43 protein-coding genes, 1 pseudogene and 1 riboswitch (2 of these 45 cut by a window edge) are annotated in these 57,671 nt (G+C 38.5%); of the genes and pseudogenes, 42 read left to right on the top strand and 2 right to left on the bottom strand.

Annotation, left to right across the window (positions count from 1 at the left end; genetic code table 11):
- From T498_RS0102345 to T498_RS0102205, 30 genes are all read left to right on the top strand, one after another.
- On the top strand, positions 1 to 1,280 hold the 3' portion of the coding sequence (locus T498_RS0102345; RefSeq protein WP_028234542.1) for a hypothetical protein. The gene continues 1,153 nt to the left of window position 1, outside the view; only the last 1,280 of its 2,433 coding nucleotides appear in the window; its start codon lies beyond the left edge, outside the window; its stop codon occupies positions 1,278 to 1,280.
- A gap of 32 nt (positions 1,281 to 1,312) precedes the next feature.
- Complete coding sequence (locus T498_RS0102340; RefSeq protein ID WP_028234541.1) at positions 1,313 to 2,140, top strand: GNAT family N-acetyltransferase; 828 nt, start codon at positions 1,313 to 1,315, stop codon at positions 2,138 to 2,140.
- Between the two features lie 24 nt (positions 2,141 to 2,164).
- Positions 2,165 to 3,466, top strand: coding sequence for a hypothetical protein (locus T498_RS0102335; protein WP_028234540.1), 1,302 nt, complete (start codon positions 2,165 to 2,167; stop codon positions 3,464 to 3,466).
- An 18-nt stretch (positions 3,467 to 3,484) separates the two neighbouring features.
- Positions 3,485 to 3,889: a hypothetical protein gene (locus tag T498_RS0102330; protein ID WP_028234539.1), complete on the top strand. Its 405-nt coding sequence runs from the start codon at positions 3,485 to 3,487 to the stop codon at positions 3,887 to 3,889.
- Between the two features lies 1 nt (position 3,890).
- Positions 3,891 to 4,889, top strand: a complete 999-nt coding sequence (locus T498_RS0102325; RefSeq protein ID WP_028234538.1) for a hypothetical protein — start codon at positions 3,891 to 3,893, stop codon at positions 4,887 to 4,889.
- A 4-nt stretch (positions 4,890 to 4,893) separates the two neighbouring features.
- A complete protein-coding gene (locus tag T498_RS0102320; protein ID WP_028234537.1) occupies positions 4,894 to 5,523 on the top strand; it encodes a Crp/Fnr family transcriptional regulator in 630 nt (209 codons plus the stop codon).
- Between the two features lie 492 nt (positions 5,524 to 6,015).
- Positions 6,016 to 7,809, top strand: coding sequence for a hypothetical protein (locus T498_RS0102315; protein WP_028234536.1), 1,794 nt, complete (start codon positions 6,016 to 6,018; stop codon positions 7,807 to 7,809).
- A 6-nt stretch (positions 7,810 to 7,815) separates the two neighbouring features.
- Positions 7,816 to 8,643: a hypothetical protein gene (locus T498_RS0102310; RefSeq protein ID WP_028234535.1), complete on the top strand. Its 828-nt coding sequence runs from the start codon at positions 7,816 to 7,818 to the stop codon at positions 8,641 to 8,643.
- A gap of 11 nt (positions 8,644 to 8,654) precedes the next feature.
- The gene (locus T498_RS0102305; RefSeq protein ID WP_028234534.1) at positions 8,655 to 10,481 is read left to right on the top strand and encodes a hypothetical protein; all 1,827 of its coding nucleotides are present in this window, start codon (positions 8,655 to 8,657) and stop codon (positions 10,479 to 10,481) included.
- 3 nt (positions 10,482 to 10,484) lie between these two features.
- A complete protein-coding gene (locus tag T498_RS0102300; RefSeq protein ID WP_081779658.1) occupies positions 10,485 to 11,705 on the top strand; it encodes a hypothetical protein in 1,221 nt (406 codons plus the stop codon).
- Positions 11,686 to 13,785, top strand: coding sequence for a hypothetical protein (locus T498_RS0102295; RefSeq protein WP_028234532.1), 2,100 nt, complete (start codon positions 11,686 to 11,688; stop codon positions 13,783 to 13,785). Before T498_RS0102300 ends, T498_RS0102295 begins: the two co-directional genes overlap by 20 nt.
- Positions 13,786 to 13,787: 2 nt before the next feature.
- Complete coding sequence (locus tag T498_RS0102290; RefSeq protein ID WP_028234531.1) at positions 13,788 to 16,376, top strand: hypothetical protein; 2,589 nt, start codon at positions 13,788 to 13,790, stop codon at positions 16,374 to 16,376.
- 21 nt (positions 16,377 to 16,397) lie between these two features.
- Complete coding sequence (locus tag T498_RS0102285; protein ID WP_028234530.1) at positions 16,398 to 16,979, top strand: DUF4255 domain-containing protein; 582 nt, start codon at positions 16,398 to 16,400, stop codon at positions 16,977 to 16,979.
- Positions 16,980 to 17,024: 45 nt separating this feature from the next.
- On the top strand, positions 17,025 to 17,780 hold the full coding sequence (locus T498_RS0102280) for a hypothetical protein (protein WP_028234529.1): 756 nt from the start codon (positions 17,025 to 17,027) through the stop codon (positions 17,778 to 17,780).
- Complete coding sequence (locus T498_RS0102275) at positions 17,777 to 18,169, top strand: DUF4280 domain-containing protein (protein WP_028234528.1); 393 nt, start codon at positions 17,777 to 17,779, stop codon at positions 18,167 to 18,169. The genes T498_RS0102280 and T498_RS0102275 overlap by 4 nt, the downstream gene beginning before the upstream one ends.
- Before the next feature lie 26 nt (positions 18,170 to 18,195).
- The gene (locus T498_RS0102270; RefSeq protein WP_028234527.1) at positions 18,196 to 19,896 is read left to right on the top strand and encodes a phage tail sheath subtilisin-like domain-containing protein; all 1,701 of its coding nucleotides are present in this window, start codon (positions 18,196 to 18,198) and stop codon (positions 19,894 to 19,896) included.
- 26 nt (positions 19,897 to 19,922) lie between these two features.
- Positions 19,923 to 20,438, top strand: coding sequence for a phage tail protein (locus T498_RS0102265; RefSeq protein ID WP_051524540.1), 516 nt, complete (start codon positions 19,923 to 19,925; stop codon positions 20,436 to 20,438).
- Between the two features lie 88 nt (positions 20,439 to 20,526).
- Positions 20,527 to 20,889 carry a hypothetical protein gene (locus tag T498_RS0102260; RefSeq protein ID WP_028234525.1) on the top strand — a complete coding sequence of 121 codons (363 nt, stop codon included), beginning with the start codon at positions 20,527 to 20,529 and terminating at the stop codon, positions 20,887 to 20,889.
- Positions 20,832 to 21,095: a DUF6760 family protein gene (locus tag T498_RS17265; RefSeq protein WP_442960122.1), complete on the top strand. Its 264-nt coding sequence runs from the start codon at positions 20,832 to 20,834 to the stop codon at positions 21,093 to 21,095. Before T498_RS0102260 ends, T498_RS17265 begins: the two co-directional genes overlap by 58 nt.
- 19 nt (positions 21,096 to 21,114) lie before the next feature.
- A complete protein-coding gene (locus T498_RS0102255) occupies positions 21,115 to 22,074 on the top strand; it encodes a hypothetical protein (protein ID WP_028234524.1) in 960 nt (319 codons plus the stop codon).
- Between the two features lie 3 nt (positions 22,075 to 22,077).
- Positions 22,078 to 23,880: a hypothetical protein gene (locus tag T498_RS0102250; RefSeq protein ID WP_028234523.1), complete on the top strand. Its 1,803-nt coding sequence runs from the start codon at positions 22,078 to 22,080 to the stop codon at positions 23,878 to 23,880.
- A 2-nt stretch (positions 23,881 to 23,882) separates the two neighbouring features.
- The gene (locus tag T498_RS0102245; RefSeq protein WP_028234522.1) at positions 23,883 to 24,791 is read left to right on the top strand and encodes a CIS tube protein; all 909 of its coding nucleotides are present in this window, start codon (positions 23,883 to 23,885) and stop codon (positions 24,789 to 24,791) included.
- Positions 24,792 to 24,814: 23 nt separating this feature from the next.
- On the top strand, positions 24,815 to 25,651 hold the full coding sequence (locus tag T498_RS0102240; protein WP_028234521.1) for a CIS tube protein: 837 nt from the start codon (positions 24,815 to 24,817) through the stop codon (positions 25,649 to 25,651).
- A 13-nt stretch (positions 25,652 to 25,664) separates the two neighbouring features.
- On the top strand, positions 25,665 to 26,798 hold the full coding sequence (locus T498_RS0102235) for a phage late control D family protein (RefSeq protein ID WP_028234520.1): 1,134 nt from the start codon (positions 25,665 to 25,667) through the stop codon (positions 26,796 to 26,798).
- A gap of 20 nt (positions 26,799 to 26,818) precedes the next feature.
- A complete protein-coding gene (locus T498_RS0102230) occupies positions 26,819 to 27,631 on the top strand; it encodes a phage baseplate assembly protein V (RefSeq protein ID WP_028234519.1) in 813 nt (270 codons plus the stop codon).
- A gap of 18 nt (positions 27,632 to 27,649) precedes the next feature.
- On the top strand, positions 27,650 to 28,075 hold the full coding sequence (locus T498_RS0102225) for a GPW/gp25 family protein (RefSeq protein ID WP_028234518.1): 426 nt from the start codon (positions 27,650 to 27,652) through the stop codon (positions 28,073 to 28,075).
- Positions 28,076 to 28,081: 6 nt separating this feature from the next.
- Complete coding sequence (locus tag T498_RS0102220; protein ID WP_028234517.1) at positions 28,082 to 31,069, top strand: hypothetical protein; 2,988 nt, start codon at positions 28,082 to 28,084, stop codon at positions 31,067 to 31,069.
- Between the two features lie 27 nt (positions 31,070 to 31,096).
- The gene (locus T498_RS0102215; protein WP_028234516.1) at positions 31,097 to 33,184 is read left to right on the top strand and encodes a baseplate J/gp47 family protein; all 2,088 of its coding nucleotides are present in this window, start codon (positions 31,097 to 31,099) and stop codon (positions 33,182 to 33,184) included.
- A 2-nt stretch (positions 33,185 to 33,186) separates the two neighbouring features.
- Positions 33,187 to 34,260 (top strand): phage tail protein, encoded by a 1,074-nt coding sequence (locus T498_RS0102210; protein WP_028234515.1) that lies wholly within the window; start codon positions 33,187 to 33,189, stop codon positions 34,258 to 34,260.
- 12 nt (positions 34,261 to 34,272) lie between these two features.
- Positions 34,273 to 34,569, top strand: a complete 297-nt coding sequence (locus T498_RS0102205; RefSeq protein WP_028234514.1) for a hypothetical protein — start codon at positions 34,273 to 34,275, stop codon at positions 34,567 to 34,569.
- Positions 34,570 to 34,618: 49 nt separating this feature from the next.
- Here T498_RS0102205 and T498_RS0102200 read toward each other — a convergent pair whose 3' ends face one another.
- Both T498_RS0102200 and T498_RS16050 read right to left on the bottom strand, forming a co-directional pair.
- Positions 34,619 to 36,469, bottom strand: coding sequence for a DUF5320 domain-containing protein (locus tag T498_RS0102200; RefSeq protein ID WP_028234513.1), 1,851 nt, complete (start codon positions 36,467 to 36,469; stop codon positions 34,619 to 34,621).
- A gap of 16 nt (positions 36,470 to 36,485) precedes the next feature.
- Entirely contained in the window at positions 36,486 to 38,657 is a 2,172-nt protein-coding gene (locus tag T498_RS16050; RefSeq protein ID WP_028234512.1) for an ATP-binding protein, read from the bottom strand.
- A 138-nt stretch (positions 38,658 to 38,795) separates the two neighbouring features.
- Here T498_RS16050 and T498_RS0102190 point away from each other — a divergent pair, with 138 nt between their 5' ends.
- The 12 genes and pseudogenes from T498_RS0102190 to T498_RS0102135 form a co-directional block, all read left to right on the top strand.
- Positions 38,796 to 41,069, top strand: a complete 2,274-nt coding sequence (locus T498_RS0102190; protein ID WP_081779656.1) for a transporter substrate-binding domain-containing protein — start codon at positions 38,796 to 38,798, stop codon at positions 41,067 to 41,069.
- A pseudogene (locus T498_RS0102185) lies at positions 41,062 to 41,778 on the top strand (amino acid ABC transporter ATP-binding protein); the annotation flags it as partial. The gene T498_RS0102190 and the pseudogene T498_RS0102185, both read left to right, overlap by 8 nt.
- Before the next feature lie 478 nt (positions 41,779 to 42,256).
- A riboswitch (THF riboswitch) is annotated at positions 42,257 to 42,355 on the top strand.
- A gap of 81 nt (positions 42,356 to 42,436) precedes the next feature.
- Positions 42,437 to 42,952 carry an HD domain-containing protein gene (locus T498_RS0102180; RefSeq protein ID WP_242839197.1) on the top strand — a complete coding sequence of 172 codons (516 nt, stop codon included), beginning with the start codon at positions 42,437 to 42,439 and terminating at the stop codon, positions 42,950 to 42,952.
- A gap of 30 nt (positions 42,953 to 42,982) precedes the next feature.
- A complete protein-coding gene (gene folP, locus T498_RS0102175) occupies positions 42,983 to 43,837 on the top strand; it encodes a dihydropteroate synthase (RefSeq protein ID WP_028234508.1) in 855 nt (284 codons plus the stop codon).
- Complete coding sequence (folK, locus tag T498_RS0102170) at positions 43,818 to 44,648, top strand: 2-amino-4-hydroxy-6-hydroxymethyldihydropteridine diphosphokinase (RefSeq protein WP_028234507.1); 831 nt, start codon at positions 43,818 to 43,820, stop codon at positions 44,646 to 44,648. Before folP ends, folK begins: the two co-directional genes overlap by 20 nt.
- 71 nt (positions 44,649 to 44,719) lie before the next feature.
- The gene (locus T498_RS0102165) at positions 44,720 to 45,244 is read left to right on the top strand and encodes an S-ribosylhomocysteine lyase (protein WP_028234506.1); all 525 of its coding nucleotides are present in this window, start codon (positions 44,720 to 44,722) and stop codon (positions 45,242 to 45,244) included.
- A 22-nt stretch (positions 45,245 to 45,266) separates the two neighbouring features.
- Positions 45,267 to 45,953 carry a 5'-methylthioadenosine/adenosylhomocysteine nucleosidase gene (locus T498_RS0102160; RefSeq protein ID WP_028234505.1) on the top strand — a complete coding sequence of 229 codons (687 nt, stop codon included), beginning with the start codon at positions 45,267 to 45,269 and terminating at the stop codon, positions 45,951 to 45,953.
- 215 nt (positions 45,954 to 46,168) lie between these two features.
- A complete protein-coding gene (locus tag T498_RS0102155) occupies positions 46,169 to 47,884 on the top strand; it encodes an MATE family efflux transporter (RefSeq protein ID WP_028234504.1) in 1,716 nt (571 codons plus the stop codon).
- A 26-nt stretch (positions 47,885 to 47,910) separates the two neighbouring features.
- Positions 47,911 to 50,850 carry an AMP-binding protein gene (locus T498_RS14575; RefSeq protein ID WP_051524539.1) on the top strand — a complete coding sequence of 980 codons (2,940 nt, stop codon included), beginning with the start codon at positions 47,911 to 47,913 and terminating at the stop codon, positions 50,848 to 50,850.
- 191 nt (positions 50,851 to 51,041) lie between these two features.
- Positions 51,042 to 53,408, top strand: a complete 2,367-nt coding sequence (locus T498_RS0102145) for a phosphoketolase family protein (RefSeq protein ID WP_028234503.1) — start codon at positions 51,042 to 51,044, stop codon at positions 53,406 to 53,408.
- 141 nt (positions 53,409 to 53,549) lie between these two features.
- Complete coding sequence (locus T498_RS14570) at positions 53,550 to 54,920, top strand: bifunctional folylpolyglutamate synthase/dihydrofolate synthase (protein WP_051524538.1); 1,371 nt, start codon at positions 53,550 to 53,552, stop codon at positions 54,918 to 54,920.
- Positions 54,921 to 56,003: 1,083 nt separating this feature from the next.
- Positions 56,004 to 57,671 carry the 5' portion of a phospho-sugar mutase gene (locus T498_RS0102135; protein ID WP_028234502.1) on the top strand. The gene runs 15 nt beyond the window's last position, so the window shows 1,668 of its 1,683 coding nt (coding positions 1–1,668); its start codon is at positions 56,004 to 56,006; the stop codon falls past the right edge of the window.

The raw sequence follows: 57,671 nt of genomic DNA, 5'->3' as shown, positions 1-57,671 counted from the left end.
AGCAAGAAGTCGATATTGACGCCATTCGTAGCAAGATGACCTCAACACTAAATGGACATGCTTCAAGCGTAAATACTACTGTCGCCGGGTTAGCCCACCAGAACGAAAAAGCTCGTGAGTATGCAAAAAGGATGTTCCCGAAACATTGGGAGATATTATTAAAGGATAAAAATCTTCGACGCCAAACAATTCAGAAATATTATGGAGAAATACATCGAGGCAGGAAAATACCAGCTAGCATGCTTGATAAGATTGAGAAGAATTTCGAAAAAAGATTTAATACTGCAAAAGCATTAGATCCTACAATTATGCAAGCTTCTCAGAATGAGCATGAAAAAAAGGTTCACGAATTTTGTGAGAACCATAAGGAGGAGATAACACCGTCACGACAAGCAAATTCCATTTTTTATCTACTTGGCAATCTTAGTGAAGAAGATAAGGTTAAGAAATATAACGGAGCTGTAGAACTAATAAACTATGAGCAGGCAAGTCATTTAGATAAACTTCCACAAAATGAAGAAGAAAGAAGAAAGAAAATAGAGGAGGTGAAAGAAACAAATAAGGAACTAATTGACTATATTATGGGCTTTGACATGACAAAACTTGAGTTTAAGAATATAGAAGATATTACCTCGAATCTTGAAGAGATTAACCATTTTGTACAGATTATGGGAGAAGTACAGACTGTTCCTACCGCACTTTATAATTTAGGTATATTGAGTGATGAAGAGTTCATTGAGATGCAAAGTCGCGTTAATGTTGCTATGGACTATAATATGTTGTTTCAGAATTATATTTCCTCACATAGCTCAATATTATATGCACTTATGGATACTGAAGATTTGACTAAAGTGTTTGAAGGGGATGACATATTCTATTACCAAAAACATAAAAATGAGATGCCTACTGGTGATGGATATGAGCTTCTTCTTGACAGATATGAGTACGAGCACCAACTAGGTGTGTACAAACAAAGCAATGAGTTGAGTCAATTTAATAAGGCCCTTTCAATTCTTAAGCGATCTCAGCAGACTAGTTATTATAAACCTGGTGATACTATGGAAAATGCGCTTAAAGATGCAAAGCAAGAGGCTGAAAGAAAATTGAACAATGAGGTAAAAGCTAATTTAGAAAAAGCTAAAAAGAAAAAACAGGAAGAGCTGGAAAAAAAGGCTAAAGAGGCCCAAGACGCCCAAAAGAAAAAAGAGGACGATCAGGTCAATCAAATTAACCAGATCCTTGAGGAGGAACAGCAATCCAGTGAGGATCAAAAAAACTAGAGGTGAATTAAAAGGAGAGGAGAGATTGTAGCATGGAATTGACTGGCATTAATAGTACAAATCAATCATATTTTGATCCACTTCTTTTTCTCGATGGGGAGGAATCAGATGATGTGCTGATTCTTTTAGGTGTGATTCATGCTGAAAGCCCAGTGGCGGCGGCAGCCTTTAGCATTGACGTGAAAGGAAAAGTGGGGCGAATTGTCTCCATTTACACTAGGCCTGATATGCGAAGAAAAAAGGCTGCTACAATGCTTATGAATTCAATAGATGTTTTAGCAAAGCATTACAAGCTACTTAGGATGGAATGCTACTACACAGATAATATGAACGGTCTTGATGCATTTTTCAAAGCCAGGAAATTTGATACCCACCAGAAAAATAATGTTGAAAGTGTTGGCGTTTCAGATCTTCTCTCAAACAAACCAATTCAACAAATGCTAAATAATAAGAAGCCGTCATCGTCGGTGCAAAAAATTGGATTGATTGAGACGAATCAAAAGGAAGCCTTGCGGAAAAAAATTGAGTCAAATGGATATGGGTCAGTTGGAAAGGGAATTGATGAAGATATTTCGATGGTAGCTTTACCTAGGGATGAATGTAGTGCGGCTATTTTATGTTCAGCGGAAACCTTAGAGACAATAATTGTTACAGTGATGCTACTGGTGTCCTTTACAGATAATCCAAGTGTGACGATGGGATTGTTGATAGAATGGATTGATTTGATAGTGAAGCAGTATGGTGAGGAGGCACAAATTGACTTTTATTCAGTCAATCCAAGTGTTACGTCTTTTATACATTCATTAGCAACTCCAAAGGCAGACGTGCATGTTATGTATGGTGAGAAGAGTATTTATTGATAAATAGCTAGGAGGTGACAAGCTATGAGTGATGTATATGTTGATAAAAAACTAGATGAACAGAATCTTATAGAAAAAGATAATAATCAACTTAATAATTTGAATGATTCAATTCAATTAAATGGGTTTAATCAGATTGATAACATTCAGCAAAATCAGCAGGAACAAGTCAACATATTGGATAATGAATTTATTAATCAAGTTAATGCCCATGAAGACAACATGTTCATCGTACGACAAAAGAACCGTCCTAAAACTAAGGCGGAGAAAGCTGCTGAAAAAAAGCTTGCGGAAGCTCGATATAGGGATGCTATCAAATTTGATAAGAGCTATACGGCTGCTAGAGATGACGATGGCGATACTATGGCTCAAATAAGAAGTGTTATGGCTGAGTTTTTCGAAGAAGAGGATGCCTATAAAGAGAAACTTGAACAGGATGATCCAGCAGCTGCTGAGGCCCAAATCCCTGTACTGGTTGATAGATTGAATGTATTAGAAAATCAATGCAACAGTTATCTTCGCTTTAAAATATGTTTTTCTAAGTCAGCAAAGATTAGAACAAATCAAGTAAAGGCACTTAGAGAACAGGTTAGGGCAAAGCGTAATTCTTACAATTATCAGGAAGAACCACAGGAGAACTTCATAAAGAAAGGCTTTAAAAGTATTGGTCGCGGTATTAAAAATTTTTTTACTAAAAGAATACCTGATGGATTTAAAGACATGGGAAGGGCAATCAAAAAACCTTTTACCAACACTTTTTCTAACCGAACTGCAGGGCAGGTTGCAAAAGGAGTCTTAAGAGATCACATTTGGGGCGGTATTTTTAGAAATGCATTTAATTTAGTAGCAATGGGAGCATTTCTTCCATTTTGGATTCTTAATGGTATTGTGGTAGGAGCTGCGAATACCATAGATTTTATAAGTGGTGGTAGAGTTTTAGGTAATAAAAAAGTACCTATGATGTTATTGCCTACGCCGCATATGCCTTCTACCTGGACTAGATATCACAATGAAATGGCGGCTCAGAAAGCTCGTTATGCAGGTACAAAAAAAGATAAGAGTAAAAAAACGAAGCAAGAAATAAAATATATTGTTTCTGACGAAGCAACTAGCTATAGGTTAAACCCAGAACAATCTGTTTTCTTTAAGCTGTTTGGCTGGAGGCCAGGTTTGGATAGAAGTGGAACGGCTCAGATTAAAACAGGTCATGGTATAAATGGTAGAACGAACTGGGAAGAAATTGCAAGGCGTGCAGATGAAGAAATGAATAGTTTAATTAATATTTCGGAAGAAGATTATGAAGAAGATGATAAGCAAGAAAATTGATTATAAAAGGGATAAAAAATGGAAAAAGTAAATGAAACTATTGATGAAGAATTAACAATAGAATTACCGGAAGGAGAGTTTGATTTAAAAACAATCAAACAGACTGTATTAGAGTCACCAAAATTTAAGGAATACTATGGGAAAATGGCGGACTCTGGTGTAGAGGTGTTGGCTTTTTATGAAGACCATGTTATGAAAAATATTGATGCCCTAACAAGAAAGATACAGACTTGGGACATTGAAACAGTAAAGACCGTGCCAGCGGATGAGCTTGAGCAAACATTTCTAGCTCTCTATGACAATATTTATGTTTTAATACAAAACGTAAATCCATTTTGGCAAGTGGGCATGGAACGATTAAAGCTGCTGAAGGACTATCAGGACTTATATATCGAAATGCTAAAGGTGAGAGGGGAATTCTAATATGATTACTACTATATCAGATTCAAATATTTCTCTATTTGAACATTTAATACCTGATGATTTAATAGAGGATTTACGCATCAGGAAAGATACCATAGGTATTGGCTGTCTACGTAGAGATGAAGATGGAAAGTTTGATGGGTATGGAGTTCTAATCTATGTGGTAGAGTTTGAAGACAAAAAGCCGGAAAATTACAATATCAAATGGCTCTATGTAGATTCCAACAGAAGAAATGAGGATGTAGCTAGCGAGCTTCTTACAGATTTGTTCTGGGACTTTGGAAATACTTTGGTTCCCACAATCACTGTAGATATTCCTGCCCTAAGTACTTACGAAGATTTAGGCAATTTTTTTGGAGATTGGCATTTTGAGTTTAAGAATACCTATGACCTGGATTTTGAAATAGAAATCTCTAAACTAAAGGACCATGTATTATTAGCTGATGTTACAAAGGACTCTGAAATAAAAGGCGTTAAATCTCTATCTGATGTAGATAATAAATCCATTTCCATATTCTTGAAGGAAATGGAACAAAAATATATCAAAAGAGATATGTATGTAGACCCTATGCTCACGGAGTATGTGAAAGATTATTTTGATCCGGATTTATCTAGCGTAGTGATAAAAGATGGAGTGATTTTAGCGGCACTTCTTGTGCACACAAGGCCAAGTGGCAGGATTGACATAGTAGTCTTTGATACATTAAACGACGACAAACAAATATATCTGGTGGGCTTAATGAAAAAATCATATCAGGCAGTGCTGCTTGCAGGCAAGGAGCACTCAAGCCTTTACTACTATTGCCGCAATGAAAGGGGAATGAATTTTATTGATGGGATGTTTGGAACACATGAAACCCCATTAGTAATGCGCGGCATGATTCAAAACTCTTCCCTTGGAATATCTTCAGAACAATGGGAAGACATAAAAGATGCTTATTGGCAGGAAAATCCTGAAATGTATGACGCAGTAAAAGAACTGTACACGGGAAGTAGGTGAAAAAATGAGCAAGTTGTTTGACGAGAAAAGCATCTTAAATAGGAATAAGATCTATGATGTACCAGCAGGAACAATGATTTTACGTGAAGGTGAAATCAATTTTGATATGTACAAGATTGTATCTGGCCATGTGGAAATGTACACAGGATACGGCACAGACAGTGAAGTACTGATTGGTATTTTTGGCGCGGGCACTTGCTTTGGTGAATTTGGTATTCTTACAGGAAAGCCTGCTATCTATACCATAATCACCTATTCAAAGACAAAGCTTCTTCGTGTAACTGAAGCTCTTATGGGGACATTTATTCAAGAAAATCCTGAGGATGCCATTCAGATTATGAAGAATATGGCAAATAACATGAGTACTATGCAGCACCAGATTGTTCAGCTTAGTACTGAGCTGGTAGAGCAAAGCGAATACAAAGAAGAAATCGCAAAGGCTGTCACTCTAGATATAGAGAAGGCTGTGGAAGAGTATCTAAAAAAGCATGACTTACTTAAGGATAATCTAAAAAGCTATGTATTGAATCCGGCCCAAAATGATGAGGACAAGACCCCGGAGGAAAACAAAACAAAAGGGGTAGGCATGAGATTCTATAAATATAAAAATATAGATACGTCTCATTTCAGCTAAGAAGGAATCTCTATCGTCTAATATATAGGTTCTTGTGGGCTGTTTCCTTAAGTAGCCCACAAGAAGTCATAGAAAATAATATAAACTACATACTATTGTAGCTGCGAGCTGCAATAGTATGTAGTTTTTTTGTTGTTTTCAGCAATGAAATCCAATGAACTACATATTATATCTGTATGAAGTGAAAAAATATGTAGAATGACAAGAAAAAACTATGCAAGATACTTGTAATTAATCTGGAAACTACATATTAATTGAGGCTAAGCCCAAGTAGTATGTAGAATTGGATTGCGCACAACCTAAAAGCTTGAAAAAACTACATATTATTTTAATTACAATTACCAATGTATGTAGTTGCCAAATCAGGCACCCAAGTCAGCCAAATTGTGAACAAATTGTTAACAGAAATCTTTAAGAAACCTTTAAAATATTTAGACAGCTTAAATGGTATTATATTAATATCAGTAAACTATCGGATAAGAGGGGCTATATATGAGAAATAATCAGTTGTTACCTTTTGAAAGAAACCGTTATTATACGGGAAAGATGTTGACGAGCGTGGACTTTGAGGCAGAGCAGACATACATGAATAACAAAAGGCGTTTCCTTAATAGCATGATGTATGGCTCTGGTGTAGTCTGCGGACTAAACGTGGTAAGTTTGGACGATTTATCACTATTAGTTGAAAGTGGTGTGGCTATAGATGGAAGTGGTCGTGAAATTGTAGTTGAAGCATCTGTAGTAAAAAAGCTTTCAGCAATAGAGGGTTTTGACAAGCTTACATCAGATGAAGCTTTTCTTTGCATACGATACAGGGAAGATCCTGTACACGCAGTGTATTCATTAAATCAGTCAGCTGGAGAGCAGGCTTATGAATACAATCGAATGCATGAAAGCTATGAATTGTTCTTGAAGGATACTTCAGAAGAATTTCATTTATTAGAGATGGAGGATGAATTCTATCGCGAAGTTAAAGTTTTCGATAGCGAAGATGTTGAAGTTAAATTGATTCTTCCAGCAGAAAACTGTGCCGGCATTTCATCAAGAGTTCGCCTACAGTTTACAGGAAAGGCAGAAAAGCCTGTTCCTGTAGCATTCCAGGGAATTCTACAGATGCCTGTTTTCACAACAAGTGAAGGAAGCCATGAAATGGAAATTAATATTCCAGAGATGAAGGTGGCTAATGAGCAGGTTATCAATAAGGACTTTTGGATTAAGGCCGAGAATAACACAGTAGATAGCACTGAGCTTATCTTAAAAGAAGGTTCAATCTCAATATTTGGAGAGCGCAAGAAGGTTAATGTTAAGGGCACAATCGACGTTGCTATCTTAAAGGAAGATCCTGAAAGCCTGGCTGCTAGAAATGCCGGAAAGCTTAGCCTTGAAATGAGAAATGTTCAGGCTCAGGGCAATGATGTAATCATAGCAAAGATTAAGCTGGTTAAGACCGATATGGCATACATCATCGATCAGATTACAGAAGCCGAGGTAAAAAAATACATTACTATACCACAGAATGAAGTGGTAACCCGAGACTATATAAGCAATTTCTCAAAAGACGAGCCTACCGTAATTGAAAACTACAAGTCTGATGCAGGTAAGGTAATTAAGTATGAGCACATGGGCGATTCCAAGGCACCTCAGATTGCAAGTGGAATAGTTGAGATACCACTTGGAGATGATAATGGAAAAGGCACAACCCATTTCTCAGGAGAAATATTACATGGCCTTGGTAAAGGAAACGTGTATGTAGATGTTGGCTTTGAGGTATTTGATAGCCAGTCTGTCCTACCAGGTGATAATCGAAGCACTATCTACGGAGCAGCAAATATATTTAGAGACAAGGACAATGCACTTCCAAATGTAGATGTTGCAGTAAAGGTGCTTAATGATAAGGGAAGCTTCATTGTAGGTGTAAATCTTTTAGATAATGTTGATCAGCTGATTCTTTCATTTAGATGGACAGCAATCAAATTCCCTTCAGAAGATGACTTTGGACTTGAGCATGAGGTTGACAATATTTCAATTGCAGCTACAACACCTACTGTTGTTCTTGGATACAAGGATAATTATTTCTTTGACGTTGAATTCACTGGAATTGAAAAGAGCGGTGTAACATATGAACTTACAGAGCCTAACAGTGGAGAGATTTCAGCCGAAGGTGTTTACACTGCTCCTAATAAAGAGGGCGTATACGAAATTCGTATTTCACTTACAGATATTCCAGTTGTTTGCACATACGCATATGCGATTGTAAAAAAGGACGTAAATGAAAATCAGGAGTAAAGCTATATGGAGTTTGTAACAAACCAATATCACTTAAATTCCATATATACCGCTGTTAATAATTCGGTAAATGCAGTGCATATTTGCGAAGACAAATATAAAGCCGGAGGCATTAAATGCACGCTTTGGGAAATCAAAGATCACACACTGGCAAAACAGCTGGTAAGTGAACTGGAAGGAAACAAAGCATGCGAGATGTTTTCTATGGGAAGTAGATGGTTTTTCATTTTCCCTTATAGAGAGTTTCGACCGCTAAATGAGTTTTACCGAGGTAGCAGCCCTACATTGAATGAAGGAGAGGGAATTTGTATACGATTGGTTATGGAGTGTATGACAATTAATCTTCCATTTTCCATTTTGTATTTAATACTCTCCCAGAATAGAATTAACCTTTCAAAAGACAACAGTATTTATTTTGATTACTGCGTAGATATGACGGAGTATTCAGAGAAGATAAAAGAAAGGGATTGCGCTAATGAGTGTGTAGGACTTTTGTTAGACATGTTAGAACCATTTGCTGATCAGAAAGCTAATTCTCAGTTGATTCTTTCAGCAAAGCGATGGAGAAATGGTTATAACACATTCATAGAATTATACAAGGATGTGCATATGGCCGAGGCACCAGCTAAAAAGTACAAGCTGCGTGTCAGACTAAAACGATGGTTCAAACGACACCAGGAACTATTATTTAGAATACTACTTGTGTTCTGTTTAATTCTATTAGTACTAGTAATCATAATGGTGATTAGCCAGATTTTTACTGGAGGTGTTCCTTTTTTAAGAATTTTTTTCAATCCATTTAAGGAGATTGGTACCGAGACGATGCTTCAGTAGGATGTAACGATATGAGAAAGAGAAAATACTTTATCTATGGAATTATTACAACAATTTTAATATGGATAATAGTAGTAGCAGTTATAGCGTTACCTTCTGTACCTACTAGCGACAAAATCCTTGGTTGTGTAAGCACAGCAGAGGAGAACGGTATGTTTGTGCAGCAGGAAACCAGTCGTACCTATCTCTATGAACTTAAACAAGACAAAAGTCTGGCCGCAAAGCCGGTGGACATTACAAAGTTTGTTGATGGTAAGCTTGCTGGCCTGGCAATAATGGATAGTCACTATCTTCTATATATCGGGGACAGCATGACACTGATTGTTTCTGATGAGAAATATGAAGAGACAAATTCCTATAAAATCGCAGGCGTTTCAGAAAAAGATGCTTACGGCCTATATGTTTTGAATGATCAGTTATATCTGGTCATGAGGTCAGTCGAACCTGGAATAGGGGTTAGATATTTTCTTCAGATAAACGAATATGCTTGTACAGCAATATATGACAAGTCAATTGAGGTGGTCGAGGAAGATTACAATTTAATCGATACTACGGTATTTGAGTTCCTTCCAGAGCCATTCCCAGATGGATTGCTAACAGCAATAATAATCAATCTAGTTGCTCTATTCATTGCACTATTATTTGTAGGTGCAGCAGTAGCTTTGATGATGGTTTTTGTATATCTATATCGAGAGACAAATTCCTTCGTTTGGCAGCGATTTGCCATACAGCAAATGGTTATGTATGTGGTGGTTGGCATTACATATTTCGTAACTGAAAAGATTTATTTTTTAGGAATTGTGATTGCCTGGGTGGCAGGAGCAATAGTTTTATTGAATTTTGCTAATCGTGAACATGATGATTTGCAGAGACTGGCAATGGCGGTAGAAAGTGCTTCCAATGGAAGAGATACTAGCGTTAAAGTTCCTAAAAAGCCAAATCGAGATTATGAAAGAATTTGGCTAGCAGCCAGAGATGTTTTAGAAGAAAAGAAAAGGGCAAACTACTCACGAGACAAGATGTTTATGGCATATTCAAGATTTGCCCCACGAAACATCACCACAATGCTACATAAGGATAGCATGCTAGATGTTACACCAGGTGAGTATCAAAAGATGCGAGGCATAATAGTTAATATCGGCCTGGACTGGAACAGAGATTTAAGTGAGATTCAACTGCTTGAGCAGATGAATAAGGATTTTGCCTTCTTAACAAAGAATCAGGTGGAAAATGATGGCGTACTCCTATTTGGAGAACCAACACTTGGCACTATGCATTTCCTTTTTGAAGACAATCCTAAAAAGGCAATTAATTTCGCCTCAAACATAATTAAATCATTAAGCAACAGAAAAATAGTTGTATTGATGCATGAAACCAAGCTTACATTTGGTGTAGCTGGTACAAGTGAACAGGCCTTTACCTACATTGATTCCGGAGATATGGAATTGCTTGAAGCAATCACAAAAAAAATCAAGGAATACAAAGTGGGTATGGTAATGACTGAGCAGATGGTAGCTTATGTGGATGACAGTATAAAGTCTAGATGCATCGGCTACGTAAATCTTTCAGATGATGGAAGAAATATGAATCTTTATGAGGTACTGGATGTTCTTCCTGCTGCTATTAGCAAAAAGAGACTTGCTAATAGGGATCAGTTTAAAAAGGCATTATCAATGTATTATCATAATGATTTTTATCTGGCACGAAATATGTTTACAGAAATCCTTAAACAGGATAGCGATGATGAAATAGCTAAGTGGTACGTATTTGCATGTGAAGATTTATTAAAACTTGCAGGCACAAAGGAATACGATTACAGCCTGTTTGTTGAAAGGTAATAAATGGAAAATATTTTACAGATTCTAATTAATGCCATTAAATCCAGGGTAATGGGCATATATACACAGTTTAAACTGTGGACTACCCCATCATATGTAAAGACCAAAGTCACTACAGTAATTAGAAAGTTCTTTACTGAAACACTTTCGGTAAAACCCCGGCATAAGAAAGACTACTACGGCATAACAAAGTGGTTAGTCTCCAAGCGGCTAGTCTATTTTATAGTACTGGCGATTGGCGTGCTTTGTGCATATTATCTGCTGGTAATCAATCCAATCATATCCTTCAACAATGTTGCAGGAGTAAGGGAATATTATTACAATGCAATACCTCTTAGATTTGTAAGTGGCCCTGTAAAAATAAAAGCCAAATCAGGATATATAGCCTATGAAGGCAATGTATCTAAAGGAGCTGTCACAGGTAAAGGAACCCTGTACAGCAAAGCTGGCGACACAGTTTATATAGGAGATTTTCAAGCAAACAAATATGAAGGAGAAGGCAAAGCCTATTATCCAGCTAATATACTCAAGTATGAGGGAAGCTTCTCGGACAACCTTTACGAAGGAGAGGGCACCCTGTACAGAGAAAATGGAAGCATGGAATACAATGGTGCTTTCTCAAAAGGCAAGAAGGATGGACAGGGAATCCTCTATAACAACGGTTCCAATCAAGTTTACCAGGGACTATTTAGTCAGGACGAGCTAGTATATAGCGATTTGCTTGGCAAGTCTACAGCAGAAATTGGAAGCGTATATTCAGGCAGTACAGATTTTTACATGGGGGACAACAATCAATTCGTTGCTTGCTTGAAAGATATAGATGCTGTTTACCAAGGGGACAGCACAGATACAAATATAGAAGACGAAATAATGGTAGACATTATTTATGTAACTCATAACTACATTACCCTTGGAGGAAAAAGAGTGTCATCGGTTGCAGAGCTAATCGAATATTTTGGCACACCAAATTATCAAGGTTATACGAAGTTGAAATTGGCAGAGCAAATTGTAGTCAAAGAAATGGCTGCAAGTGGAGATGCAACCTTTAAGCCAGTTTCAATGACAATAACAAAGGGGAACACCAATGACGTGTTCAGCGTTACTGGATATTCCAGAGATTCGACAGTTTATCTATATACATTCTTAAAAGATGGAATAGAGTACCAGTTTTTCTGTCCGGAAAAGAGAGGGGATTTCGGATTCTATGGAGTTGCTACGTATTAAGAATTACATAAAAAAAGCAATTGCTTTCATACTTGTAGCAACAATTATTAGTGGCACAATTTGCCCGTCTAAGGCCGAGGCAAGAAATTCTTTTGTACTTACTGTTGATATAGCAAAAGCTTTAGCGCTAGCCAATTCGGAGGAATTGGAAGAACTGTTACTTAAATATGATCAAGCTCAGATTAAGTATAGATCAGCTGTAAAATCAGCTTATGAAAAATACAGAGAGCTTACAACCTTTAATTGGTCACCGCTATTAAGCTTTAAATTGCCACAGCAGCCTAATGAACAGGAATCATATGATTTCCAGTATACGGCTATAGAAAAGCAAGCCGAGATAGATAAGCTAGATCACCAGTTGACGGATAAAGTATTTGAAATATATGAAAAGTCAGGAAATCTATATACTAAGATTTACACTCTTCAAGAGCAGATAAAATATGAGGAAGCACAGCTTGAAATTCTTGATGAACAGATAGATAAGACGACACTCCAGGTGGTGGTTGGAACAGCCACACAGTCGGATTTGGACAAGATGAACACCAAAAAAACAAATCTGACTGAAGCACTTGCAACTCACAAGAACACAAAAGCCACTAGCGAAAAAGAGCTTGGCAAGATGATAAATCTAAGCTTACCTCCAGAGGTATACACATATACTTCACCTTACGTAGAAAGCACTCTTGACCGTGCATTACTTGAAAAAATTATTCAGTACACAAAGGATAGGGACCAGGCTTTATATGAGGCAAACGTAGTAGAAGTGGCAGACAAAATGGCTGCTGAGACAAACTTTTCTCTCTATAAAAACCATTTTGCACGAGATATATACATGATTCAGCCATATTACGACACTATCATGGCGGGAGGAGAAATTAATAAGACCCAATTTAAGAAACAATATGCTGCATTTCTAAAACAGCTGGATTCTTATTGGGAAGGTAAGAAAAAGATAAAGATTTGGTTTATTAAATTATATTTTCCAAAGGAATGGTGGAAAAAAACTCTTGATGGACTTAGATACATATCTGATGACCCATATGTTTGCTACGATAGCCTTTGCGAATATATGATAGCCCACAAGGAAAGGATAAATATTGAAACTGAGCTTGAAAACAACGTAACAGCCGGATTTGATAATATCACAACATTAAAGAATACATATAAATCCTACGTAAAAGACCAGACCAATCTTTCGGTAGATTTAGATAATGCATATATGCTAAACAAGGCTGGCAAGATGACCTATGCAGAATATACAGATATTCAGAATAGCTATGAAGAAGCCCAAATGAATGCATTAAAGGCGCTAGATGATTATACACGAGCATTGTTCTCTTACGACAGAACAACTTGCGGAGCAATCACCTACTATCTCCTTTCAGGAGATGCAGCTTTATATAACTCCATAGGAGGAGATAGCTTCCTTGAGGCAAGCACATTAACCGGACCTAAATATTATATAAGAACCCTCATAGATAAAAACGGATTCAGACTTGGTGTTTCTATACCGGAAAGCTTTAAAGGAAGCATCACTGATTACGAGCTTTGGGTAGGAAATGAACAGATAGGCGAGAGAACAGAGGTCGGTTATGAAATCAGACATCTTGCTATAGCAAAGATAAATAGTACAGATAAGGTATTTATCAGACTTTATGATGGAGAAAACTTTGTAAGTGATTGTGAGATTGATCCAAAGGCCTACGAAGGAGAGCTTACTATCACAGATGGATATAACACAGTTCCAAAGACCATTTACCAGGTGGTTGCAAAGTACAGTATAAAATCATCACAAAGCGGACTGGTAAGCTTTAGATTAAAGGATATCAAGGATGATAAGATTAAGTATTTCAAGCTCCTTGATTCAACAAATGCACCACTTGTAGATGATGAACTTATTTCGATAGACAACGATTTCAGATATCTGACTTTGTTACTAACAGATATTGAACATGCTCAGATTGAACTGTATGACGTCAACAAAGAATTGCTTTACAAAGCAAACTTTAATCCAGCGGAATTTACAGTAGTAAGACCGGTGGAAGATGAGGGCGACGCTGAAGGCAATGAGGAAGAGTGATTATGGTAAGAAGAAGTCATGAAAATGATAATCACATATTGAATGACAAGCAGCCAAAGGGGACAAGTAAGTTTGCTGAGTTCTTCAAAGCAAAGAAAAAGCCTCTGGCAATTGCTTTAGCCTGCGTTGTTGGCGGAGTAGGAATTTGGCAGGGCGCCAGCTATACACTTGCCAGATTTAATCTGGACCGAGCAGTTTATTTTACTCAAGACCAGCTGAATGCAGTCAGCGATGCCACTTTAATAGTTGGTACTCATTTGATTCATATCAGTGTTATCAACAATCAGATTTATGAAGTGGCTCAGATAAGCCAGAGTGATACTGGTCAGAACAATCTCTATTACAAATCAGAATTAGGAGATGGCCAGTGGTATGAAATATCTGCAGCAAGTGCTTTAGCAGATATCTCCTATCAAGGAACACCAGTTGATGACAGTGAAATCCTAGCACTTGGGCTTACAAACGAAACAAGGTCTGATGCAATTACTTATGATTTACGTACAGGAAATCCAATTTGTCCGTACAACACAACAGACCCTTATGACATCTCTGATTTAACTGAAACAATGGCATTAAAAGCTGTGTATGATTACGACCAGGAAATGATAAACAACGATGCAGAAACAGATGCCATAGAATACGAGTATCACGCAATCAAATATTTCTTTGAGCATACTCCAATCAGAGATGATGTTACGAATCTTTCTGATACAACACTAGATCAGCTGCACCAGTTTTATCTAACAGAAGCTTACCAAAGTATTCCGCTACAGGAATTGGTACAAATACTAGTGGCCGAGGAATACATCGATCATGAAAGACGAGCACAGGTTATGGCAAACCTGCAGGAAAATGGGTTGAATGATTTGACTGGTAGATTGACATCACCAGTAGAGGATGATGGAGATTATCCTGACCCATACGAAGATTATTTCGAAGACCCACCTGCGGCAACAAGCACTATGGCAACCGAAGCAGTATCGGAAACCATGGGAACAATAGAGGACAGTGGTGCAACACACGAGTCTCAACAGCTTGTGCAAGGCCAGTCAATCTTGGCTCAGTGCCAATACGCTGATTTACAGTATTTATATTACAACGTAAGTGGCGGTGGATTTAATAGAACAGGAGATGTTAATCCATTTTTCAAACATGGAGGAACAGGAGAGGCGAATATTCAAAGACTGGCGGCTATGGAAAACATTTCAGAGTCGGTAGTTGGTTACAGAAGAGACCTAGAAAAATCAATTTTGACAGACGAGCTGGTTCCATATGGCACCCAGCAGCTTCAGACACAGACAACATCAGGTGCCGGAGACATATATCAAAGACTTGCAGCAGATGAAGGAACCACAAACGAAGCTAAAGACGCAGCTTTAGATGACCAAAAGTCAGAGGCTGAATCCACCAGATTAGAGCTACAGTTTTTCATCACAAATCTTAGAAATCGTATGGGCGAAACAGACATGATTAGCTACATCGATGCAAGACTTGATGAGGCAAACGCAATGTATGATGCAGTAAAGGATGATCCTTATGGCGATTATGCTCACGAGGTAGTTCAAGCCTATATCGATTTCTTGGAAGCATTAAAATCTGACATTGAAAGTGGCATGGCAGGCGGAGATGATGAGCTTCAGGCACTTTTAGATGAATATCAGGAAGGATATCAGACAGCATTAGATAACAACGATTTAGGTGAAGCAGATAGATATGCAGCACTTATAGATGCAGTGGCAAGCCAAATGGGAGATGACGATGGCTCAGGATCAGCTGGCTCGGGATTAGCTGGCTCGGCAGTCTCAGACCTAATGAATGACTTTGGCAGTGCATTAGGAGAAGGCAATGCAGGTCAGATAAGGAATGATTTAAATGCCCTGGCTGCCATGAGTGCCATAGATCCAAATGGTGTAAAAAATGCGCTAAATGATATGAAAAAGCAAATAGCAGCAAGCACAGGCCTGTCGGATGCAGATGTAGATGAACTTATGGATGAGGTTGCCCAAGCAATAGTAGACGGGCAGGATGCATTCAGTGGAGATATTTCAGCCGATGATTTAGACAATCTTCTAAACGGTTTGTTTGGCGGAGGCTTCGATAGCCTATCAGATGGACAGAAGGTGGCCCTTGTAAAAGCAACCACTGAATTTGGACAAAACTACAACAACTCAAATGTTACAAATTACGGATTAGGAAAGCTCACACAGTTAGCGACAGAGCAGAATCCATACGTTTATACGCAGCCGACAGAAATAACACCTGAGTATCTTGATTTGGAGCATATAGCTGCAGTTACAAATTACAGATACGTATTTAACGCCAGCGAGACTAGAGCAACATTATCAAATCGAGGAGAGTATTACTCATTTGTAGCCTATGAAGATACTTATGAGGATTCAGAAGGTGTTATCAATGATTTGAATACAGCTCTTACCTTTAGAAAAACTGTTTATCTCGACGAGGATTCATCAGATGAGCTTTTCGACTGCGTTGCCTACTATGTACCAGATACAGAGTATGGAATAGTGGTAACAGATCAGGTTGAAGATTGGGCAGATCAGATAATGGAAATGTTAATGACGTTGCTGTAAACAGGTTATAGGAGAAGATTTATGGCAGACTATTCAATTATTTCAGATTGTAGTAACCATTTGGTGGCATTGCTTCGAGAGAAGATGTGTCCAGAGCCAATTCCATCATCAAACAACATACAGGTGTCATCGCCAATGTCTCAAGACGTTGACTACTTAGTAGGTGTTTACCTGTATGACATAGTGGAAATGCAGGACATAGCTCTTGGCCCAAACATTAGAAAAGGCCGTGTAAGACTTGCCAGACCACCAAGACCATACATGCTGTATTATTGCATCTTTGTAAATGGCGGTTCCCAAATGGGACTTAAGGATTTGGATGTTCAAAAAATTCTTGGAAAGGTTGTACAAATCATAAACGATAACGATTCAGTGCTACCGGTTCAATTGCAGCCATGGCTGGAATATCCAGAACCACCAATTGTCTTTTCTCAGGCAAAAATGAGCATAGACGAAAAACATAGAATATGGCAAGCGTTGCACAAACCATACAACCTAAGCCTATTCTTTAAGGCTGGCCCAGTATTCATGTCATCTGAGGATGTCATTACTACACCGGAGGTAGTAGAGGCAGCATTCAATGTAGATATGAAAAAGAAATAAAGGCATTAGCCCTTTATCAAACTAGTAAAGAAAGGAGGTATTCAAATGGCGCTATTATCAATTGTTCATCGCATGGATTTGTGCTTGGAACTGATAGATGCCACAACAGGTCAAGGAATCAACGATTCCAGAGTTACCTTTCACTCAGATGGAAAACTTTTTCCGATGACGCGAAAACAAAATGGCAACTATATACTCATCAACAGTCAAAGGCTAAACCGCCAGATACAGGTGGATGTCTACGGATATGAGCCAATAACAGTAGATGTGAACTATGAAGAGCTTGATGAGATGCGACCGATAAAACAAGTGCTTTTGATACCAAAAGTCACAGAAAGCACCTTTACTAGTTTGTGGAGTATAGAAGGGGAACTGCCAGGAATACAGGATATTTCGGCAGTGGTACCGTCATCAGCTTCATTTTCCTATCAATCATATGATAGGGCAAGGAAAATGGTTAAGATTCTTAATCCTCACAACCTGGAGCTTATAGGAAAAGACTACGGTCTGATTCATACCGATGAAGCAAGCTTCGAAGCAGTTGAGGCGATAGAGCTAAAGGTTCAAACCAAGCTGATGCTAGCTGACTTACTGGAGGAGGAATTTGAAGTGACAAATCCTATTGCCCGAATAGTTTTTGGTCATGTGGATGAAAACGGAAAATACCTTTTGAGAGTAAGAGCCACAAGCACAGAAAACAAAAACGTAATCTTGTGCTATCACGTGGATGGAAAACGACGGTATCAAGTATTGGATTTTACAAATGCCCGCAAATTACAATTGGAAAGGAGAGATGAATGAGTGGTCCAATATTGGTAAGTGGCGGAAGCCTGGTATGCACTATGGGAACAGCACCATCTGTTTTTACAGCAATGGCTAATCCTTCGGTACAGATAGAAGGCAAACCTGCTGCGACAATGATGGACAATACACCATTGACAAGCATAAAGCCCTTTGGAATGTGCACAAGTCTTGCTAACCCAGCGGTTGCAGCAGCAACAGCGGCAGCTCTTGGAGTACTTACTCCTCAGCCTTGTATGCCAGTGTTGCCAGGGCCGTGGATGGCAAGTGGTCAGAAAACCAAGTCGGGTGGAAAAGCGTTCGTTTGTCAAGGAGATTGCCTGATGTGCGCTTATGCTGGAAATATTTCAATTGCGAATAGCGGACAGACAAAGGTTATTGTTAATTAATTATTATTTAGAGAAGGAGTGATTATATGGCGGAATATCTATCACCCGGAGTATATGTTGAAGAAATTGATAATGGTCCTAGAGCGATAGAAGGAGTTGGCACAAGTACAGCCGGCTTCGTAGGAATGGCAGAAAAGGGACCAGTTGTGGGGGCTCCGGAATTAGTTACCAGTTTTAATTCCTTTATTAGACTTTATGGTGGATTCTTAAGTGAATTTACTCATGGCGAGTACAGATTCCTTGCACATGCAGTAGAGCAGTTCTTCACCAATGGTGGAACAAGATGCTATGTACAAAGAGTTGCACCTGATGATGCTAAGGAAGCATCTAAGAAGCAGGGATTTATTACAGCAAAGGCTGTTAACCCAGGTAAATGGGGCAACAAGATTGTCGTATCACTTTCTCAGACAACAAAGCGTAAGATTCAGTTTATTGAGAAGATTTCAGATACAACATATCGTGCAAAGAATGCTGAGGGAATTAGAGAAGGCGACATTATTGTATTTGAAAAAGAATTCAATACAGTAACAGGAATCTTCGACAGAGAGATTACAGTGGCAACACCATTTAAGGGTGATGTAGTCGATACAGAATTGATTCCAAAGAAGGTAGCATTCCTTGTTCAATCTGATTTAACAATCAGATATCAGGATCAGATTGAAAGCTATCCTGGAATTAATTTCATCGAAGGTTCACAGGATTATATAGTTGATAGAACAGAGAGATCTGAAATCGCTACTATTACAATCAGTGGTGCACCTAAGAGTGTAAATCCTCTTGCAGAGATATTTGAAAAGGATGCTACGAGCATTTCCTTCACTCTTGAGGGTGGTACAGATGGAAACATCTCAAAGGTAAATGCAGGAACATTTATCGGTCTTGATAAGGGACCTGGCCAGAGAACTGGTATCCAGAGCTTTGTAGAAAATACTACAGTAAGCATGATGGCTGTTCCTGGTGTTACTATTCCTGAAGTTCAGGTAGCACTTGTTGCTCACTGCGAGAACCTTGGAAGCAGATTTGCAGTTCTTGATATGCCAGAGAAGCTTTCTAAGCCAAAGGATTTGATTGAGTTTAGAAGCTTAATCGATAGCACATATGCAGCTATGTATCATCCATGGGTACAGGTATTTGATAGAAGTGCAAATAAGTCTAGCTACATTCCTCCATCAGGTTCAGTTCTTGGTGTTTATTCAAGAACAGATATCAACAGAGGTGTACACAAGGCTCCTGCAAACGAGACAGTAGCATGTACAGGACTTTCTATCAACTACACAAAGGCTGAGCAGGATATCCTTAATCCAGAAGGCATCAATCTTATCAGAGCACTTCCTGGACAGGGAATCAGAATTTGGGGAGCTCGTACAGCCAGCTCTTCATCAAGCTTCAGATATATCAATGTTAGAAGATTATTCATCTTCGTTGAGGAAAGTATCAAGGCTTCTACTAACTGGGTTGTATTTGAGCCAAACGATTCAATGCTTTGGAGCAGAGTTTCAATCACAGTTGCATCATTCCTTGATAACCTCTGGAGAGCAGGAATGCTTGCAGGTGATTCTGCAGCAGAAGCATTCTTCGTAGAAATCGGAACCAACACAATGACTCGAGATGATATCGAGAATGGTCGTCTGATTTGTAACATTGGTATTGCACCTACAAAGCCAGCAGAGTTTGTAATCTTCAGAATTTCTCAGTTTACAGCAGAAGCCGGTGGTGGAGAAGAGTAAATCACAGTAGATAAGGAGAAGTAATTATGGCAGATAATGCGAATGGAGCTTTAACAGCATATGCTGATGGGGATAATTTTTATCCATTAACCAAAATGAATTTCCTGGTTACTGTGGATAGCGTAAATGGAAAGGCCGCGTTCTCCGAAGTAACAGGAATTGAAGGAACAGTTGATGTAATTGAGTTTAGACAGGGCAACTCAAACTCACTTGCACCACAGAAGATTCCAGGACTTGTAAAGCATGGAAATGTAACACTCAAGTTTGGATACACAGCAGATAACGCATTTAAGAACTGGGTTCGTGAGTGCGTATCTGAGACAAGAGGTGCTATTCCTCGTACACGTGTACAGATAGAGCTTATTGATATTAACTCTGGTGCACCAACAACAGTTAAAAACGAGATTGAAGGCACTAAGGTTTGGGTTTTAGTAAACGCATGGGTTACTAAATATCAGGCTCCAGATTTGAATGCTACTCAGTCTGAGGTTGCAATTGAAACAGTTGAAATCGCATACGAAGAATTAATTATTCCTAACTAGTATGTAGATACCATTGCCATCATCTGAAGTGGGCTCATTTCGGGTGATGGTTTTGGTACTTATATATAAAAGCTAAGGAGGAAGGTGTATGGAAACAATTTTTGACTTTGAGTTACCTAGGGGTTATGTAGATGGCGAAGGTGGAGTTCATAAGAGGGGAAAAATGAGACTTGCCACTGCAAGAGACGAGATTAGTGCTACTAGAGATCCTAGAGTATTATCAAATCCATCATATCTGACAATCGCACTTCTAGCCGAGGTTGTTACAGAGATAGAAGGAATGCCAGCGGTAAACGGAACACTTATCGAAAGATTATTTACAGCAGATTTGGCATTTCTTCAGGATATGTATCAACGTATAAACGATATTGAGCCACCAAAGGTTCAGTGTGTATGTCCAGATTGTGGAAAGGTATTTCAGGTACCTATAAATTTTACAGAAGAGGGCTAAAGCTCTATCCAGAGAAGGAAATGTATGAGGAGATGTCATTTATCTCATATTACTTCCATTGGGGTAGTGAGGACGTGCTCTCGCTAGAACATAATCAGAGACGTCGCTGGTGTAAGGAAATTTCATCTATCAACCAGTCTTTAAGACCCTCAGATAAACCAAAAGAAAAAAGCATCCTAGATATGAAACCATCTAGGTCACGTTAATTTTTAGTAGGTAGTGCCTATGAGTATTTTTACAGATAACAATGGGTTTAGCCCGGTTCCAGGTTTTAACTTTTTACTTAGAGTGGAAATGATGTTTGATGTTCCAGTCAAAAGTGTTAGAGCCTTTACCAAAAATTTTGAATATGAGTACATTCAAGAAGGTGGATTGAACGACTATGTACACATGAGACGTAAGCCTATTTCACAACCATTTACACTTGAAATAGAAAGATATGCCGCTACAGATTTGTATTATGATCCTCTTCAAAATGGTACCGAGTTAATGCTGCCATTACTTCTAATGGTATCGCCTTATCAAGGCAATTTTATGGGCTATTCCAGAAGAACCTTTGCCTTTACTGGATGTACTGTAACGGGTAAAGAGTATGGCACATTAGATGCTGAAAAAGGCGGCCTTTTAACTGAAGTAATAAAAATAGCTTATAGACAGATTGTAGTTCTGGATTTACCTGAAACGATTCTAAAAGAGAAAGATGGATATTCAAAGCTATTTGGCGGAGGCAAAATTACAGAGGAGGCAATGAAGAAGGCTGTATATGGACGCCAGGCCGACGATGCTGAATACAACATGCAGATAGATGCAAGTAAAGAAAAAGAAAATGCCAGATCATACATTAAGTCTGATGGACATTTAGGTGGAGATGAAAGTGCGGACAAGACCTTTACATACTTGACTGGCGAGGTAGGAAAGAAAGAAAAAGAAGAGGAAAATGCCAGAGCATACAAAACTGCTTATGGTAAGTTTGATGGTGATAAGAGCGCTGATATCAATACATATTTAGATGGTGAGATTGGCTCAAAGAAAGACGCTAATAAAAGAACGTATCCAGATGATAAAAGCTATTACGGACAAGAAATATTAGAAGCTTATGCTACCACAGCAAAAGATAACGGAAGAAAGTGGCCACCTACCCAAAGCGCATTTGGAATAGGAGAGGCACAAAAGAAGGGTAAATAATAGATGCTTAAAATCAAATCTGCTGATTCAATGAGAAAATTGAAACCTTTGACACCTTTCTACAGCGGTTTTTCAGAGAGGATTCGCACAAATTATGGATGCATGAATGTGCGAATGGAAAAGGAAGAATTAATACATTTAGTTTCCGAGCCACCAGAGGTGTATCTTGAAGATTTTGGCATGACAACTCTTACAAACACTACTAATGTGAATTCTACTAAGAATGTCAAAATCGAGATGTTAAATGAAATGATTAATCGTCTGTATTATTCGGACAATCATCATTTTACATATCAGGATAAGGTTTATGTTGAGAATGTATTAAGAAAGCTGGGAGTTGAAAACACCAGCCAGTTTATAAAGCAGGTTAAAGAAATAAAAGAACAGATGGATGAAACCATCAACTATATCAGAATAAATGAAAATAATCCTGTTGCATTTAGAAGCATGATGGAGCGAATTATTCAGGAAAATGGCAGGATTCCAGAAAAGAAGAACGAGGGTGACAAAGAGGTACTGGCAAGTCGAAAAGAAAAAGAATTATATGAAAAAGTTTTCGACAGACTGCACAGTAAAGAAATATACAAAGAAGTAACTGAGCTGCTTAGGGCAAACCCAGATATGCCTGCAATAATTCGTCAGGCAGAGTTTCATTTGGCAGAACAGAAAAATGAATCAAGAGAATTAACGCTTAATTCCATCTTTCATACATTTGAAGGTGATACCAGAAACTATCTGGTTCATAGATGGGAGGAGCTTAATGAAGGTGATGATGTAGTAGAGGTAACAGAAAACGGAGATATTTTATCTTCAGTAAATGCATCAATCATCATGAATTTGATTGAAAATGTAATGAGCCTTAGAGCAGGTGATAAATACATTAGGGATGAGCAGTGGTATCAGCTTAAAAATGCTTACAATCAATCAGCAGAAAACACCTTAAATAGATTTTTTACAGATAGAACTTTAAGCGTTTTCCACATAATAGAAGAAAATGACTACAGCAGACAGATTGAAGAAAACATAATAAAAGAGACAGATGAGCTTGTATATAAATCGGATTATGTAGAGAATCTGCAGCAGGAAGCATTAAACGAAATCAATATTAGAAATCAGCAAAAGCTGGAAGAAATAAGACAGCTGGAACAGCAGATTGTAATTAATAATCAGATTACAAATCCAGTTCCAGACAGAAAGAATATATATAATACCAGCCAGCTTCTGCTGGAGCATCCAGAGCTTTCTGGAGAGATAATAGGAAGCATACCTGACAATACTATTCAAAACACTGTTTATGATCAAATCAAAGAAGTTATTGTCAATCAGGTGGCAGATCCTTTTACAAGAGAGCTTCTAGTACATTTGGCAGAAAACGGACGACCTGGCGACATAACAGAACTGGAAAATATTTCACGCCAACAGGAAGTGGTTAGAAATATTACTGAGCAAAAAAAGCAGGTTGAGCAGGTTGCAAAAAATATTGAGGTGGAGCAGCGCACACTTACTTTAGTGCATAAGACAGAGGAGCAGACGATTTCTGAAGATATTTTAGATGAAATCAGGCAGCAAAGAAATTATGTAGATAACAGGCTTGTGGAAGTGACCCAAAATGTAAATACCACAGAAACCAATCATACCGAAGTGGTAAATCAAATTGACAATGAAGAAGTGGTAAGAAATATACAAAACAATGTGATGGAAATGGTTGATAAAAACATAAAGGGACAGGTAGATTCCATCTCAAATCAGGTGTTTAGAAGACTGGAAAAAAAGCTAGACACAGAAAGAAAGCGTAGAGGTTATTAAGTATGGGTAACGCATTTACGGATTTGGCAGGTAATGCATTGGGCTCTGCTGTGGGAAATATTGAACATGGATATCTTGTAGTTTTTGATACAGGTATGGTAAATCCCATCAAGAAGGAAGAAGCTGAAAGGCTGGAGGCAAACAGGCCAATGGTACCTATAAATTTAGCGGGGTTAGTAGACTTAACTAAATTGGCTGAACAGCTTGCAGCGGTGACCGTATATGCGCAAGAATTGGCGGCATTGATGAGTGCATTATTTCCGGGATTGACAATTGATGAGGTAAAAAATAAAGCTAAGGGTGTACAAGTAAAAAAGCTGAAGGTTCAGTTTAATCCATCGCAGGTACAGATAAATGCAATAGGTAGTAAGCTTGCTTATATTCAAGATACTACAGCTGAAAAGAACAAAGAAGGAAAAACTGAAAGTGCTGGATATCAACAGGTGCCACCTCGTATCAGTGTAAGTATACCTATTATCATTGATGAAGAGGATAATACCAGTGCATTTGCATCTGATTCCGCAAACATACTGAATGCATCAAATGTTGCTCAGAATCTACTTAACTGGGGCTCAGGAAGCAAGTGCCAAGTGAAGGAAGAAACAGAGGCTATATTGTCACTTTTAAGAAATAGCTTTACTAGAACTGTAGGGTTCTTTTGGGGCTCAAAAATGTCTTATGTTGGTTCTCTTATTTCGGCCCAGGCTACTTATACGATGTTTCATCGCAACGGAGATCCGTGTAGAGCTAGAATAAATTTACAGATACTTACGGTTGAAAGAAGTATTTCTGCCGGCTTCAGAAATCAGTGGATTAACAAGTACAATAAATTTAGGGACATGGATAGAACTGTTCTTTCTCAATGGGGAGAGAATGCAAATGCCGGAAACTTTTTCAATTTGCCATTTTAGTTATGTAATTAAGAGGTATATATATGGGTTTTTTTGGTGGGTTTAATAGAGCAATAATTGGTTTTCCGAGAAAAAAGATTACTAGAGTAGACGGAGCGAAAGCTACAACTATGACAACAGAAGCTGCAGAGCAAATGAAAAAGGCGGCTGACGCTGCGCAATATTTAGTTGCCTCTAAGCTAATTGGTTTAAAAAGAGGAGTTACCCTCTCAGATGCGCAAAATATACAGATTTTGAATTCTCAACTTACATATTATTGGATAGAGGTAGAATTTAATCCAAGTACAATGCGATATACGGCCATGAATGGTTCTTTCCAACAGCAACAATCTGTAACTGGAGATATTGGTTCCCATATTGCCCAATACAACATTGATGCCCAAACTAATATGAGCTTTGAAATATATATAGATTCATCAATTTGTCTGAGTTCAACCACAGGATTCTCTGCATCTACTGTTGTTTCAGCAGCCGCTAATCTATATAAGGGTAGGGATTATTATAATATTGCACCAATAGTTGATGGCTTTTGCTCGCTGTGTAACGATGTTGAAACACAATACATAATATTTGCTTGGGGAAAAATGATATTTTGGGGTGTGCTTGAGGAAGTAAACGCCGAGTATGTGATGTTTGATACAGATGGAAAGCCAATCAGAGCAAAAATCTCAATGAGCATACGTCAATCCGCAAAAATCAATAAGGATGATACTCATGAAGGAACCGCTTCTGAGTCAAACAAATATTGGGATAATGTTTATAAGAAGTTTTTTGGAAAAGGTGACAAGAATATACAGCTTGGAAGTACGTTGACATACAGCAGTATGAAGGATTTTAATAATTTGCTTAACTTAAAGTAAATGGGGAGTGTAAATGGATAAACTGATATATGGTGATCTATATAAGGATTATGGCGGGTTTACGGATCCCAGATCAATAATAGAGATTAACGGTAAGGATATATCAAAAAATCCTATTGTTATTAATAATATTGATGTGGAAATCTCCGCAGGCTTTGAGGCATCCATAGCTACATTTGAAATATATAACGTATTCGATAGGGTTCAGGCCAGGTTCGAATATGAAAGCTTGTCAAAAGCAGTAGTTATTGGTGCTTCACTAAAAATATATCTAGGATATGCCAGTCTGGTAAAGGAAGTATTTACAGGAGTTATCACCAAGGTAACCTTTGCCTATGAAGCAGGAGAAGCTCCACATATTACAGTTACAGGTATGGACATAAAGGGAGTCATGATGGCAGGCTCTTATTCCAAGCAGTTGAAGGCTAAGACATATTCTGCAGCAGTAAAAGAAATACTTGAAAAAACAGCCTATAGCAAAATGAAATCTTCGGGAATCATTGAAAAGCTTTATATAACAAATACGCCGGACACTCCACCGCCAGGTACACCAAACAATAATCCCAATATAGAAATGGTGGCTGAGTCTGATTATGAATTTGTTGTAAAGGCGGCAAAAAAGTTTAATTATGAATTCTTTACAGTAGGTGGAAATGTTTATTTCAGACCAGCAAAATGTGATCCTTCGGAAGAGATTAACATTTCAGCAACAAAAGGATTATTCAATTGTGAAGTAGAATACGATATCACCGGCCTTGCAGAAACCATCGAAGCCAGAGGAATGGATGATGGTAAAGGTAAGGTGATTTCAGCAAAAGATAAAATTAAAAATAAAATCTCATTAGGTAGCAAAGCTGCCGGACTGATTAAGGGAAGTGAAAAGATTTATATTGATCCAACCATAAAGTCAGATAGCGATGCTACAAATAGAGTGAAGTCTTTGAAGGAATCAATATCCTTTAGATTTGGAACCTTTAGAGGAACAACTATAGGGATTCCTAATCTAATCCCTGGTGCATTTATAAATCTAGAGGATTTGGGAGCTCCAGTTACAAATAAGTTTTATATATACAGCATCCATCACAAATTAAATCAGACAGATGGATACTTGACAGATATTGTGGGACAGGCAGCATGTATTCCTTAAACAAAATATAGGAGAAGCTTATGGGTTTATACGACGTAATTGATGACATTGCAAACAAGCAGATACTTAAAACAGAAACTGGGGATAATCGCATTTGGGGTGTAGTCCTTGGATTGGTTGTAAAAAACTATGATAAAGATCACCCTGGCAAAGTGTGTGTCAGTATTCCAATGCGAGACAAGAAAGCTAATGAACTTAAGTGGGCAAAGATGGTTCAGATGTCATCTGGCTCAAAGTGGGGTACCTATTTCCTGCCAGAAGTTGGAGATCAGGTAATGCTAGTGTTTGACCATGGCATAATCGATAAACCATATGTCATCGGATGTGTTCCAAAGGACAATGATAGCTTTTACACAAAGGCTATGGACAGTAAAAACAAATACAAAAAAATAACTACCAAAAATGGAAACACACTAGAGTTTTTTGATAATGATAAAGGTGATGGCGCAAAGGATGCCATCACATTGAAGACAGCTAAAAACGCCTTTGAATTTCACATGGATAACGAAAAGAAAGAGGTGTACCTGTCAGATAAAGAAAAAGAAAATCAGATTGTTATGAAAACAGAAAATGGCAAGATGATAATCAAGGCTGCGAAGAATCTCACAGTGCAGGTAGGTGATAACATATCTCTAATTATGAATGGAGACACTGGCAAGGTTACTCTCAAAGCTAAAAAGCTTTTGGTAGAGGCATCGGAAGGCGCTACTATGAAATCGGATATGAATGTAAGCGTATCTGGAGCAAAGGTAAAGGTAGAGGGCAATTCCACAGTAGAATTGAGCAGCTCAGGCTCTACGAAAATCGGAGGAAATATGATTTCTCTTGGCTAGGGAAGAGAGGGTTAGCATATGGATATGTTTTCAAATTTAGGCAAGTCTATGAAGTTTCCACCACAGGTAGACCCGGCTACAGGCAGATTTGTGGTATCTTCTGGCAGAGATAGCGTCAGGGAATCTTTGTATCTGATTCTTATGACAGCCGTGGGTGAAAGGATTATGAATCCAAACTTTGGTACCAAGATGATGAGTTATACATTTATGGATACTTCACTTACAATGCTTAACATTTTTACATCTGAGCTTAGAAACACTATTTTGGAGCAGGAGACCAGAATATCTGATGTTGATATTAATGTAGACCCTAATAGTAAAGAGGGCGCATTGATTATTAACATCGATTACTATCTGGTTGATAGTGATTTCATGGATAGCTTTGTATTTCCTTTCTATCTAAACAATGAAAGCGCAATAGAAGATGAGGCAGAGGAGTTATAAGAGTTTATGGTAAATGATTCTTTTTCAATTATTCTAGATGGCAGAACAGAAGAAGATATTAAGAAGCGAATAGCGGAGCTTGCGAAATCCTATGTCCCTCAGTGGCATTTCGATACCGAAAACCCTGACATAGGTTCTACTATCGCGCTTTTATATGCCGAGCAGACAATGAGCAATGTTAAGCATTTCAATCATTTGCTGCTTAAATATCATGCACAGCTTGTAAACCTTCTTGGACTATCTTTGATGCCGGCTCAGCCTTCTGGTTCAGTAGTCTTTATAGATTTGATTGCAGATACCATGGAAGGTACCTTTGTTCCAATGGGAACAAAACTCTTATCTACAGAGACAGGTGAAAGAGTTGTCTTTGAAACTACCGCACCACTTTATGTTACTAATTCAAAATTTGCTGGTGGCTTTTTAACCAGAAAAAGTGATGGCAGAGTTTATGAATTTGCAAATGAATTTATCGATGAACTTTCATTTGAACCATTCCCACTATTTGATTTTTCAAATATGAAGGCAAAGGGAGAGGATAGTGTCATCATTTCCCATCCATACATTTTTGATGTTGAAAACGAAGATATAAAAATAGATTTAATTGGCAACGAATCTCTTTTATCAAAAATGAGAGATGGAATGTTCTCATTTTTGTTTAAGGGACCTAATGGCTACATGCCGGTATCTGAATACCACGTAACATCCACAGGTGTAATTCTTCAAAAGGACTTTAGTTGCATTGGCCTGCCAGAAGGAGATGAAGAAGAGGAAGAGTTTGAAGCAATCGCCCAGGAGCCTACAACATTAAAAATCATATCAAACGAGCCAATTATAGAAACTATAAGTGTAGATAGAATAGATATATCCTCTACAGGTTCGCCTCGTAAGATGGATTTTGTAGGTAATGAGGAGGAATCATTTAAAGTAGAAAATTTCACTCCATTTTCAGATAAGCTTGACTTATATAAAGAGTGTTACATTAATCTTGAAAATTATTTCATCAAGCAAGAGTCAATTCTTACATTGGAATTTGATTTATTATTTGATACAAATGCAGTAAAAATAAGCCAAAAGGAGCTGGATGAAAGTTTAAAGATAATCAAAAGAAAGCCTAGAAATCAGGTCGATGAGGTTGGGCCAGATGTGTATCCAGATGAGGTCACAATGTGCTACTACAACGGAAGCTCTTGGAGACGTTTGGATATTGAAGGCTACGACATCAGAATGTTTGCAAATGGCAATGAAGGGCATATGAAGTTTACTTTCGAATGTCCTTCGGATTGGCAGTCAGTGGACGTATCTGGCAGAGCCGGCCACTACATTAGAATTCAGTTGATTCAATCATACAATTGCTACATGGTGCCTTCACTTCACCATTATCCTATTTTTAAGAACCTTAAATGTTCATATGACTACAACAATAAGATGTACAAACCAAAAGAGGTCTTGTTAATAGGCGGCAATGAAACAAAGGATGTAAGTAATGAAGTAATCATAGATGAAAGCGTGGATTTATTCCATCCTAGTCAATATAACGATAATGCCTTATATCTGTGCCTGGACAAACCATTATCAAATGGTCCGATAGGATTATTTGTGGGGTTGAAACCAGGAACAGCCGTGCCATGTCAGCCTTTTGCTTTAGAGTATTTGGCACGAGATGGATTCAAGCAGATTCAGATAGAGGATGGCACTCACAATCTTTCTCAAAATGGTGTAATAAGATTTTTGCCACCTGAGGATATTGTAAAAAGAACTATAGAAGGAAGAGAAGGATACTGGTTAAGACTGACTGCAGCCAGACAGACTAACCATGAAATAGTTGCTCCTATCATCCAACAATTAAAGCTTAACGCTGTAGAAGTTTTAAATATTGATTCTCAGGAGGAGCAGATATTCTATCTGGACGAAATCACACCGAATATGTCATTCCCAATAGAGGGCAACAATATCTTAGATATTGAATTGTGGGTAAATGAAAGGAATGTGCTTACACCTGAGCAGATGGATATCCTTATGAAAACAAGCCCTGATAAAGTGAAGGTGGACGTAGATATTTTAGGGGCAATTCAGAATTTCTATGTGAAATGGGATGAGGTGGATTCTCTAGAGTTTTCTACAAAAGAGGATAGACATTATATTTTAAATAGAGTTACTAACCAGGTTATATTCGGAGATGGTTTGTACAATAAAATACCTACCTACATGGATGGCCCGGCCTTCAGCGTATTTGTAAGAAGCTGTGATGGCGAAAATGGTAACGTCAGTGAAAATGCCATTAATCAATCCGTAGAGTATCTGGATTTTATTGGAGATATTACAAATCCTATTCCAGCTTCTGGAGGAAACAATATAGAGAGCTTCCAGAATGCCCTTATACATGGAGCCAATCTGCTAAGCAACAGCGGAAGGCTTGTGTCTACCGCAGATTACATTAGAGATATAACTGCCATGTCCAACAATATAGAGCATGTAGCAGTTGTCAGTGGTGTGGACCCATATCTTAGAAAAAGTGAGAATCGATTAAATATCATTGTGCTGATGAAGGACTTTGAAAAGAATTCCCTCACTTTCCAAAGGTTGGCACCAACAATAAAAAGACATGTAGTAGAAAATAGCGAGCTGACAGTCGCCGAGGATGATGTATTTGTAGTAGAACCGCTAAAGGTAAAAATATCTGTGGATGCATGGATTAGGCGAGATATGACAGAGGATAGCTTTATTGTTATGGAAGAAATGAAGAGGGTGTTGAAGGAATATCTAAATCCAATTTCCTCAGGATCACATATGGGATGGAACATAGGAACTATCCCAAGAAGAAAGCAGATATTTATGAAGCTCAATTCTGTAAGTGGCGCTAATAGAGTAGAAAGACTTGAAGTTGTTGCAGAGTACACAGATGCTGAGGGAACTCATGTTGCTAGTCTTGAGGAGCTTCCTAATAATATGTTTTTCGTAGTGGTTAGTGGGGAACATAGGATACATACATTTTAGTAAAGACAGTTATTGAGAGGTATTGGGATGATTTTTACGCAGGAAGATAAACTAGATAGCTATGACGACATAATGGAAAGAGCAAAAATGCAGATTCCATTATATTGTAAAGACTGGACAAATTTTCATCCTTCTGATCCAGGAATTACAATTCTGGAAAACCTTTTTGCTGTTCAGTTAAATCAGCAGCGACAGATTGCATCGGTGTCACCTGAGGTTCAGGAAAAGCTTCTGAACATGATGAATTTCAGGAGACAAAACAATAAATGCGCTCGCGTGCTGCTACAGACCCTTAATGCAAATGAGCCATTTTTGATCCCTGTTAATCAGCGTTTTACTCTGGGAGATCTTTCCTACGAGTGCAATCGTCAGGTGGAAATCGGTGGCAACAAAATTATTGGCTTATATAGTATCTCCAAGGCTGGAGAAATAGAGGATTTATCATTGATTCTTTATGATGAGATGACAGTTGATCGATATCCATTTGGCAAGGATGCAAAAGAGGGTATGGAATTCTATTTCTGCATAGAGAATCCTATTGCACAAGGGGAAGATGCTATATTCTATATTCGCCAATCTCATAATGAGTGGCGCAATCCGACTGTAGATAGAAAGTTTGTTAATTCTTTTGGAGAAATAAAGTGGGAAGCCTATACAGATAAGGGATTTGCACCAATCACAGTTCATGACTACACAGGCGGCATGGTTGCCAGTGGGGAGCTTCGAATCAAGCAAAACGCTGGAACAATGCAAGAATATAAATTTGAAAATGGCAAGATGGGTTATGTGATTCGCGGTACACTCGAGAAATCAAACTATGATGTGGTACCGGTAATAAATGGTGTTTATGGATTCTTATTCGAAGTATGGCAAAAAAGCACAGAAAGCACATGCCTCACTTTTGCCAAGGAAAAGGAAATACAGCTATATTTAGACTTGCTTGAGGAAGGATACTTTAGAGTCTATTGTAAGGAAAAAGACGGAAAGTATTATGAATACACAGCAGGTGAAATAGAAAGTGGCCAAAGAACTTTCGATGTAGAACATGTAGGCTATGGAAGATTTATATTTAGATTTTCAAACCAAATAGCAGCAGCTAATGATTCAATTAAAATAGTGGCTTACAACGAAAAAATGATGCGCCATTATAAAATTGGTGAGCTATATGGATTTGATGATCAGGAGTTTGATATTAATATTGAAAATGTTGTAAAGGAGTCCTTCTCACTTTTGGTGGAGACAGAAGAGCCTGATCATAGCTTTTCTTATAGTTTTGTAAAGCCAGATAAGAATGGTGAGGGCGTATTAAACTACAGCATTGATGAAAATGTTGGACATATAGTTGTCCACGACGCTGGCAACTATATCAATTCCACAATCTATATTTGTGGTTGCGCTGTAACTCAGGGCGAAAAAGGAAATATCCTTGCGGGTAAGAAATTCAAACCAGAAGGGTATGATAGTGATATCGTATTTACGAATCCGGCTCCTGGTGAAGGTGGCAGGGCAGGCGAGACAGTAAAGGAATTATCAAATAGATTCTTAGGTGATTTGAGAAAGCCATATACATTAGTTAGAGAAAGGGATTACGAGAAACTGGTTGCGGAAATTCCAGAGCTATGTATTAAAAAAGTCCATGCCTACAAAGAAGAGAATAAAAATGATATATATGTTACTTTGATGCCTTATTCAGATAAAGGCTGTCAGGGAATATCTAATCTGTACGCAGAAATTATCACAGATTATCTGCAGAGCAGAAGAATGCTTACAACAAGAGTATCGTTGGTACAGCCTGTGTATGTTCCTGTAGATGTTCATGGCACAATTTACGTGAAAAAGAATTATAAGGACTGCGATGGAGTAATCAAGAACTTGTTGCTTAAAGCTCTAGACTATGTTAACGGCAATCAAAACTTTGGCGAAACCCTATCATTCCACGATTTGTTCCATGATATTGAGAAACTGGATTGCGTTGATTTTGTTTATGATTTCAGCATTACCCCTAGAGATAGGGCACATGCCAAGTTAAGTGGAATGGACATAGTGCCAAACCCTAATGCTTTACTTGTGCCAGGAGAATTATTTGTCGATATAGAAACAAACATTGAGGAGTAGATATGGCCTATTTAAGAAATTATTCATTTCGTAAGAGCCGCCTTGAAAAAGCTGCTATTTATGGAATTACCCTGGATGGAGAAACCATCAAAATAGACAAAGATTGCTACGAGCACGGTGTGTTTTTTTCTGCGCTAGACAGTGGAGATACAGAAATGCCTTGGGGCCGATTATCTATGAAAATAGAAAAAAGCGAAGAGGTATTATTTAAGGTGCATGTTTTTGCTACAGACAATAAATACATGAGCGAACAAACCACCTGGAATGAATTTCTACTAGATAGCAGTATTCCGTTGAATGAAAAGGCAAAAGTGTTTATTTCTGTAGAAAACAAAGCATATATAGCAACTAGCGATGCCATATTGTTTGATGTTGTGGGACGTTATTGCTTTATTTATCTTGAGATCCTAGGTACGGAAGACTGTAGCATATCGCAAATACGAATGTTTTTACCAGGAGATAATTTCTTCCAGACATTGCCGGAAATATATCAGCAGAACAATGAATTTTTGAAAAAGTACCTATCTATTTTTTCAACTATCTACAATGATTTTCAGGAGCAGTTGGAAGCTGCGCCTAAGCTTTTAGACATAGACACCACGCCAGTAGAGCTTTTACCTGTATTTGCCAGCTGGATGGGAGTAAACGTTGAGGGAAGCTTTTTAAGTGACGATCAGCTAAGAACACTAGTAAAAAGCTTGTATAGCCTTAACAGAATGAAGGGTACTAGGGCAGCCCTTGAGAAGCTGTGTGAGATCGTCCTTGAAGAGAAGCCTATAATTGTTGAGCAGGCTATGATGGATAATCTGGATGCGGATAAAAATATATATGGTAATTCTCCATTTGATATCATAATGTTTGTGGAAAACTTTGTGCCAGAAGATAAGCGTATGCAAATCATGTATCTTCTAAAACAGTTTATTCCAGTTAGAGCCAATTTAAACATTGTATATCTTGAAAAGAAGTCTTCAATGGATGGCTACACATATCTTGATATGAATGCTCAAATGTACGATGAAAAGAATGGAAGTCTCGATGAAAAGAAGAGGCTTGATGGACATATCATAATTCAGTAGTGGGAGTATTTTATGATTAGAGGAACAGATTGGGAAGCTTATCTGCAGCTAATCACCGACGAGGAACAGGCAAAGGAAGAACGAGATAAGCTGAAAGAGTGGAATAATGATGATGGAGAACAGGTGGATGAGCTATTCATGACACGTCCTAATCCAGTTTCATTCAATGCTGATAATGGTGATATATTTCACGCTATGGCAGATGCTTATGCTATCAACAACAAACAAAGCGTATTCGATAGCCAGGCTACATTCCACACAGATAGTATGGAGGTGGAGGAAAAGTCAGTTGATACAACGGATATGTAAATTAAAAGCCGGTAAGTTTTAATGAACTTACCGGCTTTTATGTTGTTAATTAGTTGAGTTTTAGTACTACATAAGAATCTGCATAGTATTTTTCATTAGTATCTATATTTGCGTAATAATTACGTGCAGCTGCAAGCCACTGTGCGTCATTATCTAACAATTGAATTTTATTATCGTCAACCAGCTTTTTTAATTGGGCTTGAATATCTTTTAGCCTTGATTGAAGTGCCTTAATTTCTTCTTTGCTTCGGATATCCAGTTGCTCAGACTCCGCCATTTCAGGCGTATATGCCATGATGTTTTCATAAAAACTCCTAGATAGATATGGTACGCTAATCTTTCCGTCGGAAACAAGAGATTTTACATGTGGCGACTTATTCATAGCAGACAAAGTTTTCGCACCAAATGACATATCGTTATCGAAGCCTTTTACACTCTTTACTATCATTTGGCAACGCTTATGATCTAATTCAGCATCTACAGAATAATTATTTATGTGACGATCTACCTGTCCACAAATAAGGTCTAATACTTGAAGCTCCCAAGCCTGTTTCAATGCTCTTGGCGTAAATACAACGTCTAACTTATGGCGCTTGGCTCGCATAAGAGTATCATGCAAATTATTGCTTCCAGCGTCTTCCATCTCATTGGCTTTAATCATAGAACCATTTTTGTCTTTCATAAGAATGGTTTGTGATTCTGCTACAACATCTTTGACGCCAAGCTTTTTTGCAACGCGGCTGGTAGACACGTTTCTATTGGATATTATAGAACCAGGAGCAATTCCAGCGGATTTTGTTGCAACGTTGAATTCTGCAGCTTTTCTATGTATGTATGTGAGAAAGACTTTTATTGCTTCTCTATTTTCATTTATGAAAATCTGTGTTTCTTTATAAGTACTTAAATAATTTATAGCGAGATTAAGATTTTGTTCTCTTTTTTCTGCTTCATATTGTAGGTATTCCTTGTGTGATTTATTTAACTTTTCATTAAGATCTAAATCTAAAGCGCGATCCACGGAGTCCCACACATAATTGATATTATTACAAAGACCTTTTTCAGCTTTTTTATATGCATCTACAATCTCTTTAGCCTTCGGAGCGCCACTACTTAAATATAATTCTATAGCAGAATCATAGGTTCCTTTCCAAGCAAGGCTTTCTTCAGCTTTTATATAAGTTGTTTTGAATGGATCCTTTTTTTTGTCTTTATTGGGAGCCTTGTCATTTTCATTATCTTTTACTTTTCTTCTATAAACTGTAGAAATGCCACCACCAGAAGCTTCTTCAAAACTATCGGAATCCTTACGCAAATCATTTGCACGTACCATATAAAGAACTGAAGTCCAAGGATTTCCTTCTTCACCATGTTCAGCGAAATATTCAGTGGCATAGACTTGAAAAGCGCCAGCCTCTTTTTTTGTCTGCTCTAAAACCTGCTGAGTTAACTCAAGTCTGGTTTTTCCATCTCTTGATTTTCCTCTATCTCGAGTTTTTATGTTTCCTACATAAGAGATACAAGCGTCAATAACTTCACCGTATAAATCATTAATATGTTTAAGAGCGTCGTTGAAAGAATCTATCTGTGTAGGCATATTTTGTGTTAGGGCATTATCTAGGGCTGGAATAGCCCTTTTTATTCTTGCCATCTTGTTGCTATCGCTAAAGCTGATTCCCCAGTGTTTTACTTTAGACGCAATTAGCTGCTGCTTTTTAGCTTGGATACTAAGATGAGCTTCGCCTAAGGCTACACCTTCTTCAGTTGTAGTGGCAGGAATAGGGTTTGTATTTACGCGCACAGCCTGATCGGTCTCATCATCAATATCATTATTGGAATTGGCTAGTCCTAAATTAGGATCAATTTCATTGACTTCATCGAGTATGTTATTAAAATCTGACATAAAAACCTCCAATTTGCTAAGAAAGCATAAATCCAGAATATTTACCAAGTTCAGCGGCCATATTAATAGAACTATGCTTATCTGGCCTTAATTGTATTGCTCTGGCGATATCTTTATTACCTAGTGGCCGACCTTCTGATTCGGCCATATACATCGCACTATATAAAATGCTCTTGATTTCACTGCCAGAAAAATCAAATTTATTGGCGAAAAACTTAAAGTCTATATCTTTAGCTAGTTCAACCGTAACTGGAAGAATTGATTGCCATAAATTCAATCTGGTAGCTTCGTCAGGTTTCTCAAGATGAATGACATAAGATAAACGTCTGACAAATGCTGCATCGAAGTTTGAAAACAGGTTTGTGGCAAGAATACTCATACCGCTATGGCCTTCAATTTTTTGCAGCAGGTAGGCTGTCTCGGAATTAGCATATTTATCGTTTGAATCTTTTACTTCTGTTCTCTTTGAAAAAAGAGCATCAGCTTCATCAAAAAATAGTATTACATTGGACTTTCTTGCCTGATCAAATATCTCGTTTATGTTCTTCTGAGTTTCACCAATGTATTTTGATATAAGCTGTGACAAATCTACTCTATAAAGTGGCAGAGACAATTCCTTTGATATTACTTGAGCTGCCATGGTTTTTCCTGTTCCGGGTGGCCCACACAAAAGTACAGACACTCCGTTACCGTAAGCACCGCTTCGTTTTATTCCATGCTTTTTCTCTACACGATTTTTTATTTTAAAGCGGTTGCAGGCTATCTTAAGGACATTCTTTTGCGTGTCATTTATTTCTAAATCATCAATGGAGTAAACAGGAGGAATGTAAACAGCTAGGGACATAAATCCAGATTCTCCCATGTGTCTGAGTTGTTCCTTTAGCTCAAAGGAATCAAGCTGGGTTTCTCCTTTCCATTTAGCTTTTCTAGCAGTTGCAGTAACTATATAGCGGATTTTAGAAAATGCTATTTCGTAGCAATCTGCCAAATCAGAAATATTAATATCGGAATTAAGCTTCATGCCTTCTTTGCTTAGAAAATAATTCCAGATTCGTTCTCGCTCTTCAAAATCTACTGTAGGCAAATCTATGGATGAAATTCTATATACTGAAGAAACAAGCTCAATTGGGAATTTATCTGCTCCATAAATATAAATAGTTTTATTAGGCAAATACTGATTAATGATTTGTAACACCAGGCTGCTATATTCATGCAGAGGATAAGGCATTTTTACGCAAAGAATATCATCGCTTGTTCTTAGCCTAAATAACAGCATAGAAATGGTGTGTGTTAGCTGCTTTTCCACATGATTTGGTCTATAGCCTTTAGCGTCAGAAAGCAATAGTTCACTGTTTAATACAAGTATACTCTCATCATTTTTTTCTCTTATAAACTGAAGCACATCCTCTGGCTCTTCAGAGGATATATAAACAAATCCATCGTCTTTAATATCGTAGGAAGACAGCTGGCTAAATATATCAAGGTTTGTTTTTTCGTATTCATATACCCGTGTATAGGGAATACTTTGAGCCGGATTTTCTTGGGAAAGTATATAAGAAAACACATCATCTCTAAGTGCCAAAGGAATCTCCATAAGAGACTTTTTAGAGGTCTGATTGTCAAAGGGAATCAGGAAAAATATATTCATTTTTCCCATATTATTTGTGAGATTAAACAACATGCTTATGTCTGCATCTTTATCAATCTGCTGATAGATGCAAAATAGCACACCAGTGGTGGGAGTATTAAGAGCGGCGTCATTGGCAATGTAGGCATAGAGATTCCTTCGATTAATATTTAGTGAATAACCAATGCAAAGCAGTAAGGAAAGCTCCTCAAAAAAATTAAGGTCAAATTCCTGTCGCAGCGTTACAATTGGAAGCTCAATTCCAGTAGCTTCTTCTCTGCTTCTTATATGATTCAATGCCAACTGAAAATCATTCTTGAAATCATCGGAGCAAACGCTATTATTGCGCTCTAAAGGGCCAGTTTCATAATAAAACTGGGCCATTGAATCAGACATAATACTTCCAGGCAGATACACATCTGTAGGTTCATTGAGCATGAACGAAACTGTTTTATCTATCAAAAAATCAAGCAATTGAATGCAATCATGTAGGTGTTCCGCTGGATTGCTGTAAGGCTTCTTCTCTTTATTATTATCGAAATAATCCTTTGAAGTGAACATTGTAATCTCCTCATACTGATAGATATGGTAAGTATATCAATTAATTCTAAAAAATGTGTGAAAATGCCCATTGGACTCGCGAAATGTCAGATAATAAACGAGACAGTACGTATATATGTGATGGGGGACTGAGGGGATATGATGAAAAGAACATTTATCATAATCAGCATACTGGCGTTGTCGCTTACTTTGTTTGCCGGTTGCAAATCGAAAGACGAAGGGCAGGATGACTCGACAATAACATCACTTGAACAGCTCAACAGCCCAGAATGCACCATTGGTATGAATGAGAGCACAGGTGAAGACAAAGTGGTTGCCCAGAAACTGCCTCAGGCTCAGATTGTATATTACAGCAATCCTATTACGGGCTACACTGCAGTTGCCCAGGGCAAATTAGACGCCTATGTTTTCGGCAAAACTTCAATGGAAACGTCAATCAAGAATGGGCAGCAAGGCGTTAAGCTTTTGGATGAGACTTTAGGGGAGAGCTACACCATGGCGGCAGCAATATCTCCTAAAACTGAAATTCCTGATTTAGAGAATAAAATAAATGAGTTTATTGATGAAATAAATGAAGATGGTACACGTGACGATATGCAAAATCGTTGGATAATAAATGGTGATACAACTATGCCAAAGATTGACGTTCCAGAAACTTCTGATATTCATCTGGTTGTGGGCACTTCTGGTGTTTATGAACCATATACCTACTATGTTGGAAAAGAGCTTAGAGGTTATGACATTGAGCTTGCTTATAGATTTGCCCAGTGGCTGGGAGCCACAATCGAGTTTAATGTATATAATTATGACGGTTTAATTGCAGCTCTAGAGGTGGGGGATGTGGACTGTGTATTTGCTGCAATGTTTGCTACTCCAGAAAGAAGAGAAGTCGTCAGTTTTTCACAGCCTACTTTTATTGAAGAGATTGGTATTATGGTCAAGGATGCAGATGCTGCCAAGCCAGAACTTACTGAGTTTTCTGAGCTGTCTGGCAAGACAGTTTCTATGCTCACTGGGGCACCATTTGAAGAGTTGGTTAAGAGTAAAGCTCCAGATGTAGGAGAGTTTACTTTCTTCAACAGCACGCCAGATATGATACAGGCTCTTAAAACCCATAAAACTGATGCCTTTTTGATGAATAACGCAGTTGGCCAATTGGCTCTAAATAGAAATTCGGATCTTGTATTGTTTCCACAGAGTCTGAAGGATGGCGAATTTGGAATTGCATTTTCAAAGGGGGATAGCCGTAGAGATGAATGGCAGGATGCTTACGATAAGCTTTCATCCTCTGATATTGAAAATGCATGGTACAAGTGGACTGGGGCAGATGAAAGTGTAAAAGTCCTCCCTGAGCAGGATTGGGAAGGGGCCAATGGCACAGTAAAGGTGGCAGTATGTGATACACTTGAGCCCATGAGTTATGTAGGTGGAGATGGTGAGCTTAAAGGATTCGATCTTGAAATAATCCTTATGATGGCTGAAAAGCTGGATGTAAAAGTGGAGTTCACCGGCATGGAGTTTTCGGCAATACTTGCGGCGGTGCAATCTGGCAAAGCTGATATGGGAGCCGGAAGCATTATTATCACTGAGGAGAGAGCACAGGCAGTAGATTTTGTTGAATACTATCCTGCTGCCTTTGAATTGATTGTCAGGGCTTCGTCTGACACTCAGACTTCTTCATCAGAAGTTAGGTCATTTATAGATACTACTAAAGATAGCTTCAACAAAACATTTATCCGAGAAGGTCGATGGAAGCTGTTTGTGGATGGTGTTATAACCACAATGGTAATAACACTTCTATCTTTACTTCTTGGTACAATATTAGGATTTTCTGTACTGATGCTTTGTAGAAACGGAAATCCAGTAGCCAACGCAGTTACACGTTTTTGTTTTTGGCTGGTACGTGGAATGCCTATGGTAGTCCTTTTGATGATTCTTTTTTATATTGTTTTTGGTGATATTTCCATTAACGGAATTGCGGTTGCAGTTATTGGGTTTACCCTGTCTTTTGGCGCTTCGGTGTATGGGCTTTTAAAGATTGGCGTAGGCGCAATAGACATAGGTCAGTATGAAGCTGCTTATGCCTTGGGATATTCCAATCGCAGAACATTTTTCAAAATCATTCTCCCTCAGGCATTACCTCATGTTCTGCCTGCATATAAAGGTGAGATTGTGGGGCTGATTAAGGCAACTGCCATTGTGGGCTATATCGCTGTACAGGATTTGACCAAAATGGGAGATATTGTTCGAAGCCGTACCTATGAAGCATTTTTCCCTCTGATTGCTGTAACCATAATATATTTTGTGCTAGAGGGAGTGCTTGGATTAATTATTAATAAGATAACCATTAAACTAAATCCTAAGTTACGCAAAGCATCAGATATTTTGAAAGGGGTGAAGACAGATGATTAGAATAGAACATTTGAAAAAGCAGTATGCTAGCGTCACACCTCTTAATGATGTAAGTGTGGAGATAAATGATGGAGATGTAATATCTGTTATCGGACCATCAGGTACAGGAAAGAGTACGCTGTTACGTTGCATCAACCTATTAGAAAAGCCAACATCTGGCAAAATCTGGGTTGATGATGTGGAAGTTACGGCTCCAGATTGTGATATGAATGAGGTTCGAAAGCGTGTTGGAATGGTATTCCAAAACTTCAACTTATTTGGTCACAAGACAGTGATTGAAAATATTACTCTGGCTCCTATGGATTTGCTAGGCATAAGCAAGCAGGAAGCCTACGATGAGGGCATGCGTCTGCTTAGAATGGTAGGTCTCGGGGAAAAAGCCTTGAGCTACCCGGATGAGCTATCTGGCGGACAGAAACAGCGCATTGCAATAGCTCGCACACTGGCTATGGATCCAGAGGTAATACTATTGGATGAGCCTACAAGTGCATTAGATCCTACAATGGTTGGGGAAGTGCAGGCAGTTATCCGCGAATTGGCCAAGACTGGAAAGACCATGATGATTGTCACTCATGAAATGAATCTTGCCAGGGCAATATCTAATCGTGTGTTTTACATGGATGAGGGTGGAATATACGAAGAAGGCACCCCAGAGGAAATCTTTGACCATCCGAAACGTGAGAAAACCAGACGGTTTGTACACAAGCTAAAGGTGCTTGAGCTGAACATTGACAGTCATGACTATGATTTCCTTGGTATGGCTCGTCTGATTGAGGTTTGGTGCGGCAAAAATCAAATTACTCCAAAGCTGACAAATCGTATCAGGCTTGTGTTCGAGGAAGCAACCCAGCTTTTAATTCCATATTCCAGAACACCCCTTGTAAAGTCTGTCTGCGAATATTCTGAGGAATCAGGTGTAGCTAAGTGGACATTTGAGTATAGTGGTGAGCGGACAGATTTGACAAAATCAGATGATAATCTGAGTGTTTCGGTTTTAAAAGGTCTGGCTGAGAACCTGACCTATGAGTGCGTGGAAGACGAAAACTTGCCAAATAGGATTAATATTGAAATCAGGTAGGAGAAAAATCCCTAGATACTACCAGAATGTAGTGCATTTTCATATTGAAATAGAATAGAAAACATAGTAGTATCTTTACAAAAGAATGCGCAGAGCGCACACACATTAATGCAGAGTAGATTTCAAAGCGTTAAGTGCCAGGTGAACGGGGAGTTGTCACTTGGACGAAAAGATTTTGCTTGCGGTTTTGAAGTCGCATCCCACTGCTACATATCAAGACGATATTGCTTTAAATTTATAAGCCCTTCTTATGTAGTTGTCAGGACTAGCATGAGGAGGGCTTTTGTTTATGGAAAACAATATGTATCAAATCGATAATATTTCAGAATGTCAAAGGATATATAAGCATCCACTTTATCAGAAGGAGCTTGAGAGGATTCGAAAATTCGAGGTGGATAGAATCTTTTGTAATCATGGTTTTGACCATTTTATGGACGTTGCTCGTATAGCTTACATCTTGAATCTAGAACACAATCTTGGGATTTCCAGAAATATAATTTATGCTGCGGCCATATTGCATGATATCGGAAGGGCTAAGCAATACGATGAGGGCATTCCACATGAAGAGGCTGGCGCCGATTTGGCGGGGATAATTCTTGCGGATTGTGGATATAGTGAGGATGATATTGCACTTATTGTGGATGCCATAAGAAATCATCGTAGCAATCATGTGGATAACACCCAAAATACCTTGGGTGACATTTTGTATATAGCGGACAAGGCGGCTCGCCAGTGCTTTGATTGCACGGCTCAAAAGGAGTGCAATTGGAGCATGGAAAAACGTAATATGGAAGTATATATCTAATCTTAGGCTGGCAAAAAGGGAGAACACAAAATGAAGATAGGCAACAAAGAATTTGATGTAAATAGCACTGACTATAAATGCTATGTGATGGGAATACTTAATGTGACACCTGATTCCTTTTCTGATGGAGGCAAGTGGAACACTTTAGATAAAGCAAAAGAACATGTCGCAAAGATGATAGAGGAGGGGGCCGACATCATCGATGTTGGCGGAGAATCCACACGTCCTGGACATGAACAGATATCAATCAACGAAGAGATTGAGAGAGTTGCACCTGTTATCGAAATGATTAAATCAGATTTCGATATCCCTGTTTCTATCGATAGTTATAAGGCTGATGTTATCGCAGAGGCTTTAAAGAGTGGCGCAGATCTTATTAATGATATCTGGGGATTTAGATACGAGAAGTTCTACGAAAATTGTGGAGGTGTTCCTCGAATCGCCCAGCTTGCAGCCCAGTATGATGTACCTGTATGCCTAATGCATAATAGGCCAGATATGGATTACACCAATTATATAGAAGATGTGCTAAGTGATTTACAGGATTCTGTTGATATAGCGCTGAAAGCAGGGGTTAAAAAGGACAATATCATTTTGGATCCAGGCATTGGATTTGCAAAAGACCTTGAAAAGAATCTGATTCTTACCAACAGATTAGAGGAGCTTAACAAGCTTGGATATCCTGTTTTGCTTGCTACATCCCGCAAATCTATGATAGGTCTTTCCTTGGATTTACCTTCAGATGAAAGAGTGGAGGGAACTATTGCAACCACAGTAATGGGAGTGATGAAGGGCGCAGCATTTGTAAGAGTTCATGATGTTAAGGAAAATAAAAGAGCTATAGAAATGACGAGGGCAATTTTAAATGAGCAAAAATGTATATGATAAAATCTCAATAAAAGGCTTGGAGATATTTGCAAATCATGGTGTGTTTCCAGAGGAAAACAAGCTTGGTCAGAAGTTTGTGATAAACGTAGCCCTTTATGTGGACACAAGAAGTGCAGGCCTGACAGATGATTTGGAGCAGTCGGTTAACTATGGGACTGTCTGCCATCAGATAAATGATTTTTTGACAGCCAATACTTATAAGCTTATAGAGCGATGTGCGGAAGAGCTGGCCACACATCTTCTTGTAAGTAATCCACTTGTGCAGGAAATAGATGTGGAAATTGAAAAGCCAGGGGCTCCAATAGGGCTGCCTCTTGAGACAGTCAGCGTGAAGATTCATAGAGCCTGGCATGATGTAGCGCTTGCTCTTGGAAGCAATATGGGAGATACAAAGAAATATCTCGATGATGCTGTTCAAAAGATTGATAAGCTAAAGAACACAAAAGTAATAAAGGTGGCGGATTATATCACAACAAAGCCTTATGGTGGAGTAGAGCAGGATGACTTTTTAAATAGTGCCATGCTAATAAGAACACTATTTACACCAAATGAATTGCTTAATGAGCTACATAAGATAGAAAACGAAGCAGGACGCGTAAGAACAATTCATTGGGGACCAAGGACACTTGATTTAGATATCCTTTTATATGATGATTTAGTAATGGAAACAAATGATCTTACCATTCCTCATGTTGAGCTTCATCTTAGAGATTTCGTACTGAAGCCACTAGCACAAATTGCCCCATGGTTAAGGCATCCCGTATACGGGGAGACAATGGCGCAGATGCTTGCGAAGCTTGAATTATAATGGAAAAGCAAGGAATATTGTGCTAGGATAAAAAATATAGTAACAACCCATTTATGTAAAGGAGATTAAAAATGGAATTAATAGCAAGTTTTTCTGTTGATCACACAAAGATCGTTCCAGGAATCTTTACTAGTAGAGTAGATACACTTGGAGACTACAAGGTTACTACATACGATATAAGAATGACAAAACCAAATACGGAGCCTGCAGTTGATGTTGCGGCTATGCATACACTTGAACATATCATTGCTACATTTTTAAGAAATGAGCCTGATTGGAAGGATCAGATTGTATACTGGGGCCCTATGGGATGCCTTACTGGATGCTATCTCATCATGAAGGGAGACCGTACACCAAAGGAAATCCACGATTTAGTACTCAGAGCATACAAGTCTGTTGCTGATGCTGATGAGGTGCCAGGTTCAGAGCCAGTTAACTGTGGAAATAACCTTATGCATAATCTTCCAATGGCTAAGTGGTATGCTGCACGTTTTGCAAAATACCTTGAAGAGAATGCAGATAACGAAGCTATCTTCGTATATCCAAAGTCTGAGCGCTTAGTTACAGATGACGGTAGACAGTTTTTTGATTCTTAATACGCAAATAGGAGGGACATTTATGAAAATCGGAATCATCGGTGCGATGCAGATTGAGATTGAGAATCTCAAGCCATCTATAAAAAATCAGACTACTGAGACAATCAGTGGAGTTACTTTTATCTGTGGTGAGATAGAAGGTGTACCAGTGGTAGCAGCAGTTAGTGGTATCGGAAAAGTTTTTGCTGCTATCTGTACAGAGATTATGGCTCTTCACTTTGGAGTAGATCATATCATCAATATCGGTGTAGCTGGTTCACTTGTTCCTACTCTAAAGGTGCTTGATGTGGCAGTTGCAGAGTCAGCTGTTCAGCATGATATGAACACTACAGCAGTTGGTGACCCTCAAGGCTTGATTTCAGGAATCAATGTAATCAACTTTGCTGCAGATGATGAGCTCAGAAAGGCTGTAACAAGCGTGCTCGCTGCAAAGGGAATCAATTACGAGACAGGTGTAATTGCATCAGGTGACTTGTTTGTAGATACAAATAAGCAGCGCGAGACTATCAGAAATCGCTTTGATGCTATTGCTGCAGATATGGAAGGCGCAAGCATAGCTCACACATGCTATGTCAATAAGATTCCATTTACACTTATTCGTTCTATCTCTGACGCAGAAGGCAGTGCTATGGATTACAACACATTTGCAGGCAAGGCAGCAGAGCAGTCAATTAGTATTGTGCTTGATGTAATAGCAAAAATTAAATAAAGTTTGATTCAATTTAACTTCTTGAAAATAACAAGCTGGCGATTTATAACCTAATTATGTAGGATAAATCGCCAGCTTGTTGTTGTTTAAACACATTTTGGCGATTTTATATCTGATATGAGGATAAAAATCGCCGGCCTTTTTAATTATAAGCGTTGTTTTCACAAAAAATACAATTTCATTCTATAGAATTGAATTACAGGGGTGTAGACAACATGTTATCTAAAAAGACATTTATTTCTTCAAAATTCTATTCCATGCTTACAGGTGGAATAATTACATCGTTTTTTTTAACATTTACAGTCATGGCAGATGCATTCATAGCTGGACTAAGGCTAGGAGAGCATGCTGTTATTGGTGTTAATCTGGTAATGCCTGCCTATTCGCTGGCATCCTTTTTTGCGCTCTTGTTTTCACTGGGAGTTCCAATTATTTATTCAAGAGAAGTTGGTGCTTTTGAAAAAAGCGAAGCCGACAATACTTTAGGTGTTGGGATACTATGCACTTCTTTTATAGGTGTAGTACTTTTTGTTTTGCTTTATTTTTGCGGAAATACATATCTTGAATACATGAATCCAGAGAGTGCAACTTTGATACATGCAGAAAATTATCTTTTCTGGATAAAATATGTTGTTTTGATTTCACCATTTGAAGCGCTTCTTTCAGGCATGGTCTTTGCTGATGGAGATGAGTTGCTTAGTACGATTGCTAATGTGACTTCGGCTATCAGCAATATAGTTCTATCAGTTTATTTAGCAGGGATAAATGGCGCAAGTGGTCTTGGATTTGCATCATTTATTAGCCTTGTTGCATCATTATTCATCCTATCATTTCATTTTATTAGGAGAGGAAATTCACTTCGTATCAAACTATATTTTTCATTTTCTAAGTTTATCAAAATTGTGAAATACAGTATTGTGGATTCTAGTACTTATTTATTTTTGATGCTATTCCTTTCAATTATGAATTCATTTATTTTTAGAACCTATAATGGTAGCATGCTGGCACTGGTTCCCATAATCGCTTTTATAAAAGAAATCCAAATTGTGTTTAGTGGAGTCGGCGATGCTCTTACTCCTATTATAAGTGTGTATCTTGGAGAAAAAACATATCAGGGCGTAATAGAAGTCTGGAAACTGGCAAGGAAGACTGCAGCAATTATAAGCATTATTGTTACAGTTGGAATAATGCTTGGGGCTCCTTATATAGTCTACTATTTCGGTATAGAGAATCCTCAAACAGTAAAAATTGCAGTAGATGGACTTCGCATAATGTCTATAACACTGATTTTTACAAGCAGAATGTATCTTGACTCCTCTTATTATATTCTTATTGATAAAATTCCTTTGGGAGTTTTGATATGTGCTTTGCGAGATTTTGTTATTGCGGTTCCATTTGCTGTAATAGGTGATTATCTTTGGGGTGTATACGGCTTGTTTATTGGAATTATGATAGCACCTGTCTTTGGCTATCTAATAGCATACTTTTATGTTTGCATAAAATATGGCAGGGATAGTTATGTGTTATTTATTCCGCCATTAGAAAGAGAACGTCATATCTGGATGTATGAGTTTGAAGTCACCCCTGAAGTGATTGTTGCTATTAGGGATAAAATAGGGGATACACTAATAGAGAGCGGTCAAAGTGATGGCACAGTAAACAGAGTCATGATACTCTTCGAGGAATTGTTTATGCTTATATACGACCTTAATCCAGAAAAGACTGTTTTGGCGGAGTGTATTGTCGAGTCAGGAAATAGGGTGCGCATTATTACCAAGGATGATGGTATTTACTATGACCTTACAGATAGAGATCAAAAAATCGAGTCACTTAGATCTTTTATAGTATCGGAGATAACAGAAAAATTAACACGTAAAAGAATTAATTTGATATCGCTCAGTTTCAATCGTAATGCGTTCGAAATAGAGTAAATTCTACAAGGAGATGTCAAAAAAGCATGGAATACATTGACAGATTGCGAAAATGGGCAACAAATCATCCAGACCGCATAGCAGTGGTGGATCACGATGGCAATCGAAAAACCACATATAAGGAACTCTTAGGATATGCCATGAGAGTTAATCATTACCTTCAAAATATTGGAATTGGAAAAGAAGATACTGTTGGAATCTACTATGCAAAAGGAATGGAATATATCGCCACACGCATAGGTGTTATGATGGCTGGTGCAGCGTGGGTTGCCCTTGAGGACTTGATGGGAAAAGAGCGTATAGATTACGTTATAAAAGATTGCGATTGTAAGCTGGTAATGAGTGACAAGGAATGGGCTGAGGCAATGAAATTACCAGAAAGCGCAGATTTTGTCGAGCCTGACTTACATGACCTTGCATTTTACATATATACATCAGGTAGCAGTGGCACGCCAAAAGGAGCTGCTCAGGAATACGGGGTATATGAGCGTATTTATGAAGGAGAGGCTTTTCTGCGTGATTATGTGTATCCACTGGGGGATGAGACCATAGAAGAGCCACTTATTTTTGCTCATGTTGTTCCAGAATCGTACGTGGCAGGCATATATATAACCATAGGTTTTCTTAGTCTAGGATCTACCATACACGTGCTTTCTTGGGAGACAACCAAAGATCCAGTAAGACTTTGTGCGTATTTTAATGACCACGGGATAGACTCTACGTTTATGACGCCAACGTTTTTGAATGTGTTACAGCAACTTGGCATAAAAAGTATGAGGGTTGGATACACCGGTGGAGAAATAGTGTCTGATATAGAACCAAAGGATTTTGATGTGGTCAATATTTATGGCCCAAGTGAGTTAGGCCATCCTTTAGGATATTATAGATTGGACAGGGCATACAGCAACTCTCCTATAGGATATCCTACTAAAGGCAGTGAGATTGTATTGCTTGATGAAGACGGTAATCAAGGGAATGAGGGAGAGCTATGTGTATTTCTTCCATTCTTTCGAGGATATCATAATCTCTCTAATGAAAATGAAAAATCATTTGTTACAATTGGGGGAAAACGTTTTTATAGAACATCGGATTATGCTTCTGTGGATAAACAGGGAAGATACACCATTTGGGGTCGTATAGACGAAATGGTTAAGATAAACGGCAATCGTGTGGAATTGACAGAAGTAGAGAGTGCTATAAAGAAGGCATATAATATAGATTTCTGCGCAGTGAAAGCATTTAAGGGTAATACGGGAACCCCATTTTTATGTGCATATTATGTCGATGAGTGTAATCTTTCACAGGAAAATGAATCTCATGTTTTGAAATCATATCTTCCATTCTATATGATACCTCAGCATTTCATCAGGCTTTCAGAGATACCATATAATTCAAATGGCAAGGTTGATAAGCTGCGCTTGCCAGAACCAGTTGCTTTTTCTGAATCGAGTACCTATGTTGAGCCGGAAAATGATATTCAGCGAATAATATGTGAGGCATTTGAAAACGTACTTGAGTGTAATAGGAAAATTGGAATAAATGATGACTTTTTTGAGATAGGTGGAGAATCGATTACGGCAATGCTAGTAGTTGTGCGATGTCAAATCGAGGGCTTTTGTGTGCAACAAATATATGAGGGAAGATGTGCAAAAGCCATAGAGGATCTGATAAAAAAAGCGTCACATGAAAACACATCGTTATCTAACGAAGTAAAATATGTAAAAGTGAATGCTTCTCAGAATTATCTTCTTCGTGTACAGGCTCAAAATAGGCAAGCTTCGGTATTGAACTTGCCAATAAGATTTTATCTTGATCCATTTGTTGATTTAGATAGGTTGGCAGAAGCTATCAATAAAGCTATTCTGTTACACCCATCCCTTTGCAGTACTATAGAAGAAACGAAGGACGGCTTTATACAGAGGTTTGATAAGAATATACAGCCTGATATCATGCCTGAAAGGATGAGTACAGAGGAGCTGGATAAACTGGTGAAAAAGTTTGTGCATCCTTTTACTTTTGATAATAGTCCTTTATTTAGGTGCAGGTTGATAGAAACAGAAGAGTCAAAAGAAGGACTGCTTGATATATGTCATGCTATATGCGATGGCAGCTCGTATCACAAATTTTTGGAGGATATTGGAGACATATATAGGGAAGAGGTTGTCTCAAGGGATGATTATTTGGCTATCTGTGTTGAAGAGAATAATTACAGAGCGTCAGAATCTTTCAGAAAAAATATGGATTATTTCAAAGAGCGCTATCACAGAGATGGTTGTATCACCCTACCAATCCCTGATTATAATGGGCAAAATAATAAGGATGAGGAGTTCATTCTGGCTTTTCCATTTGAAAGAGCGGGGGTAAAGAAAATAAGCGATATGTATGGACTTGGCCGAAATGGATTATATATCGCCGCTGTGGCTATAGCGCTTGCTATAAATCGTAAGAACAACAATGTAGCTTTCAAATGGACGTGGAATGGAAGATACGACTTACGAAGAATTAATACTGTTGGCTGTTTCATAAAGGATTTGCCAGTCACATTTTATTTAGAAGAGGAGCTGTCTGTGAAAGATTTTCTCTATATGGTGGCTGATCAAATAAAAGATGGCATTGCTCATGGTAACCTATCATATTGGGAAGAGGCTGGAGAATATTTTGGAGAAAATCTACTCTGCCTTATATACCAGGGCGATATTTATGACTACGGAGATAGTGATGATATTGTAAAAGAAATAACAACGCTATCATCGGACAATATGGCTTGCAATAACAAGATGGATTTGGAAATTCTTGATAGTAAAGAAGATTATTCAGTTTTGGTTGATTATGATGCAGGCATCTATAAGAAAAGTACAGTTGAAGCCTTTGCAAAACTATTTTGCGGGGTTTGTAATAAGCTGATTAATCTTTCTGATTATACAATATCTGTAAAGAATCTATTAGCAGAGATTGAGAAAGAATGATTCTGTGAAAACAAAAATTAAACCTTAACAGGTAAAAAATCGAATAGCCGTTATAAATTGAAATGGTTATTATTTAGATGCTAGATAAAAATTTAACAAAATAACAATTAAGGATGTACAATGTACATCCTTTTGTTATATAATGATTTTTGTCTTTTAGAAAAACCTAAAGTATTTAAAGGAGAAGTAAAATGAATCACAGTCAAATCACCGACGAGTATTTAGAGAAAATGGACGCCTACTGGCGTGCAACTAATTACCTCGCAGCAGCACAGTTGTATCTTCTTGACAATCCACTCCTTCGTAAGCCACTTACAAGAGAGCAGGTTAAGAAAAAAATCGTAGGTCACTGGGGAACAGTACCAGGACAGAACTTTATTTATGTTCACCTCAATCGTGTTATCAACAAATACGATCAGGACATGATTCTTATTTCTGGTCCAGGTCACGGTGGAAACTTCTTTGTAGCCAACACATATCTTGAAGGCTCTTACAGTGAGGTTTATCCAAATGTAAGCCGCGATATTGATGGTATGCAGAAGCTTTGCAAGCAGTTCTCATTCCCAGGCGGTATCTCAAGCCACGTTGCTCCAGAGAACCCAGGATCAATCCACGAAGGTGGTGAGCTTGGATACTCTATCGCTCACTCTTTCGGTGCAGTATTCGATAATCCAGAACTTATTGCCGCATGCGTTGTTGGTGATGGCGAGGCTGAAACAGGCCCACTCGCTACTTCATGGCAGTCAAATAAATTCTTAAATCCAGTAACAGATGGTGCAGTTCTCCCAATCCTTCACCTCAACGGATTCAAGATTTCAAACCCTACAATCCTTGCTCGTATGTCTCATGAAGAGCTTGTAAGCTTCTTCACAGGTATGGGATGGGAGCCACACTTCGTTGAGGGTGATGACCCTAAGGTTATGCACAAGAAGATGGCAGAGACTCTTGATGAATGTATGGACAAGATTAAGGCTATCCAGAAGCACGCTAGAGAAACAGGCGATGCTACAAGACCAGTATGGCCAATGATCGTTCTTCGTACACCAAAGGGATGGACAGGTCCAAAGGTTGTTGATGGCAACAAGATCGAAGGTTCTTTCGCAGCTCACCAGGTTCCAGTTATGATGGACAAGCCAGAGCACATGGAAATCCTTGAGAAGTGGTTAAAGAGCTATCATCCAGAGGAGCTTTTCGATGAGAATGGTCGCCTTATCCCAGAGCTAGAGGAACTTGCTCCAAAGGGAGACAGACGTATGGGCGCTAATCCACATGCAAATGGTGGTAAGCTTCTTCACGATCTTAGACTTCCAGATTTCCGTGATTACGCTATCGATGTTCCAGCTCCAGGTGCAGTTGAAAAGCAGGATATGATTGAGCTTGGCGGATACATTCGTGACGTATTCAAGCTTAACGAGGATCAGAAGAACTTCCGTATCTTTGGACCAGATGAGACAATGTCTAATCGTCTTAACAAGGTATTCGAGGTTACAAATAGAGATTGGAACTCACCAATCGAAGAAGGCACAGATCAGTTCCTTGCACAGGATGGTCGTGTAATGGATTCAATGCTTTCAGAGCATATGTGTGAAGGCTGGTTAGAGGGATATCTTCTTACAGGTCGTCACGGCTTCTTCGCAAGCTACGAAGCTTTCATCAGAATCATCGATTCTATGGCAGCTCAGCATGCTAAGTGGCTCAAGGTTTGCAACAGCCTTCCTTGGAGACGACCAATTGCATCACTCAACCTTCTTCTTACATCAAACGTATGGCAGCAGGATCACAACGGATTTACACACCAGGATCCAGGCTTCCTTGATCACATCTCTAACAAGAAGGCAGACGTGGTAAGACTTTATCTTCCACCAGATGCAAACTGCTTGCTCTCTACAATGGATCATTGCTTAAAGAGCAAGAACTACGTAAATGCGATAGTTGCATCTAAGCACCCTAGACCACAGTGGCTCACAATGGAGCAGGCTGTTAAGCACTGTACTCAGGGTATCGGTATCTGGGATTGGGCTTCTACAGACAATGGTGAAGAGCCTGATATTGTACTTGCTTGCTGCGGTGACACACCTACACTTGAGGCTCTTGCAGCAGTTGACATTCTCCACAAGGAGATGCCAGAAATCAAGGTTCGTTTCGTAAACGTTGTCGACCTTATGAAGATGGAGCCAAGCAACAAGCATCCACATGGTCTTTCAGATGTAGATTACGATTCAATCTTTACAAAGGATAAGCCAATCATATTCGCATTCCACGGATATCCAACACTTATCCACGAGCTTACATACACAAGACACAACAGAAACATCCACGTTTATGGATATCATGAAGAAGGTACAATCACAACTCCATTCGACATGAGAGTTCAGAACAAGATTGACCGTTTCAACCTTGTTATCGCTATGCTTAACAATATGCCTGAGATGGAAAACAAGGGCGCATTCTTAAAGCAGAAGATGAGAGACAAGCTTGTTGAGCACAAGACATACATCCACGATATCGGTGTAGATATGCCAGAAATTGCAGAGTGGAAGTGGACAGGTCTTAATTAGTTTTAGAAGGATAGCACATCCAATATAAATATCTTATAAAGTCATACTATTACTGCGGTGGTAGTGTGGCTTTATTTTTTGTTCCATAAGGATATAATGTAATTAACTCGGAAGATACCGAGTCGGAATGAGCCGATAAAAATGAAAAAGAAGATTATCAAAATGAGAAAACATACATATCAAGAGGCAATAGATTTTTTCAAGAACATGCCACATTTTATGCCACCGAAAGATGGCGGTGCAAAGAAGAATTTCTTCTCATTAGATGCGGAGCTTATGCTTTTAGAAAAACTTGATAGGCCTCAGGACAAACTTAAATATGTTCACATTGCAGGAACCAATGGCAAAGGTTCCACTACGGCATATCTTGCTAACATTTTGTATGAGGCATCCGTCGTTACGGGTGCCTTTACTTCACCGTTTTTATATCGATATAACGAGATGTTCAAGGTGAACGGAATGGACATTTCGGATGAAGAATTTGCAGATGTGTTTTCAAAGGTTAAGCCTGCTTATGATGAGCTTGCCAAAGAAGGAATATTTGTCAGTGAATATGAATTTTTGACTGTCATGGCATTTATGTATTTTATCGAAAAGAAATGCGACATAGTGCTTCTTGAAGTAAGCATGGGTGGCAGAATGGATACCACCAATGTAATACCAGCGCCGCTTGTTTCTGTCATCACGCCAATCAGTTATGATCACATGACCATACTAGGCAACACCCTAAGGGAGATTGCTGTAGAAAAAGCAGGGATAATAAAGCCTGGGACTGTTGTGGTGAGTGCTAAGCAGGAGCCTGAAGTTACAGAGGTCCTAACAGAAGTGTGCAGGTCTTTTGAGGATATGGAAATAACATATTTTAAAGATGATAGCTGCACTGAAATTGATTATGTTGAGCATATAAATTCAGTAGTACCGATTGATTTTGTTGCCCCTAGTAAAATAATAGACAGAGATATTCATGGACAAAAATTTGTAGTGGCAGATGGCAAAGAGTATTTCACAGAAATGCTTGGAACATATCAAATTGATAATGCAGCACTAGCCATAGCAGCAGCAAGAAAGCTTAGTAGCCTTGGTTACGAAATCATTGAAGATAACATTAAAAATGGTATCGTAAATACGAAGTGGTATGGCAGATTCACGCTGCTTTCAGATAATCCGCCAGTCATTATAGACGGCGGTCATAACAGGCAGGGTGCAGCAGTACTTCGTAAATCACTCGAAGAATACTTCCCAGATAAAAAAATCACTTTTATAATGGGAATTCTTGCTGATAAAGAAGTAGGTATTATCCTTGATACACTCATGCCTATCGCTGACAAATGCTACACTGTGGCAGTACCAAATGCTAGAACTATGCCACCAGAAAAACTGGCCGAAATGATTCGCGCTAGAGGCGTTGATGCAGAAGTGTTCACTCTTGAAATGAATTTAAATGATATCAGTAGCCATGCAGAAGTTGTATGCATATGTGGTTCACTGTATCTTTTATCAAAAATTGGATGAACTTAAGCCAGTCACCGAAGGCTTTATCTTAAGGGTTACAATACTGGATTATAATCCTATACTTATATTAAGGGCATAACTCAATATGAGTTTTTGATTGTACCACGGATTGTAGTATGACAATCTGTATATTGTAATCGATAAATTCCAGTTTGAAGAATTAAATAATTGAATTGTTAGAGCCTTCCCTTGTGGCGGGCTCCTTTTCTGTGAAGGTATAATCTTGGTCTGATATGGGAGGTGGTTATACCTTTTATAATTTATGAGGGATTAATATGAAGTCAAAAAGGTATAACTGGCTTGGGAATTTATGGCGGGTTATACCTTTTGGTGGGCAATGAGACATTATATTGAAGTCAAAAAGGTATAACCAGAGTGGAAATTTATGGCGGGTTATACCTTTTGGTGGGCAATGAGACACTATATTGAAGTCAAAAAGGTGTAACTAGCGAGGAATATTATGGAAGGTTATACCTTTTAATGAGCTATGGAACATAATATTGAATCTAAAAAGGTATAACTAAGAGCAATAATTATAGATGGTTATACCTTTTTATTCAGCAAGTAGAGCCTGTGAAATTTTTTTTGTTACCAATTTTTGAATTGTGTGTTCATTGATGGATGAGGATTCTGTATAATTGAAGACAGTTAAATTAACAAATCGTTATTTGTACTTATTTACGGTATGGCTGTTGCTTGTTGAATATTTTACCGTACAAAGAAATTACCACTGAATATAGAAGAAGCCGATTTACAGTGGTAAAGATACTCAAAAATTACCACTGAATATGGAAGAAGCCGATTTACAGTGGTAAAGATACTCAGAAATTACCACTTAATATAGAAGAATCTGATTTACAGTGGTAAAAGCACATTAATTTTACCACTGTATTTACAAGAATCCGGGTTACAGTGGTAAATTTAGGCGCCGCACCCACCCCAATTAGATATAGATTCCTGAAAAACTGATGTCTTTCAGGAATCTATACAAAAAATAATTAACATTACTTAGGTTGACATGCCTAACCTAAAAATTTAAAATTAAGAGAGTTTTAGTTATGAAAAAATAAAGGAGATGTAATTATGTATAATGACGATTATAAGCGTTGGCTTGCATCTGATTTGGATGATCCAGATTTAAAGCCTGAGCTTGCAAAGATTGAGGGTAAGGATGAAGAGATTAAGGACAGATTTGCAGTGGCTCTTGCATTTGGTACAGCAGGTCTTCGTGGTGTACTTGGTGCAGGTACAAATAGAATGAATGTATATGTTGTACGTCAGGCAACACAGGGTCTTGCAAACTGGGTTAAGACTCAGGGGGGCAATCAGACAGTTGCTATCAGCTATGACTCACGCCTTAAGAGTGATGTTTTTGCTAAGGCAGCAGCTGGTGTACTAGCAGCTAATGGCATCAATGTTCGTATTTACGATGCTCTTATGCCAGTTCCAGCACTTTCATTTGCTACACGTTACTACAAGTGTAATGCTGGTATCATGGTTACAGCTTCACATAATCCTGCAAAATACAATGGTTACAAGGCATATGGTCCAGATGGTTGCCAGATGACAGATGATGCAGCAGCTATCGTATATGCGGAGATTCAGAAGACTGATGTTCTCACAGGTGCAAAGGTTATGTCTTTTGCTGAGGGTGTTGAGAAAGGACTTATCAAGTTTGTTGGTGATGATTGCAAGGATGCTTTCTATGCAGCAATCGAAGACCGCCAGGTTCGTCCAGGTCTTTGCAAGACAGCAGGTCTTAAGCTTGTTTACAGCCCACTTAATGGTTCAGGTTTAGTACCAGTTACACGTGTTCTCAACGACATCGGTATCACAGATATCACTATCGTTCCAGAGCAGGAATATCCAAACGGTTACTTTACAACATGTAGCTATCCAAACCCAGAAATCTTTGACGCTCTTAAGCTTGGTCTTGAGCTTGCAAAGGAAGAAGGCGCAGATCTTATGCTCGCTACTGACCCTGATGCAGACCGTGTGGGTATTGCTATGAAGTGTCCAGATGGAAGCTATGAGCTTGTTTCTGGTAATGAAGTTGGTGTACTTCTTCTTGACTACATCGCAGCAGGACGTATCGAAAAGGGCACAATGCCAAAGAATCCTGTAGCTGTTAAGTCAATCGTTTCTACTCCACTTGCAGATGCAGTAGCAGAGCACTATGGTGTTGAGCTTCGTTCAGTTCTTACAGGTTTCAAGTGGATTGGTGATCAGATTGCTGGTCTTGAGGCTGATGGCGAAGTAGACAGATTCATCTTCGGTTTCGAGGAGTCTTACGGATACCTTGCAGGCCCTTATGTTCGTGATAAGGATGCTGTTATCGGCTCAATGCTTATCTGTGAGATGGCTGCTTACTATCGCAGCATCGGAAGCTCACTTAAGCAGCGTCTTGAGGAGATTTATGCAGAGTATGGCCGCTACCTCAACAAGGTAGATTCATTCGAGTTCCCAGGCCTTTCTGGAATGGATACAATGGCTGGTATCATGAGCTCACTTCGCGAGAATCCACCAAAGGATATCGCAGGCATTGCTGTAACAAAGGTTACAGATTACAAGAATACTGAAGAGACAGGACTTCCATCATCAAATGTTCTTATCTACACACTTGAAAATGGTTGCACAGTAGTTGTTCGTCCTTCAGGTACAGAGCCAAAGATTAAAGCTTACTTCACTACAAAGGGTAAGGATCTTGCAGAAGCACAGGCTATGAAGGATAAGCTTGCAGATGCATTAAAG

Source organism: Pseudobutyrivibrio sp. MD2005 (genome assembly GCF_000621865.1).
Lineage (GTDB): Bacteria > Bacillota > Clostridia > Lachnospirales > Lachnospiraceae > Pseudobutyrivibrio.
This window is presented reverse-complemented; position numbering and strand designations above follow the sequence as displayed.

What these genes read in the sequence shown, in the direction of transcription:
- T498_RS0102240 (WP_028234521.1), top strand. Translation starts at nt 24,815, where the DNA reads ATGGGTTTTTTTGGTGGGTTTAATAGAGCAATAATTGGTTTTCCGAGA.
- T498_RS14570 (WP_051524538.1), top strand. Translation starts at nt 53,550, where the DNA reads ATGAAAAAGAAGATTATCAAAATGAGAAAACATACATATCAAGAGGCA.
- T498_RS14575 (WP_051524539.1), top strand. Translation starts at nt 47,911, where the DNA reads ATGGAATACATTGACAGATTGCGAAAATGGGCAACAAATCATCCAGAC.
- T498_RS0102160 (WP_028234505.1), top strand. Translation starts at nt 45,267, where the DNA reads ATGAAAATCGGAATCATCGGTGCGATGCAGATTGAGATTGAGAATCTC.
- T498_RS0102335 (WP_028234540.1), top strand. Translation starts at nt 2,165, where the DNA reads ATGAGTGATGTATATGTTGATAAAAAACTAGATGAACAGAATCTTATA.
- folP (WP_028234508.1), top strand. Translation starts at nt 42,983, where the DNA reads ATGAAGATAGGCAACAAAGAATTTGATGTAAATAGCACTGACTATAAA.
- T498_RS0102270 (WP_028234527.1), top strand. Translation starts at nt 18,196, where the DNA reads ATGGCGGAATATCTATCACCCGGAGTATATGTTGAAGAAATTGATAAT.
- T498_RS0102155 (WP_028234504.1), top strand. Translation starts at nt 46,169, where the DNA reads ATGTTATCTAAAAAGACATTTATTTCTTCAAAATTCTATTCCATGCTT.
- T498_RS0102235 (WP_028234520.1), top strand. Translation starts at nt 25,665, where the DNA reads ATGGATAAACTGATATATGGTGATCTATATAAGGATTATGGCGGGTTT.
- T498_RS0102325 (WP_028234538.1), top strand. Translation starts at nt 3,891, where the DNA reads ATGATTACTACTATATCAGATTCAAATATTTCTCTATTTGAACATTTA.
- T498_RS0102220 (WP_028234517.1), top strand. Translation starts at nt 28,082, where the DNA reads ATGGTAAATGATTCTTTTTCAATTATTCTAGATGGCAGAACAGAAGAA.
- T498_RS0102225 (WP_028234518.1), top strand. Translation starts at nt 27,650, where the DNA reads ATGGATATGTTTTCAAATTTAGGCAAGTCTATGAAGTTTCCACCACAG.
- T498_RS0102290 (WP_028234531.1), top strand. Translation starts at nt 13,788, where the DNA reads ATGGTAAGAAGAAGTCATGAAAATGATAATCACATATTGAATGACAAG.
- T498_RS0102310 (WP_028234535.1), top strand. Translation starts at nt 7,816, where the DNA reads ATGGAGTTTGTAACAAACCAATATCACTTAAATTCCATATATACCGCT.
- T498_RS0102255 (WP_028234524.1), top strand. Translation starts at nt 21,115, where the DNA reads ATGAGTATTTTTACAGATAACAATGGGTTTAGCCCGGTTCCAGGTTTT.
- T498_RS0102210 (WP_028234515.1), top strand. Translation starts at nt 33,187, where the DNA reads ATGGCCTATTTAAGAAATTATTCATTTCGTAAGAGCCGCCTTGAAAAA.
- T498_RS0102260 (WP_028234525.1), top strand. Translation starts at nt 20,527, where the DNA reads ATGGAAACAATTTTTGACTTTGAGTTACCTAGGGGTTATGTAGATGGC.
- T498_RS0102265 (WP_051524540.1), top strand. Translation starts at nt 19,923, where the DNA reads ATGGCAGATAATGCGAATGGAGCTTTAACAGCATATGCTGATGGGGAT.
- T498_RS0102230 (WP_028234519.1), top strand. Translation starts at nt 26,819, where the DNA reads ATGGGTTTATACGACGTAATTGATGACATTGCAAACAAGCAGATACTT.
- T498_RS17265 (WP_442960122.1), top strand. Translation starts at nt 20,832, where the DNA reads ATGTCCAGATTGTGGAAAGGTATTTCAGGTACCTATAAATTTTACAGA.
- T498_RS0102250 (WP_028234523.1), top strand. Translation starts at nt 22,078, where the DNA reads ATGCTTAAAATCAAATCTGCTGATTCAATGAGAAAATTGAAACCTTTG.
- T498_RS0102190 (WP_081779656.1), top strand. Translation starts at nt 38,796, where the DNA reads ATGATGAAAAGAACATTTATCATAATCAGCATACTGGCGTTGTCGCTT.
- T498_RS0102300 (WP_081779658.1), top strand. Translation starts at nt 10,485, where the DNA reads ATGGAAAATATTTTACAGATTCTAATTAATGCCATTAAATCCAGGGTA.
- T498_RS0102320 (WP_028234537.1), top strand. Translation starts at nt 4,894, where the DNA reads ATGAGCAAGTTGTTTGACGAGAAAAGCATCTTAAATAGGAATAAGATC.
- T498_RS0102215 (WP_028234516.1), top strand. Translation starts at nt 31,097, where the DNA reads ATGATTTTTACGCAGGAAGATAAACTAGATAGCTATGACGACATAATG.
- T498_RS0102340 (WP_028234541.1), top strand. Translation starts at nt 1,313, where the DNA reads ATGGAATTGACTGGCATTAATAGTACAAATCAATCATATTTTGATCCA.
- T498_RS0102305 (WP_028234534.1), top strand. Translation starts at nt 8,655, where the DNA reads ATGAGAAAGAGAAAATACTTTATCTATGGAATTATTACAACAATTTTA.
- T498_RS0102180 (WP_242839197.1), top strand. Translation starts at nt 42,437, where the DNA reads ATGGAAAACAATATGTATCAAATCGATAATATTTCAGAATGTCAAAGG.
- T498_RS0102205 (WP_028234514.1), top strand. Translation starts at nt 34,273, where the DNA reads ATGATTAGAGGAACAGATTGGGAAGCTTATCTGCAGCTAATCACCGAC.
- folK (WP_028234507.1), top strand. Translation starts at nt 43,818, where the DNA reads ATGAGCAAAAATGTATATGATAAAATCTCAATAAAAGGCTTGGAGATA.
- T498_RS0102200 (WP_028234513.1), bottom strand. Translation starts at nt 36,469, where the DNA reads ATGTCAGATTTTAATAACATACTCGATGAAGTCAATGAAATTGATCCT.
- T498_RS0102275 (WP_028234528.1), top strand. Translation starts at nt 17,777, where the DNA reads ATGAGTGGTCCAATATTGGTAAGTGGCGGAAGCCTGGTATGCACTATG.
- T498_RS0102165 (WP_028234506.1), top strand. Translation starts at nt 44,720, where the DNA reads ATGGAATTAATAGCAAGTTTTTCTGTTGATCACACAAAGATCGTTCCA.
- T498_RS0102295 (WP_028234532.1), top strand. Translation starts at nt 11,686, where the DNA reads ATGGAGTTGCTACGTATTAAGAATTACATAAAAAAAGCAATTGCTTTC.
- T498_RS0102285 (WP_028234530.1), top strand. Translation starts at nt 16,398, where the DNA reads ATGGCAGACTATTCAATTATTTCAGATTGTAGTAACCATTTGGTGGCA.
- T498_RS0102315 (WP_028234536.1), top strand. Translation starts at nt 6,016, where the DNA reads ATGAGAAATAATCAGTTGTTACCTTTTGAAAGAAACCGTTATTATACG.
- T498_RS16050 (WP_028234512.1), bottom strand. Translation starts at nt 38,657, where the DNA reads ATGTTCACTTCAAAGGATTATTTCGATAATAATAAAGAGAAGAAGCCT.
- T498_RS0102245 (WP_028234522.1), top strand. Translation starts at nt 23,883, where the DNA reads ATGGGTAACGCATTTACGGATTTGGCAGGTAATGCATTGGGCTCTGCT.
- T498_RS0102280 (WP_028234529.1), top strand. Translation starts at nt 17,025, where the DNA reads ATGGCGCTATTATCAATTGTTCATCGCATGGATTTGTGCTTGGAACTG.
- T498_RS0102145 (WP_028234503.1), top strand. Translation starts at nt 51,042, where the DNA reads ATGAATCACAGTCAAATCACCGACGAGTATTTAGAGAAAATGGACGCC.
- T498_RS0102330 (WP_028234539.1), top strand. Translation starts at nt 3,485, where the DNA reads ATGGAAAAAGTAAATGAAACTATTGATGAAGAATTAACAATAGAATTA.